Source organism: Mycobacterium sp., assembly GCF_049647605.1.
Taxonomy (GTDB): Bacteria; Actinomycetota; Actinomycetes; order Mycobacteriales; family Mycobacteriaceae; genus Mycobacterium.
Genome location: NZ_JBARXZ010000100.1, coordinates 1 through 43,681, shown reverse-complemented (window position 1 = coordinate 43,681; position 43,681 = coordinate 1). Strand labels below are relative to the sequence as shown.

Below are 43,681 nucleotides of genomic sequence, written 5' to 3'. Positions count from 1 at the left end.
GTGCGGCGGCGTGGGTCGCCGGCGGAGGGTCGGTGGTGATGGTGACGACGGTCTCGGGGGAGAGCTGGGCCGGCGGTGGCGGTGCCGCGCTGGGCGGCACGGTGGCCACGACGGTCCGAGGTGCGGTCGAGGTCGCGGGCGGGGTGTTCTCGGTCTGGGCCGTCGGCGTGGTGTCTTCGCTGCGCATCACCAGGACAATCGCCACCACGGCGGCCAGTAGGACGGCGACGGCCATGCCGGCGATCAGGCGCCACCGGGTGTCGGGCCGGTAGCCGTCGTCGTGGTCGTAACCGGCATCGTCGTGGTCGATTCCGGCATGACGCTCGGCGCGGTACTGGTCGGTGGTGCGGTAACCGCCGCTGCTGTAGAAGCCGGTGCCGTCGTGGTCATCGGGGGTGTGGTCCGCAGTGTTGATCCGACCGGTGGGAGCGTCGGGGTCATCGGCATAGCTGCTGCCGGCGCGGCTTCCCGCACCGCTCCAATACGGTTTGTTCATCGGAGCACCGCCCAGGGCTTCCTTTTCACTTGGATCACTCCTGCCACTTTCTTCACACGATCATATGGCCCTGACGTGCGGTGGAGGGGTAGCCGGCAAGGCGTGTCGGGGAGGCGTCACGGATCTCATCGGGGCAGTTCTGCGGTGGTACCGGCCGGCCTTCGCTACTCGCGAAACCCAGGGAGTGAACCCTGGGCGCCCGCGTCCATTAGCCTTCACACGTAATTGCTTCGAAGGGAAAGGGTTCAGCGTGGAGGTCAAGATCGGTGTCGCAGACAGTCCGCGCGAGCTTGCGTTCGTCAGCGCGGAGACACCTGATGCGCTGGAGAAGCAGGTGACCAGCGCGCTGAGTCAGGCGGATGGGGTACTTACCCTGCTCGACGAAAAGGGGCGCCGCTTCATCATTCAGGCGGCGAAGATCGCCTACATCGAACTCGGCCCGGCCGACAGCCGACGGGTCGGCTTCGGTATCGGCAGCGGCCCGGTGACGCCGCCCGTTACGACCGAGTAAGCGGAACGTGTGACAGACCGCCCCAGATGAATGCGACGGTGCCTTCGATGGCATCTTCCCGGGAAATGGGGCGGTCATTGTCCAGCCAGTAGCGTGCTGAATCGACACTGATGCTCACCAGCCCGACGGCGATCATCCGTGCTCGGTGGGGATCAAGACCGGAATCATGGCTGATGAGGTCGAACACCGCGTCGGTGCACGCCTCGGTGGCCACCTTCACCTGAGCCGAGACCTGCGGTTCGGAGACGTAGTCGTTTTCGAAGATCAGCCGGTAACCCTGGCCGTCATGCTCGATGAATTCGAAGAATGCCTGAACGGCGGCGCGGACCCGAAGCCGGTTGTCAGTGGTGGTGCGCAGGGCTTGCCGCACACTGGAGACCATATTGTCGACATGGCGCGCCAGCACCGCGAGATACAGCTCCAGCTTGCTCGCAAAGTGTTGGTACAGAACAGGTTTGCTCACTCCGGCGCGATCGGCGATCTCGTCCATGCCCGCTGCGTGATAGCCGCGTTCGACAAAAACCTCACTCGCGGCGCCGAGTAACTGTCCACGGCGTTCGTCGCGGGGGAGTCTGCTACCGCGCCGGTTCGTGCCCGTAGAGCCGCTTGCTGGTCGGTCTCCTGCGGCCGATTTGGCGCCCCGCCGTTGGGTGGTGTTGGCGAGATCGCTCATCAGTTCCTCTATCTGGTTACGGACCGGGCGGCAGCGGTTGTCCTGCACTTTCGAGTGCGCGAACTCTACGCATGCCCATCGGGACGACATTACTACCCGATCCTCGTGAACCGGCGAATCGACAGTCCGACGCCCCGATCCGGGCGTGCCGAGAACGCCCGGCTGCGCGGTTGTGCCATCCTGGGGCGGTGACCTTCGACCCAGGGCGTCGCGGGCCCGGTCCTGCGCCTGTGTTGCGTAGCGAGTGGCGAGAGCCGCTGCGCGCGCAACGCGACCCGCTGGCAGGAGATTCCGGACGGGTCCGGTCCAACCGCGACGAGCGCCAGCGTTGGCGCAAGCAGACTTGGCTCGGCAGGTTCATCTCCACTTACGGCTGGCGCGCCTACGCGTTGCCCATCTTGGTGGTGGTCACGGTGTTGGTGATCTACCAGACCATCACCGGGTCCACGATGGAAGCCCCCGCCGCCTCCGAAGAGCCGGTGCAGGGTCCGCCGACGATCGGGGTCGAGTCCACGGCGATCATCGGCGCGCCCCCGAAGGGATTGACCGAGTTCGACGCCAATCTGCCCACCGGAATCCTGCCTGCCGGCGGGCCGTTCACGGAGGCCGGCGCCAGAACGTGGCATGTGGTGCCCGGTACTGTGCCGCAGATCGGTCAGGGCACGGCCAAGGTCTTCACCTACACCGTCGAGGTCGAGGACGGTCTGGAGACCACGTCGTTCGGGGGTGACGACGGGTTCGCCGAGATGGTCAGCCAGACGCTGTCGAACCCCAAGAGCTGGGTGCACAATCCTCAGTTCGCCTTCGTCCGGGTCGACGACACTGCCGGCGCCGAACCGGACTTTCGCGTCTCGCTGACCTCACCGTTGACCATCCGCGAAGGGTGCGGTTACGAGATCCAGCTCGAAGCCTCGTGTTACAACCCGGCTTACAGCTCGGCGCCGGGCGCCGCGCCCGAGCCGCGGGTGTTCATCAACGAAGCGCGCTGGGTGCGGGGTGCGGTGCCGTTCCAGGGTGACGTCGGTTCCTACCGGCAATATGTGATCAACCACGAGGTCGGCCACGCCATCGGCTACCGGCAGCACGAGGCGTGCGCGGCCAACGGCGAGCTGGCGCCGATCATGATGCAGCAGACCTTCTCCACGGCGAACAACGACGCCGCGCTCTTCGACCCCGGCACGATCCCGGCCAACGGGCTGAGCTGCCGGTTCAACCCCTGGCCCTATCCGATCGCCTGAGGCGCGTTGGGGCACCGGCCGATCCAGTCGACGCAGGGCCGGGCTTCCGGGAAGGTGTGCGCGACGATTACCGTTGTTGATAGGACTCGGCGCTCGCGTGGAGCGCATCCCTAATGCAACCGAGGAGAAAACGGTGTCGTCGTTGCCGCCGCTGGTGGAGCCAGCAGCCGAACTGACGCGTGAAGAGGTTTCGCGCTACAGCCGGCATCTGATCATTCCGGACATGGGTGTCGATGGGCAGAAGCGGCTGAAGAACGCGCGAGTACTGGTCATCGGTGCCGGGGGTCTGGGCTCGCCGACGCTGCTGTATCTGGGCGCCGCCGGGGTCGGGACCATCGGAATCGTCGACTTCGATGTGGTCGACGAGTCCAACCTGCAACGACAGATCATCCACGGGCAATCGGACATCGGGCGCTCCAAGGCGGAGAGCGCGCGCGATTCGGTGCGTGAGATCAACCCCCTGGTCCAGGTGAACCTGCACGAGATACGTCTGGATTCCGACAATGCGGTCGAGCTTTTCGAGCAGTACGACCTGATTCTCGACGGGACAGACAACTTCGCCACCCGATACCTGGTCAACGACGCGGCAGTGCTGGCGGGCAAGCCCTACGTGTGGGGTTCGATCTACCGGTTCGAAGGCCAGGTGTCGGTGTTCTGGGAGGACGCCCCCGACGGCCTCGGACTCAACTACCGAGATCTCTATCCCGAGCCACCGCCACCGGGCATGGTGCCGTCGTGTGCTGAGGGAGGCGTGCTCGGCATCCTGTGTGCGTCGATCGCCTCGGTCATGGGCACCGAGGCCATCAAGCTGATCACCGGTATCGGTGACCCCCTGCTGGGCCGGTTGATGGTCTACGACGCGTTGGACATGACGTACCGCACCATCAAGATCCGCAAGGACCCCGCGACCTCGAAGATCACCGAGCTCATCGATTACGACGCGTTTTGTGGCGTCGTCTCCGACGAGGCGGTGGATGCGGCGGCAGGTTCGACGATCACCCCGCGTGAATTGCGTGACCTGCTGGACTCCGGCAAGAACGTGGCGCTGATCGACGTCCGGGAACCTGTCGAATGGGATATCAATCACATCACGGGTGCGGAGTTGGTGCCCAAGTCGACGATCGAAGCCGGTGATGGACTGGCAAAACTGCCGCATGACCGGATACCGGTGCTGTACTGCAAGACCGGAGTGCGTTCGGCGGAGGCGTTGGCGGTGGTGAAGAAGGCCGGATTTGCGGATGCGATGCACTTGCAGGGCGGAATCGTGGCGTGGGCCAACCAGATCGAACCGGACATGGTGACGTACTGACCTCGTCGGCCCCCGCGTAGGTGTGGCCTGCGTTGGTCGGCGGGGGCTGGGTGACGTACTGACCTCGTCGGTCCCCGCGTAGGTGTGGCCTGCGTTGGTCGGCGGGGGCTGGGTGATGTACTGACCTCGTCGGCCCCCGCGTAGGTGTGGCCTGCGTTGGTCGGCGGGGGCTGGGTGATGTACTGATCTCGTCGGTCCCCGCGCGACACAAATTGACGGATGCTGGTCAGCGCCACGGTTACCCGGGGTCGCGACGATAGGCTGAGGCCCATGACTGTCAATGCGCCGCCCGATCATGTGCTGGCGGCGTTCGGGCTCGGGGGAGCGCGACCTACCTCTCTTGGTTCGAGCTGGGAAGGTGGCTGGCGCTGCGGCGAAGTGGTGCTGTCCATGGTGGCTGATCACGCGCGGGCCGCATGGTCGGCCAAGATCCGGGAAACGTTGTTTGTCGACGGGGTTCGGTTGGCTCGGCCGGTCCGCTCCACCGATGGCCGGTACGTGGTCTCGGGCTGGCGTGGCGATACCTATGTCGCCGGAACTCCGGAGCCTCGCCACGACGAGGTGGTCTCGGCCGCGGTGCGACTGCATGAGGCGACTGCCAAGCTGGAACGCCCGCGGTTCTTGACGCAGCCGCCGGTGGCGCCGTGGGGCGACGTGGATGTGTTCATCGCAGCCGATCGGGCGGCGTGGGAGGAACGGCCACTGCACACGTTGCCTGCCGGAGCGCGGGTGTCGCCGGGATCCTCCGACGGTCAGCGTTCGGTGGATCTGATCAACCAACTTGCCACCCTGCGGAAGCCGACGAAGAGCCCAAACCAGTTGGTGCACGGCGACTTGTACGGAACCGTTCTGTTCGCCGGGACCGCGGCTCCGGGGATCACCGACATCACGCCCTACTGGCGCCCCACCTCGTGGGCGGCCGGGGTCGCCGTTGTCGACGCGTTGGCCTGGGGTGAGGCCGACGACGGTTTGATCGAGCGGTGGAGCGCGCTACCGGAGTGGCCCCAGATGTTGCTGCGTGCGTTGATGTTCCGACTGGCGGTGCATGCTCTGCATCCACGGTCGACGGCCGCGGCGTTCCCCGGTCTGGCGCGTACCGCGGCGCTGGTGCGGTTGACGCTCTAGAACCGATGCCTGACTTCGGCGAGCGGGACCTTACCGTCGGTGGCCAGCACGCCTTCGGCGCGCAGTAGCTCCAGTTGGCGGGTGCTAAGGTGCGCGGCGGGCCGGCCGGATGCGGTGATCACCCGGTGCCAGGGCAGGTCCGAGGAGTCGGTGCGCATGATCCAGCCCACGATACGCGGGCTGGAAAGATCTGCAGCCGTTGCGATGTCGCCATAGGTGGCCACTTTGCCCGACGGGATGGCCGCAACCAGCGCGCGTACTCGTTCCACCTGGTGGTCGGTGACGGGCGCCATGGTCAGGCCGCCAGTAGTTGACGGATCACGGCAGCGGTCTTGGCGGGTTCAGCTTGTGCGACCATGTGATTGCAGTCCACGTCGATGAGCTCGAAAGCCCCGCCGAGCCTTTCGTGTAGTCCGGTCAGCGCCGCATCGGTGACAAACGGCGGTGAGGTCCGGGTCGCCCGGAGCAGGACGGTGGGAGTTTGCTTGGCCGGCAGGCAGATCGGTCGGGTCAGCTCGCTCCAATAGGACATCATCGCGGGGATGTTGATTCGCCAACCGACTCGGCCGCTGTCGAGTTCGATCAGGTGCTCGTCGAGTTCGGCGTCGAGTTGGGTGTCGTCGACGTCATCCCACGATCCGAACCTCTTCTCGTCGCGGGCTTCGGCGCGATCGGGGTAGTCGGGGGATGCCAGCATCGAGTCGGCGATGTCGCGCATCCACTCGCCGTCCAATCCCACCGCCGGATCCAGGAGTACCAGGCCTTTCACCAATTCGGGGTGGGTGGCCGCCAGGTGCAGCGCGATCGCTCCGCCGAATGAGTGGCCCACCACCACAACGGGTTCTGCCACCAACTCGGCGAGTGCGCTGGTGTTGGCGTCGATGGTCCAGGGTGCTTGCCACGGCGAGCGACCGTGCCCCAGCAGATCTGGTGCGGCCATCGCGATATCGGGAAGGTGGTCAGCGGCCAGGTGTTCCCAGCGACGGCCGTGACCGGTCAATCCGTGGATGGCGAGCACCTGTGGGGGTGCGTCGGGACCGTATCGGTGGACGTGGAGTGGCTTGGGCACACCTTGATGGTGCCAGCACGGCGGATTTGTCGGACCGCCGTGGTGTCATTTCGGTCATGACCGCATCGACCTCGGCACCCAGCGTTGGCCGTCAGTGGACTGCGGCTGCGTCGGCCCTGTTCGACCCACAGGTTCACGGTGTGGTCCGGGTCCTCGGTGGCCCGGGCACGGGAAAGAGCGCTCTGCTGGTGGATATCGCGGCCGCCCGCATCGCAGCGGGGGCCCATACCGAATCCGTGCTGGTGCTCACCGGTTCCGGGCGTCCCGGGCTGCGGGTCCGCGGCGCGTTGACGTCGGCATTGCTGGCTGCCGGCGATCACGCCCCGCGGCAGGCTGTGGTGCGGCAACCGCTGGTCCGATCCCTGCATGCGTACGCGTTTGCGGTGCTGCGGTTGGCGGCCCAACGTGCCGGTGACCCGCCGCCGCGCCTGATCACCAGTGCCGAGCAGGACGGCATCATCAGGGAGCTGTTGGCCGGCGACATCGAGGATGGCGCCCGGACCTGGCCCACTGGCCTGCACGCGGCACTGGGCACCGCGGGATTCGCTACTGAGCTGCGTGATCTGCTGGCGCGCTGCGCCGAGCGGGGAATCGACCCGCAGCAGTTGCAGCGGCTGGGACGCGCGGCGCGGCGCCCGGAATGGACCGCGGCGGGCCGGTTCGCGCAGCAATACGAACAGGTGATGTTGCTGCGCTCGGCGGTAGGCATGGCCGCGCCGCAGGCCACGGTGCCCGCGCTGGGGGCGGCCGAGCTTGTCGGGGCGGCGTTGGAGGCCTTTGCCACCGACCCTGATCTGCTGGCTGCCGAACATGCCAGGATCGGCACGCTGCTCGTCGATGATGCCCAACATCTCGATCCACAGGCCGCCCGTCTGGTCCGTGCGCTTGCCGCGGGGGTGGACCTCGCGGTGCTCGCCGGTGACCCCAACCAGGCGGTCTTCGGCTTCCGGGGGGCCGACCCGGCCCTGCTGTTGTCGGGGGAATCGCCTGCGGTGGTGCTGGACACCAGCCATCGATGTGCGTCCGCGGTCGCGGCGGCGATCAACACCATGACGGCGGCCTTGCCCGGAGCGGCACCGGCTCGTGTCATCGCGGGCAGCGGTGATGCGCCGGGTTCGGTCACCGCCCGGCTTGCCGCTTCCGGGCATGCCGAGGCGGCGCTGATCGCGGACACGCTGCGCAGGGCCCACCTGATCGACGGTGTGCCCTGGTCGCAGATGGCGGTGATCGTGCGGTCGGTACCGCGGGTGGGTGGTCTGCCCCGGACGCTGATGGCCGCCGGCGTGCCGGTCGCCCCACCGGCCGCTCACGCACCGCTGCCCGACAACGCAGTGGTCCGGGCGCTGCTCACGGCCTTGGCTGCCGGTGTCGGTGAGCTCACCGGCGAGCGTGCCCTGCTGTTGTTGACCGGACCCATCGGTCGGGTCGACCCGGTGTCTCTGCGGCAGTTGCGGAGGTCGCTGCGCCGCCTCGATGCCCGGGCGGCAAGCGATTTCGGCGATCTGCTGGCGGCCGCTGTGAGCAACGGTATCCCCGCCGGTCTTGCCGCCGCGCAGGCCCGGCCGCTGCGCCGGGTCCGGGCGGTGCTCGAGGCGGTGACCAGCGGCCGCAGCCAAGACCCTCGATCGGTGTTGTGGGAGGCGTGGCACCGATCCGGTCTGCAACGGCGACTGGTTGCGCTCAGTGAGCGAAGCGGCCCCGGCGGGGTGCGCGCCACCCGCGATCTCGACATCGTGACGGAGTTGTTCGCCGTCGCAGAGTCCTACGTGGCACACACCGCCCGCGCTTCGGTGGCTGGTTTGGTCGACCATGTGGAAGCGCTGGCGCTGCCGGTGCGTGCGGTAGAGCCGGTCACGGCACCCGAGGCGGTGACGTTGCTGAGCCCGCATCAGGCCATCGGCGGCGAATGGGATGTTGTGGTCATCGCCGGTCTGCAAGAGGGTCTGTGGCCCAATACGATTCCCCGGGGTGGCATCCTCGGAACACAGCGGTTGCTCGACAGCCTCGACGGGATCGGCACCGACGCCTCGATGCGGGCACCGTTGGTCGCCGACGAACGGCGGCTGTTGGTCACCGCGATGGGTCGGGCTCGCCGGCGGCTGGTGGTGACCGCGGTCGAGGGCGACGGCAGCCAGACCGATGGTTTGGCGATCCCGTCGCCGTTCTTCTATGACATCGCCGCAGTCGCCACCGCTGAGCAGCGTGACGGTGACGATGTGCTGGCGCCGGTGCCTGTTGTCGCGCCTCCGGTGTTGTCGGCACCGGCGGTGATCGGCCGGCTACGTGCGGTGGTGTGCGCGCCGGCGGAAACGGTCGATCAGCAGACCCGGATCAGCGCGGCCGCGCAGTTGGCCCGTTTGGCGAAAGCCGGTGTGCCCGGTGCTGATCCTGCGGGCTGGTACGGCATGACAGCGGTGAGCACCGAGGAGCCGTTGTGGAGCGGTGCGGACCACACTGTCACTTTGTCTCCGTCGACGCTGCAGACATTGCAGGATTGTTCGCTGCGCTGGCTGCTCGAACGCCATGGTGGCGACGATCCGCGCGAGCTGCGTTCTACCGTGGGTTCATTGGTGCATGCGTTGGTCGCGCAGCCGGACCGTAGCGAATCGCAACTGACGGCCGATCTCGACGCCATCTGGCAGCAGTTGCCGTTCGAGGCCCAATGGTTCGCCCGCAATGAACTGAATCGGCATCGAGAGATGCTGAACGCGTTCGTCCAGTGGCAGCAGGACACCCGGCACGAGCTCACCGAAGTGGGTGTGGAAGTCGACATCGACGGTGAGCTGGTCGCCGCCGACGGTGACGGGCCGGGAGTGCGGGTACGGGGTCGTGTCGACCGACTCGAACGTGACGCCGAAGGGCGTCTGGTGGTCGTGGACCTCAAAACCGGCAAGACCCCTGTCAGCAAGGACGACGCGCAACGTCACGCCCAGTTGGCGCTGTATCAGCTCGCGATCGCCGAAGGGGTGTTGCCGGAGGGCACTGATCCCGGCGGCGCCCGGCTGGTGTATCTCGGCAAGATCGGCGCCGGCGGCGCCACCGAGCGCAGCCAGGATGCGATGACGGCGGACAACCGCGACCTGTGGCGCGCCCAGATCCGGCAGGCGGCGGCGGCCACGGCGGGTCCGCAGTACATTGCCCGTGTCAATGACGGATGCGCGCATTGTCCGATCCGCCCGTTCTGCCCTGCCCACAACGCTGGAAAAGAGTGTCGATGACCCCCGCGGCAGCGCCCGGTCCCCGGTTCAGCCCCGCCGAACTCGCTGCTGCCCTTGGTCTTCCGCAGCCCACCGACGAGCAGGCCGCGGTGATAGCGGCCCCGCTGGGGCCTGTGGTGGTGATCGCCGGTGCCGGTGCGGGCAAGACGGAGACCATGGCGGCCCGGGTGGTGTGGCTGGTGGCCAACGGCTTTGCCGATCCGGGGCAGGTGCTGGGGTTGACGTTCACCCGAAAAGCGGCCGGTCAGCTGTTGCGCCGGGTGCGGTCACGGTTGAGCCGGCTTGCGGGCACCGGGCTGGTTGCGTTCGACACCATGGAACCCGTCACCGTCAGCACCTACCACGCGTTCGCGGGGACGCTGCTACGTGAGCACGGACTGCTGCTCCCGGTGGAACCGGACAGCAAGCTGCTCTCGGAAACCGAATTGTGGCAGCTGGCCTACGACGTGGTGTGCGGTTACCCCGGCGAACTGGACACCACCAAGACACCGGCCGCGGTGACAGCCATGGTGTTGCGGCTGTCCGGTCAGCTCGCCGAGCATCTTGTCAGCACCGACCAGCTGCGTGATACCCATCTGGAGTTGGAACGGCTGGTACACGCGCTGCCCGCGGCGCCGTTCCAGCGGGACCGCGGGCCCAGCCAGTGGCTCCTGCGCATGCTGGCAGCCCAGACAGATCGCGCCGAACTGGTGCCACTCATCGAAGCACTTCATGACCGGTTACGTGCCGAAAAAGCCATGGACTTCGGGATGCAGATGTCGGCGGCGGCGCGGCTGGCATCGGAGTTCCCGCAAGTCGGAGCTCAACTGCGGCAACGGTTCCGGGTGGTACTGCTCGACGAGTATCAGGACACCGGTCACGCGCAGCGGGTTGCGTTGTCGGGTCTGTTCGGCGGTGGTGCCGACGACGGGCTGGCGTTGACGGCAGTCGGTGACCCCATCCAGTCGATCTACGGTTGGCGTGGCGCCTCGGCGACCAACCTGCCGCGCTTCACCACCGACTTCCCGCACGCGGACGGCACGCCGGCGCCGGCATTGGAACTGCGGACCAGCTGGCGTAACCCGCCGAGCACGCTGCGGGTGGCCAATGCCATCTCGGAGGAAGCGCGGCGCCGCTCGGTGGCGGTGCGTGAGCTGCGGGCTCGTCCCGGCGCGGCGGACGGTACCGTGCGGTGCGCGCTGTTTTCCGATGTGGAGACCGAACGTGATTGGGTGGCAGATCAATTGGCTGCCCGATACACAACGGCTGCTGCGGCCGGTACCGCCCCGCCCACCGCCGCGGTGCTGGTTCGGCGTAATGCCGACGCGGTGCCGATGGCCACCGCGTTGCGCGTCCGCGGTGTGCCGGTGGAAGTGGTGGGGCTCGCCGGTCTGCTGGCGATCGACGAGGTGGCCGATGTGGTCGCAATGCTGCGTTTGGTCGCCGATCCGACGGCCGGACCCGCGGCCATGCGGGTGCTGACCGGACCGCGCTGGCGTCTGGGGGGCCGCGATATCGCGGAGCTGTGGCGGCGGGCACGGCAGCTGGACCCGACACCGGCCGGCGGCGTCGACGGCGCTGAAGCGGTGGTCGCGCAGTCCGCGCCTGATGCCGACGCCCCCTGCCTGGCCGACGCCATCTGCGATCCGGGTGCTGCGGAGGCGTATTCGGCTGCCGGGTATCAGCGCATCTGTGCTCTCGGTGAGGAGTTGACGATGCTGCGCGCCCAGCTCGGTTATTCGGTGTCCGACCTGGTGGCCGAGATCCGCCGGGTCAGCTGTGTCGACATCGAAGCCCGGTCGCTGCCGGCCGGCGGGCAGGGCTGGTCAGGTGCTGAGCAGCTCGATGCGTTCGCCGATGTTGTCGACGCCTACGCCGCCCGTGGCGCCACCGGGTCCGGTAATGACATCGCGGGTCTGTTGGCCTACCTGGAGGCGGCGCAGGAGGTGGAGAACGGGCTGGCGCCGGCTGAGGTGTCGGTCTCGCCCGATCGGGTGCAGATCCTCACCGTGCATGCGGCCAAAGGGCTGGAATGGGAAGTGGTTGCGGTGCCGCACCTGGCCGGGCGGGTCTTCCCGTCCACGGCTGCGCGCAGCACCTGGCTTACCGATGCGGGTGAGCTGCCACCATTGTTGCGGGGGGACCGGGCCGGGCTCGGCGACCACGGGGTGCCGGTGCTCGACACCACCACCGTGACGAACCGAAAACAGCTGTCCGACACCGTGAACACGCATCGTGCTCAGCTGGATCAGCGGCGTATCGACGAGGAACGTCGGCTGCTTTATGTGGCAATCACCCGGGCCGAGGACACGTTGTTGCTGTCCGGGCATCACTGGGGCGCCACCGAGGGAAAACCGCGGGGGCCGTCGGATTTCCTCGTCGAGCTCAAGGACATCATCGACGGTGCTGCCGCCGAGGGGATTCCGTGTGGAGTGATCGAGCAGTGGGCGGCAGCGCCGGCTGAGGGGGAGCCGAACCCGTTGCGAGACCGGGTCGTCGAGGCTGTCTGGCCGGCCGACCCGGCGGCGTTGCAGCGCAGTGATGTCGAGCGCGGCGCCGCACTGGTGCAGGCGGCGCTGCTCGCCGAGCCGTCCGAGGTGGCCGGGTCGGATGACGCCTGGTCCGCCGATGTCGATGCGCTGCTGGCCGAACGTGACCGCACGCCCGAGCCGCCCAGCGACGTGCTTCCGGGTCAGTTGTCGGTCAGCAGTCTGGTGGAACTCGGGCGTGACCGTGGTGCCGCGATCCGCCGGCTGCATCGCCGGCTTCCGGTGCGGCCCGATCCGAACGCATTGCTGGGTACGGCTTTCCACGATTGGGTGCAGCGGTTCTACGGCGCGGAGCGGTTGTTCGACCTCGAGGATCTGCCCGGGGCCGTTGACGGCGAGCTGGCCGCGGCAGGGGCCGAGGAGTTGGAGGACCTGCAGGCGGCGTTCATGGCGTCGCCGTGGGCGGCGCGGACGCCGATCGACGTCGAGGTGCCTTTCGAGATGGAGATCGGCGGCCACGTGGTGCGGGGCCGGATCGATGCGGTGTTCGCTGATACCGATGGCGGTTTCACGGTGCTCGACTGGAAAACGGGTGCGCCACCGGCCGGTGAGGAGGGGCTACTGCAGGCCGCTGTTCAGCTCGGCGTGTACCGATTGGCGTGTGCGGCGTTGCAAGGCTGCCCGGAATCCTCGGTGCGGGCGGTGTTTCACTACGTGCGCAGCGGTCGCACCATCGCCCCGCAGGTCGTCCCGGGCCGCGATGAGCTGACGGCTCTGATCGCGGCACCGGCGGACGTCAGGAGTTCCGTCTGACTTTCAACGCCTCGGTGATCATCGGGATTTGCAGTGGCAGCCGGGCAATGGCCACCAGTCGCAGCGGCCATGGCTTGTGCCACCACAGCCGCACCATGTTCAGGTTGCCGGGGAACACACCGATGAACAGCACAACGGCCGCGAGTGCGCCCAACCGTCGCGTCGACGGTGCCACCAGCAGCGCCGCGGTGCCCAGTTCGGCGACCCCGGAGGCATAGGTGTAGAACCGGGGGCTACCGGGCAGCTCTACCGGGATGATCGAGTCGAACGATTTGGGGGCCACAAAATGCACGACGCCGACGCCGGCGAGCATCGCCGCCAAACGGTAGGCGCGGGTCTGGTTGGCTGTGCCGGTGGTGTTCACAGGCATGCTGTCCTCGGCTTCATGGTTACATGATGTCGTGCGACGGGACGACCCGATGAGGAAGCCGGAATTCGGTCCGGACTCTCCTCGTGGGACGCGGAGATAGACGTGCGGAGATAGACGTAGTGGCCAAGAACAGGTTGCGGCGCCGGCTCCGCCGTCTCGATGAGGCGTTGACCGCCAAGCCAGATGCGGCTCTGGTCGAGTACCTGCATATCCCGGAGAACTTTGTCAGCCCGGCCCGCAGGATCTTCATGCGAGTCCTGTACGCCTTGGGTGCGCTGTTTGCGGCGGTGCTCATCGTGTACCTCGACCGTGACGGCTACCGCGATATCGGCAGCGAGCCGGTGCCAGGCGGGCTGTCGTTCCTGGATTGTCTGTACTACGCGACGGTGTCGTTGTCGACGACCGGCTACGGCGACATCACCCCGGTCACCGAGACGGCTCGGCTGGTCAATGTCCTGGTGATCACGCCACTGCGCGTGGCCTTCCTGATCGTGCTCATCGGCACCACCGTCGAGACCCTCACCGCAGCCTCACGCCAAGCTCTCAAGATCCAGCGTTGGAGGAATTCCGTGCGTAATCACACCATCGTCATCGGCTACGGCACCAAGGGTAAAACCGCTGTGGCCGCGATGGTCGGCGACAATGTCAAACCCGGCGACATCGTCGTCGTCGACACCGATCAGGCTTCGCTCGATCGTGCCAGCCAGGCCGGTCTGGTGACCGTACGTGGTGACGCCAACCGCTCCGATGTGCTGCGGCTGGCGGGCGCCCAGCATGCCGCGGCGATCATCGTGGCCACCAACAGTGATCCCACCGCGGTTCTGGTGACCCTCACTGCGCGAGAACTAGCACCCAAAGCCAAGATCATCGCCTCGATCCGGGAGGCCGAGAATCAGCATCTGCTACGGCAATCCGGCGCGGACTCGGTGGTGGTGTCCTCGGAAACCGCGGGTCGACTGCTCGGCATCGCCACCACGACACCAAATGTGGTGGAGCTCATCGAGGATCTCCTGACCCCGGACGCCGGTTTTGCCATCGCCGAGCGGGAGGTCGAACCGAAGGAGGTCGGCGGTTCGCCTCGGCACCTCAAAGACATCGTGCTGGGTGTGGTGCGGGATGGACAGCTCAGGCAGGTCAGTGATCCCGAAGTGGATGCGGTGGAAGCCACTGATCGGCTGCTCTACGTGCGCAGCGCGGAGGAGGACCGTGGCTGATTTCCAACTGCGGAATGTCCCGCTGTTGTCGCGGGTCGGTGCGGACCGCTCCGATCAGCTGCGCACCGACGTCGATGCCGCGATCGCGGGCTGGGCGGATGCGGCGGTGTTGCGGGTCGACGGCCGTGGCCAGGTCCTGATCTCCGACGGGCACGTCGTCTTGAACACCTCCGAAGGGCTGGGTGACAGCCCACCGGCCGACGCAGTGTTCCTCGGTCGGGTCGACGGTGGCCGGCACGTGTGGGCGATCCGGGGTCCGTTGCCGGATCCGGAGGACGGCGCCGATGTACATGTCCTCGATTTACGCCGTGCTGGAACCGTTTTCGACGATGTGAGTGCGCAGCTGGTGTCCTCGGCTACGGCATTGCTGAACTGGCATGACAACTCGCGCTTCAGTGCGGTCGACGGTGCCCCGACGACACCCATCAAAGGTGGCTGGTCGCGGATCGACCCGGTGACCGGGCGCGAGGAGTTCCCGCGCATCGATCCGGCAGTGATCTGCCTGGTGCATGACGGCGCCGACCGGGTGGTCCTGGCGCGCCAGACAGTGTGGCCCGATCGGATGTTCTCGCTGTTGGCGGGATTCGTCGAAGCCGGGGAGTCGTTCGAGACGTGCGTGGCCCGGGAGATCGCCGAGGAGGTCGGGCTGACGGTGCGTGACGTCCGTTACCTCGGCAGCCAGCCGTGGCCGTTCCCGCGCTCGTTGATGGTCGGTTTCCACGCCGTCGCCGACCCGGACCAGGTGTTCGCGTTCAACGACGGCGAGATCGCCGAGGCCCACTGGTTCACCCGGGCCGAGGTACTGGCTGCCCTGGACATCGGCGACTGGAGTAGCGCCGCCGCGTCGGAATCGAAACTGCTTCTACCCGGCTCGATTTCGATAGCCAGGGAGATCATCGAGTCCTGGGCTCACGCCGAAGGCTAGGTGAGGGAGAGTTCGGCGAGCTTGGCTTCGACGTCCCGGATGCTCGGGTTTGTCATCGTCGAACCGTCGGCGAACTTGACGGTGGGCACGGTCTGGTTGCCGTTGTTGACCGATTGCACGAACTTCGCGGCCTCGGGTTCCATCTCGATGTCGACCTCGGTGTAGGCGATGCCTTTTGCTTTGAGCGCCACTTTGAGGCGCTTGCAGTATCCACACCAGGTCGTCGAGTACATGGTGAGTTCGCTAACCGTCATGGCTCCATCTTGCCGGATGGTCGGGAAAGCGGTGGCTGGGGCCGCTCGGCGCACGGTGTGTCGCAGGCCGCTGCGATGATGAACCCCATGCCGACCGACAACGTCCTGACCGCGGGTCTCGACGAGGAACAACGTGAGGCCGTTCTGGCCGGTCGCGGGCCGGTCTGTGTCCTGGCCGGCGCCGGCACCGGTAAGACCCGCACCATCACCCACCGCATCGCCCATCTGGTCGGTGCCGGTCATGTCGCGGCCAGCCAGGTGCTGGCGGTGACGTTCACGTCCCGGGCGGCGGGGGAGATGCGCAGCCGGTTGCGTGGTCTCGACGCCGAGGCACAGACCGACGCACGGGTCGGGGCGGTACAGGCGCTGACGTTTCACGCTGCGGCCCGCCGTCAGTTGGCCTACTTCTGGCCCCGGGTGGTCGGCTCCACCGGCTGGCAACTGCTCGACAGCAAGTTCTCCGTCGTCGCGCAGGCGGCTAATCGCGCCCGGGTACAGGCCAGCACCGACGACGTGCGGGATCTCGCCGGCGAGATCGAATGGGCCAAGGCGTCGCTGATCACCCCGGAGCAGTACGCGGTAGCTGTCGCTGAGCAGGGGCGTGACATTCCGATGGACGCCACCCGGATCGCCACGGTCTACGCCGGTTACGAGCAGCTGAAAGCCCGCGGCGATGTCGCCCTCTTGGATTTTGACGATTTGCTGCTGCACACCGCCGGGGCCATCGAGAACGACGCGGCGGTGGCCGCGGAGTTCCGGGACCGGTACCGCTGCTTTGTGGTGGATGAGTATCAGGACGTGACCCCGCTGCAGCAGCGGGTGCTGTCGGCCTGGCTCGGCGAGCGGGACGATCTGACAGTGGTCGGCGATGCCAATCAGACCATCTACTCGTTCACCGGTGCCTCGCCGCGGTATCTGTTGGATTTCTCCCGTCGTTTCCCCGATGCGACGGTGGTGCGTCTCGAGCGTGACTATCGGTCCACGCCGCAGGTGGTGGAGCTGGCCAACCGGGTCATCTCCGACGCCCGGGGCCGGGTGGCGGGCAGCAGGCTGCACCTGGTCGGTCAGCGTCCTCCTGGACCGCGACCGTTGTTGCGGGAGTATCCGGACGAGGTGGCGGAGGCGGCGGCGGTCGCGCGGGCGGTCAAGGGGCTCATCGAGTCGGGTACCGATGCTGCCGAGATCGCCGTGCTGTACCGGATCAACGCCCAGTCCGAGGCCTATGAGGAAGCGCTCACCGAGGCGGGGGTGGCGTTTCAGGTTCGGGGTGGGGAAGGCTTCTTCAGCCGTCAGGAGATCCGCCAGGCGCTGGTGGCATTGCAGCGTGCCGCGGAACGGGGCGCCGGGGACACCGACCTGCCGGAGTTGGTGCGTGGGCTGCTCGAGCCGCTGGGGCTCACCGCCGAGCCGCCGGCGGGTACTCGGGTCCGGGAACGATGGGATGCGCTGACGGCCCTGGCTGAACTGGTCGACGACGAGGTCGCTGTTCGCCCCGAGCTGGATCTGGCCGGGCTGGTTGCCGAGTTGCGGGTACGCGCCGACTCCAGGCACCCACCGGTGGTTCAGGGGGTGACGCTGGCGTCGCTGCATGCGGCCAAGGGCCTGGAGTGGGACGCGGTGTTCCTGGTCGGTGTGGCCGATGGCACGCTGCCGATTTCACATGCGCTGTCCCATGGCCCCGATAGCGAGGCCGTCGAAGAGGAACGCCGGCTGTTGTATGTCGGAATCACCCGGGCGCGCGTTCATCTGACCCTGAGCTGGGCATTGTCGAGAACTCCGGGCGGCAGGCAGAGCAGGCGTCCGTCGCGGTTCCTGGCCAGCATCACCCCGAAGCCGCCGCCGGACCGCTCGGGGGCGTCGCGGCGTCCGCGCGGCGCGCCGAAACGGTGCCGAGTGTGTAATGCGGAGCTGAGCTCGCCGGCCGCAATCATGCTGCGGCGCTGTGAAACCTGCGCCTCCGACATCGACGACAAACTGCTGGGCGAACTCAAGGACTGGCGGTCGCGGACGGCCAAGGACCTCAAGGTCCCCGCGTTTGTCGTCTTCAGCGACAACACGCTGATCGCGATCGCTGAGACGCTGCCCACCGATGAGGCCGGACTGGTGGCGATACCGGGTATCGGGGCGCGCAAGCTCGAACAGTTCGGGGCCGACCTCCTGGAGTTGGTGCGTGCCCGGGGCTGATCGGGTGTCGGGTTGGCGGAATCTTGTTTACGCAGGTCAGAAAATTGCTTGTGTATCAGCCTGCTGACCATCTAGCCTCGAACCCGAACGACCCACGGCCGTCGACTGACGCCGCCCGCGACACGAAGGAAGGAGAAGCCCCGATGAATGAATTTGTGACATTCGGTGTAGCCGGTTCGGCATATGCAGCTGGGGCTCTCGATGCTTCTGACGCGGTCAATCCCGGCATTGCCGGATTGACGGTGCGACGTATCGCCCCCGCGGCCCATGCCGCCTGGGCGGTCGAGGCCATTGCGCCGCAGCGCAAGCGCCGCACCGCCGTCGCGACTGACACGTCCGTGGATCGGGGTTTCATCTAGAAGCCCGACGCAGCGCCATTTGGCCACGGACCCGAAGTCACCCGGATCCGTGGCCACAAGTGTTTATCGGGACGACAAACCCGAACACCAGGTCCGGATCTCGAAGCCAAGAGACAAGCTACGAGACGAGGAAGCAGGTGAAGGACATGTCAGCCCTGACAGTCCCTGCGGTTGAAGACAAGCAGAATCTGCCGGTGCTGCCGTGCCATGGCGGCGAACCCGATCTGTGGTTCGCCGACACCCCCGTCGACCTGGAGCGTGCGAAGGTGCTGTGCGCGCAATGTCCGGTTCGGCGGCAGTGCCTGGCTGCGGCTCTCGAACGGGAGGAGCCGTGGGGGGTGTGGGGCGGCGAGATTTTCGAGCGCGGCTCGATCGTCGCCCGCAAGCGGCCACGGGGACGCCCCCGGAAAGATTCCGTTGCGGCCTGACCGAAATCGCGGCAGCTAAGCTGTCGCGGATTCCCCGCGAACGAAAGGCAAGGGTGTATGAGCGAGCAGGTCCGCTACGTGTTGGAGGAGTCGGAGATGCCGACTCACTGGTACAACATCGTCGCGGATTTGCCCGTGCCGCCGCCCCCACCGCTGCACCCGGGTACCCGCGAGCCGATCAATCCCGATGACCTGGCGGCACTGTTCCCGCCGGAGCTGATCGCCCAGGAGGTCAGCACCGAGCGTTACATCGAGATCCCGGAACCGGTTCGGCAGGTCTACCGGCAGTACCGGCCGTCTCCGCTGGTGCGGGCCCGCCAGTGGGAGCGGGTGCTGGGTACCTCGGCACGCATCTACTACAAGTACGAGGGGGTCTCGCCGGCCGGCTCGCACAAGACCAACACCTCGGTGCCCCAGGTGTATTACAACGCCCTGCACGGCACCACCCGGTTGACCACCGAGACCGGTGCCGGACAGTGGGGCACGGCGCTGGCGTACGCGTGTGCGCTGTTCGGGATGGAGTGCGAGGTATGGCAGGTCGGTGCGTCCTATGACGGTAAGCCGCAGCGGCGCACCCTGATCGAGGTGTTCGGCGGGAAGGTGCACCGCTCGCCGAGTCAGCTGACCGAGTTCGGCCGCACCCTGGCACAGGATCATCCGGGTTCGCTCGGCATCGCGATCACCGAAGCCGTCGAGATCGCCGCGCAGGACGACTCCACCAAATATGCGCTGGGGTCGGTGCTCAATCATGTGCTGCTACATCAGAGCATCATCGGTGAGGAAGCGCTCAAGCAGCTTGCGCTGGCAGGTGAAACCGGTGCCGATCTGGTGATCGGTTGTGCCGGTGGCGGTTCCAATCTGGCCGGGTTGACGTTCCCGTTCCTGCGCGAGAAGCTGGCCGGTGCGCAGGCGCCTCGGCTGCTCGCTGTCGAACCGACGTCGTGCCCGTCACTGACCCGCGGTGAGTTTCGCTATGACTTCGGTGATACCGGCGGCATGACCCCTCTGATGAAGATGTACACCCTGGGGCATGACTTCGTGCCGTCGCCCATCCATGCCGGTGGGTTGCGCTACCACGCGATGGCACCTTTGGTGTCTCATACGGTGGCGGAGGGGCTGCTCGAGGCTGTTGCCCTGCCGCAGAGCGAATGCTTCGATGTGGCATTGCAATTCGCTCGTTCCGAGGGCATCGTGCCGGCCCCGGAGTCGGCCCACGCGCTGGCCCAGGCGCGTCGTGAGGCGCTCGCCGGCGGAGATCAGGTGATCGTGGTGGGACTGTCCGGACATGGCCTGCTCGAGCTCGGCGCCTATGACGCCTACCTGGCCGGTGGGTTGTCCGACGATCCGCTCTCCGATGACGCGCTGGCCGCTGCTCTGGCCGGCGTGGTGGAGATCTAGTCCGGGTCGGCGAACCCGGGTACCAGTTTGTCGGCGATGCCGCGGACCGGGACGTGCGCGTCGAGCTGGCATGAGATCGCGACGATGGAGGCGATCACGCGCATCGGGATGATCAGCCGCGGTGGGATGTTCATCTGTCGTGCCGTCCTGATCTGCCCCGGCGCCCGTTCGAAGTCCACCGTGGCGAGCTTCTGCAGCCATTTGCGGTTGTAGTGGAACACCTCGACTTCGAGCGGCTGCACGTATTGCTTGAGCATGTCGTCGATCTCGCGGGGTTCGACGCGCTCACCCTTCTGGATGAACCCGATCTGTTCCATTGTCGGCAGCAGTTTGTCGTAGTTCTTGTCCACCGCATACCGCAGGATCCGCCCGAGCTCGACGGGCATGCCGCCGGGCAATGGCGCGACCGCCCCGAAGTCGATGACACCCATCTTGTCGCCCGGGAGCAGCATGAAGTTGCCCGGGTGGGCGTCGCCGTGCATCATCTCCAGCCGGCGCGGCGCATCGTCGGTCAGCTCGAACAGCCGATAGCCCATCAGGTCTCGTTGATCCTGAGTGCCGTGACGGATGATGTGGGCCAGCGAGACGCCTTCGATCCATTCCGCCACAACAACTTTCGGGGCGCTGGCGACGACCCGGGGGACCACGAAATGGGGGTGGCCCTCATAGGCGGCCGCAAACGCGCGTTGGTTGTCGGCTTCGAGCCGGTAGTCGAGTTCCATCTCGGTGCGCTCGATCAGCTCGTCGACCACGCCTTGGACGTCGGCGCCGGGGGAGAGCTGCTTGAAGATGCTCACCATGCGCTTCATCGTCTTGAGGTCAGCGCGCAGCGCTTCGTCGGCACCCGGGTACTGGATCTTGACGGCCACCTCTCGACCGTCGGACCAGATGCCCTTGTGCACCTGCCCGATGCTGGCCGAAGCGATGGGGATGTCGTCGAAGCTGGTGAACCGCTCGCGCCATTTGGTGCCGAGCTGCGAATCGAGGACCCGGTGGACCTTCGCAGCCGGTAGCGGCGGCGCGTCCTTCTGGAGTTTGGTCAGCGCTTCGCGATACGGCTCGCCGAACTGTTCGGGTACCGCGGCTTCCATCACCGACAGGGCCTGGCCGACCTTCATGGCTCCACCCTTGAGTTCGCCGAGAACGGTGAACAGCTGGTTGGCGGCTTTCTCCATCAGCTCGGCGTTGACCTCGTCCTTCGACTTTCCGGTCAACCGCTTCCCGACGCCGATCGCGGCCCGGCCGGCGAAGCCCATGGGCAACGTCGCCAGTTTCGCGTTGCGGGCTGCGCGTCCCCGTTTGATGTCTGCCACCAGTCCATCATCCATGACCGGGCGAATCCGGTGCGCCACGATCAGATAACCGTCGAGGTCAGCAACCACACAGCGGGTGCCGGGGCCAATGCCGGCTGGCGATCGTGCTGGTAGTGGAGTCGAATTCCAGGGTTGTCGACAGAGTGGCCGGTGCCCGCAACGCATTTTCGGGTCCACCGCGGACCGCCGCCAGTACCGTGTCGATCTGTCCCAACGCCAATGCGGCGGTCGCGAGCACCGTGGCCCTGGCGGCGGTGCCCACCGTGTCGCGTAGCTGGGCGGCCACCGCCGGCCAGGCGGCATCTCGGTCGCTGCGGTGCAGATCCGCGCAGCCCAGGCAGCTGGTGAGACCGGGCAGTACCAGCGGGCCCACCAGACCCCTGCCGTCACGCATCCGCACCTGCAGGTGGGGGATGCGGGCGTCGTGCAGATCACGCAGCAGTCGCGAGTCGATCACCAAGAAGTCGGTGAACACCACAAGATCGGTGTTGTCGGGATTGACCACCGCGTGTGGGTGGCTGCTGTGCTTGACCAACGTGCCCGAGCAGCGCATCGCGTCGGTGATCAGATCGGCCAGGGGACCTCGACCGTGGATCCGGATCGCCGGTGCCCGTCCCGGGCGGTGCGGCTGGTCGGGTCGGGCGACCCCGGCGCCGATCAGAGCAGTGACCAGGCCGTCGAATTCGGCGGTGTCGACCGCCTCGTCCGGGTTGCCACGGCGGGCGAGCTCGCGGACCAGATCCTCGTCAGCTGCGTTGGCTTGCATCATCCGCAGCACACCGGCCAGTGCGGTTGGACTCAGCCCACGGGGTGGCCGCACTGTCACCGCGCGCCGCGGATCCCATCCCACCTGGACGGTGCCGTCGGGCCGTAGCAGCACAGGCATCGCCGGGTCGAGGCTGTATCGGCGGGGCATGGCGCAGACTGTGACACGCCCCGGCAGGGTGGTGCTTTTACTTGTCCACAGGCGGGTCTTCGGGCTTGCCGTCCTTTTCGAATTCGGCGAGCGCCTGATCGATGTCGATGCCGCTGGTGTCGCCGCCGATCACCCGGTCGATGAAACCGGCCGGTTCGTCGAGGTCGTCGGCACCCGGCAGCAAGTCGGGGTGCTGCCACACCGCGTCACGCGCGTCGCTGCCTGCGGCTTCGGTCAGTCGCTCCCACAGCACCGCGGCCTCCCGCATCTTGCGGGGGCGCAGCTCCAACCCGACCAGGGTCGCGAAGGTCTGCTCGGCCGGTCCACCGGTGGCCCGGCGGCGCCGCAGAGTTTCCGACAGCGCGGACGCCCCCGGGATCCGATCTCCCAGCGCGGCGGTCACCACGGTCTGCACCCAGCCCTCGATCAGCGCGAGCAGGGTTTCCAGGCGTTGCAGTGCCGCGGTCTGTTGTTCGGTGGCCTTCGGTTCGAAGATGCCCTGGTTGAGCAGCTGTTCCATGGCAGCGGGATCGGCCATTGCCGCCGGGTTGAAGCCCTGCGCCATCTCCTCGATCCCGCTCATGTCGATCTCGATGCCCTTGGCGTAGGCCTCGACATTGCGCAGCAACTGGCTGGACAGCCACGGCACATGGCTGAAGAGTCGGTGATGGGCGGCTTCGCGGGCGGCCAGGAAGGTCAGGATCTCGGCGCGCGGCTGCTCCAGACCTGAGGAGAACTCCTCGACGGCTTCGGGCATCATCACCGCTACCCCTTTGGGGCCCAGCGGCAGACCGATATCGGTGGAGGTCAGCACCTCTTTGGACAGCTTCCCCAGCGCCTGTCCCAGCTGGGAACCGAACGCCATGCCACCCATCTGGGAGATCATCGACAGCAGCGGGCCGGCCATGCTCTTGGCTTCCTCGGGCAGCGCCGAGGCCCACATGGTGGAGATCTGCTCGGCCACCGGATCGCACAACCGCTTCCAGGTGTCGATGGTGTTGTCGATCCAGTCGGTGGGTGTCCAGGCAACCGCCTTGGTGGCGCCGGCCGGCAGTGCCGTCACTCCGTCGAGCCAGGTGTCGGCCAGATGCACCGCATCGGCGATCGCCTTGGTGGTGTTCTCCGGGATCGGGGCGACGAAGCCGACGGAGCTCGACGCCAGCTGACGCGCCAAGTCGTAGTTCACGGGTCCAGCGGAGCCGCCGCCCATGGCGGGGCCGCCGGCGGAGAACATCTGACCCAGACGGGTGAAGATCTGGCCCAGGTCATTCATGTCGAAGTTGCCGCCGCCGACACCGAGGCCGAACGGGTCCGACGGACTGCGGCCGGAGTCCCGGTTTTTGTTGTCGTCTTTGTCGCGATCGCTGTTGTCGCCGGACGAGAAACCGAAGGGCAGGTCAGACATGACTCCAACGGTACTCACCCTGGTGGGTGAGTGCGTGAACGCGGTCACGCTCTCAGTGAACCGTTGAGGCGCGTCCCCTTCCGGTACTTCCGTCAGGTGCCCAGCCACCAGGTGCCCAGCGTCGCCCTCGTCCCTCGGTGTTGGCGCCCGGCCCAGCGTCGCCCTCGTCCCTCGGGCTCCTCGACCGGGCGGGGCTCGACGACCGGGCGGGGCTCCTCGCCCGGCGCGTCTACTCTTGGCGGCGTGAACAGGCGGATCATGACGCTGTTGGTGGCTCTCGTGCCGATAGTCGCCTTCGGCGTACTTCTGGCCGTTGTGACGGTGCCCTACGTGTCGCTCGGCCCGGGGCCGACGTTCAACACGTTGGGGGAGTTCGACGGCAAGCCGGTGGTCGCCATCGAGGGCACCGAGACCAAACCGACCTCCGGGCACCTGAACATGACGACGGTGTCCCAACGTGACGGGTTGACGCTCGGACATGCGTTGAGCCTGTGGATGTCCGGGCGTGAGCAGCTGGTGCCTCGGGATCTGGTGTACCCGCCGGACAAGACACGCGAGCAGGTCCAGGAGTCGAATACCGCCGACTTCAAGACCTCGGAGGCCACTGCCGAGTACGCCGCACTGTCCTATCTGGACTACGCGCCGGCCTTGACGGTGGAAGAGGTCAATGACCCGGGTCCGGCGGTGGGCAAGTTGCAGGAAGGCGACGCCATCGATGCGGTCAACGGCCGGCCGATTGCGGGTGTCGGGGACTTCACGCGTTTGCTCGACCAGACCAAGGCCGGGGACCAGATCGTTGTCGACTACCGGCGCAAGAACGCTCCGGCCGGCACCACGACCATCACGCTCGGCGAACATCCCGACAAGGAATCCGGGCTCGTCGGCGTCATGGTGCGGGAGGCGCCGTGGGCGCCGTTCACCATCGACTTCAACCTCGCCAACATCGGGGGGCCGTCCGCAGGCCTGATGTTCAGCCTCGCTGTCGTTGACAAGCTCACTACCGGTGACCTCAACGGATCCAAGTTCGTGGCGGGTACCGGCAGCATCGCCACCGACGGCAAGGTGGGCCCCATCGGCGGGATCACCCACAAGATGCTGGCGGCCAGCGAGGCCGGCGCCACCGTCTTCCTGGTGCCGGCGGGCAACTGCGAGGAGGCCAAGTCAGAACCGCGGGACGGCCTGGAGTTGGTCAAGGTGGAAACCCTCGACGGCGCGGTGGAAGCACTGCAAACGCTGTCGGCCGGGGGCGAACCGCCTCGTTGCTGACTGCGGCCGGGCGTTTGCCGCGGGCGGCGGCAAGTACAGTTGGGTCCGTCACGGTACACCTGTCACCACAATCACCACCAGGGAGCTAACACGTGGGTATGCGGCCCGCCGCGCGGATGCCAAAGCTGAATCGGCGCAGCCGGATGATGATCACGATCGCTCTGGTGGCCGTTGTGCTGCTTTTGATCGGCCCCCGGCTGGTCGACACATACATCGACTGGTTGTGGTTCGGCGAACTCGGGTACCGGTCGGTGTTCACCACCGTGCTCGTCACCCGAGCCCTGGTCTTCCTGGTTGCCTCATTGCTGATGGGGCTGATCGTGTTCGCGGGCCTGATCTTGGCCTACCGAAGTCGGCCGGTGTTCGTGCCGGCCACCGGGCCCAACGATCCGGTTGCGCGATACCGGACGGTGGTGCTGTCGAAGCTGAAGCTCGTCTGCATCGGCATCCCGGTGGCGGTCGGCTTGTTGGCCGGCCTGGTGGCGCAGAGCTACTGGGTGCGTGTCCAGATGTTCCTCAACGGCGGCGAGTTCGGGGTCACCGACCCGCAGTTCGGCTTGGATCTCGGTTTCTACGCGTTTGATCTGCCGTTCTTCCGGTTGGTGCTCAACTACGTGATGATCGCGCTGTTCCTCGCGTTCATCGCCAACATGGTGGGGCACTACATTTTTGGCGGCATCCGGTTGACCGGTCGCGCTGGGGTGCTGAGCAAGCCCGCCCGCATCCAGCTGGTAGCGCTGCTCGGTGTGCTGGTGCTGCTCAAGGCGTTTGCCTACTGGCTGGATCGTTATGAGCTGCTCAGCAACACTCGCGGGGGCAAGCCGTTCACCGGCGCCGGCTACACCGACATCAACGCGGTGCTGCCCGCGAAGCTGATTTTGTTGGCCATCGCGCTGATCTGCGCCGCGGCCGTCTTCTCGGCGCTGGTGCTCAAAGACCTGCGGATCCCGGCGATCGGTCTGGTGTTGTTGTTGCTGAGCTCGGTGATCATCGGCGCGGGTTGGCCTCTGGTGGTCGAGCAGATCAGCGTCAAACCGAATGCGGCGCAGAAGGAAAGCGAATACATCTCGCGAAGTATCACGGCGACCCGTGATGCGTACGGCCTCACCGACCAGACCGTGACGTACCGCGACTACAGCGGTAATGAGAATGCGACGGCGCAGCAGGTTGCCGCGGACCGGGCCACCACGTCGAATATCCGGTTGCTCGACCCGACGATCGTCAGCCCCGCCTTCACTCAGTTCCAGCAGGGCAAGAACTTTTACGGTTTCCCGGAGCACCTGGCGATGGACCGCTATGTCGGTGAAGACGGTGAACTGCGTGACTATGTGGTCGCGGCACGCGAGCTGAACCCGGAGCGGTTGATCGACAACCAGCGTGACTGGATCAACCGGCACACCGTGTACACCCACGGCAACGGTTTCATCGCCTCACCGGCCAACACCGTGCGCGGGATCGCCAATGATCCCAATCAGAACGGCGGTTACCCCGAGTTCCTGGCCAGCGTGGTCGGCGGCAACGGTTCGGTCATCTCGCCGGGACCGGCTCCGCTGGATCAGCCGCGCATCTACTACGGCCCGGTGATTGCTTCGGCGCCTGCCGATTACGCCATTGTCGGCAGCGACGGCGGCGCGCCTCGTGAGTACGACTACGAGACCAACACCGATACCCGCAACTACACCTATCAAGGCAGTGGTGGTGTACCGATCGGCAACTACTTCACCCGGTCGTTGTTCGCGGCCAAGTTCGCCGAACGTAACTTCCTGTTCTCCAGCGTCATCAACGAGAACAGCAAAATCCTGTTCAACCGTGATCCCGCCGAGCGCGTGGAGGCGGTGGCTCCGTGGCTGACCACCGACACCAGCGTCTATCCGGCAATCGTCGACAAGCGGATGGTGTGGATCGTCGACGGCTACACGACGCTGGACAACTATCCGTACTCGGAGCTGACGTCCCTGTCGAGCGCCACCGCCGACTCCAACGAGGTAGCCGCCAACCGGCTGCTTCCGGATCGACAGGTGTCCTACATCCGTAACTCGGTCAAGGCCACCGTCGACGCTTACGACGGAACTGTGACGCTGTACGCCCAGGACGAGGCCGACCCGGTGCTGCAGGCGTGGATGAAGGTGTTTCCCGACACGGTGCAGCCCAGAAGCGACATGAGCGCGGATTTGGCCGACCACCTGCGCTATCCGGAGGATCTGTTCAAGGTCCAGCGGGCATTGTTGGCCAAGTACCACGTCGATGATCCGATCACGTTCTTCTCGACCTCTGACTTCTGGGATGTGCCGCTGGATCCGAATCCGACGGCCAGCAGCTTCCAGCCGCCGTACTACATCGTCGCCAAGGACATCGCCTCCGAGGATGACAGCGCGGCGTCGTTCCAGCTGACCAGTGCGATGAACCGGTTCCGCCGTGACTTCTTGGCGGCTTACATCAGTGCGTCCTCGGATCCGGCCACTTACGGTCAGCTGACGGTGCTGACCATTCCGGGTCAGGTCAACGGACCCAAGCTGGCGTTCAACGCAATCAGCACCGACACTGCGGTCAGCCAAGACCTCGGCGTCATCGGCCGCGACGGTCAGAACCGGATCCGCTGGGGCAACCTGCTGACACTGCCGGTCGGTCAGGGCGGTCTGCTCTACGTGGCGCCGATCTACGCCTCTCCGGGCAATACCGACGCGGCATCAACTTATCCTCGGTTGATCCGCGTGGCGATGATGTACAACGACAAGGTGGGTTACGGGCCGACGGTCCGTGACGCTCTGGACGAGATCTTCGGTGCAGGTGCCGGGGCGACGGCCACTGGGCCGGCTCCGACACCGGGTGCAGCGGTTCCGGCGAACGCGCCGGGCGATTCACCGCCGCCGAATGCCCGTCCGGGTACCGAAACCCCGGCAGCGCAGGGTGTTCCGGCGACGCCGGCGCCCGCTGCCGCGGTGCCCGCACCGGGTGGTGCGCCGGTCACGTTGTCACCGGCCAAAGCCGCCGCGCTGGCGGATGTGCAGGCGGCGCTCGACGGGATGCAAGAGTCGCAGACCAATGGCAACTTCGCCGAGTTCGGTGAGGCACTGCAGCGGCTCGACGACGCGATGAACAAGTACCGCCAGACCAACTAGGCCTCAACCTCAACCACCGCGAGCGCGCGTGTTTGTCCGGCGGCACGCCGTCGAATCTGTACAAACACGTGCGCTCGCGGTGTTGGTTGATCAACCTTCCCGGGCGGGCGAGGCGTCCCAAGTTCTCACCAAGTCAAATGCAAGTCCGGTCCTGAATGCTCATCGTGCTGAAACGGTGCGTGAGAAAGGACCTGCGATGAGCATCACTTCCGCTGATGAGTGTCTCGACGATTCGATGGTGGCGCTGCTACGAACCCGGATCGACGGCGCCGTCGTGCTGCCACCGGATGCGGACTATGCGCGCATCACTCCCTGGAATGTGGCGGTGCCGGTACAACCGGCCGCGGCGGTGTTCGTGGCGTCACCCCGAGATGTCGCAGAAACGGTGCAGTTTGCCGCCGCGCACAGGCTCACGGTCGCGGTCCAGGCCACCGGTCACGGTGCGCTCCCCGTGGGCCCGGATTCGCTGCTGGTACACACCGGCGACCTCAACGGCTGTCACGTCGACGCCCTGAATCGGACCGCCTATATCGGCGCCGGGGTGCGCTGGCAGCAGGTTCTGGATGCCGCCACTCCATACGGGCTGGCGCCGCCCTGTGGATCGGCCCCAGGTGTCGGGGTGGTGGGTTTCCTCACCGGCGCCGGGATCGGTCCGTTGGTGCGCAGCATCGGGTTGTCCTCGGATCATGTGCGCGGGTTCGAACTGGTGACTGGTGGCGGGGAAATCCTCTGGGTGACAGCAGATCAGCATGCTGACCTGTTCTGGGGTTTGCGGGGTGGGAAAGGGACTCTCGGCATTGTGACCGCGGTCGAGATCGAGTTGCTGCCGATTTCTGAATTCTACGGTGGTGCCTTGTATTTCGATGGTGACGATGCTTCGGCGTTGGTGCACGCCTGGTCTCGGTGGTGTGTGGACCTTCCCGAGAGTGTGTCGACCTCGGTTGCCTTGCAGCAGCTTCCGGAGTCACCCGATGTCCCGCCCCCATTGGCGGGTCGGTTCACGGTGGCGTTGCGCTATGTCGCCCTGGGGGATGAGGCGGACGCGCGACGGTTGCTGGCGCCGGTTCGGGCGGTTGCTACACCGGTGCTCGATGCGGTCTCGGTGTTGCCCTACGCGGCGATCGGCGCTGTGCACGCCGACCCGCCGAATCCGATGCCGATCCACGAGAATCACTCCCTGCTGCAAGCGCTGACGTGCGACGCCGTCGATGCGCTGTTGGGTGTGGCGGGCCCCAACGCCGGTTCGGTGCAGGCGATCGTCGAGCTACGCCAACTCGGTGGTGCCATGGCGCGGCCGGCGCGGCATGGCAGTGCGTTCTGTCACCGGGACGCCGCGTTTGCGTTGTCGACCATCGGTGTGCTCGCTCCGGAGATCGCGGCACTGGTGCCTGAGCACGCCTCTGCCGTAGTCGAGGCGGTTGCGCCATGGTCCAACGGTGGGGCCCTGCCGAACTTCGCGTCGGCGCCCGACAGCGCCCGATTGGCGCGCTGTTACGACGGGGACACACTGGACCGGCTGGCCTCCCTGGCCGAGCAGTACGACCCTCGCGGCGTGCTGCGCACCGGTCAGGTGGCTCGTCACCGGCAATAGTGGCTCTTTCTGGCCTGCCTCTGTCTCGGCGAAGAGGGTCTGAAGGGCCAAAAACCCTCGCTGACCATACGATTTGGAGCTTCACCCACGCATCGGTAATCTTGTGTTTACCCAACGCGGGGTGGAGCAGCTCGGTAGCTCGCTGGGCTCATAACCCAGAGGTCGCAGGTTCGAATCCTGTCCCCGCTACTAAAGTTCGAAAGTTCGGACTTGTGCCCTCATACCAGGGGCGCAAGTTCGAACTTTTCGATGTTTGGGGGTTTTTCAGCTATCGCTGGCTGCGACACGGTGATTGACGTGGCTTCGGCGTCAGGCTGTTGCTTCAGATCAGGTACTAACAGCCTCTCGAAGAGTTCTGTCAGTTCAACGTCGACGATCGCATCGTCGGCGACGTAGAGGCGTTTGAACAGCGCCTGGTTCATCAAGCGGCGTTCCCGGCGAGCGTGTCCCAACGACTTGCGTCAGGTACCTATCCTGCACCACCGGCAGCGGACTGCTGTGCTCGCACAGGACCCTGCACGTCTACCACTTACATTCCGTGACGCTCTGACCTGTTGCCATTGCTGCGTCACGGCGACGCCCCTCGGGTCATGACCATGGGCAGCGTCGCCGCACTGCCGGGCCGCATCATTTTCGATGATCTTCAGGCCGAGCGACAGTACGACGCGTTCAGTGTTTATGCGCAGTCCAAGCTGGCCCATCTGATGTTCGCGTTCGAGCTGCAGCGACGCAGCGATGTGGCCGGTTGGGGATTGAGATCCGTTGCCGCACATCCTGGCATCGCTCGCACCAATCTCATTCCGACGAGCATGGACGCCAACAGTGACGCGGTGCGGTCGTGGGCTACTGAGCCTGAACGCTTCCAACCGGCAGAACGCGGCGCCTTGCCGGCGCTGTATGCCGCGACCGCCGACACCACACCGGGCGGCTCCTGCGGGTCCGACGGACCGCAAGAGATGAGTGAATTCCCGGGCCCTGCAACGATTCCCGAGCAGGCGAAGGACACCGGCGTCGCTGCGAGGCTCTGGGATGAGTCGGTCAGGCTGAGCCGGTCGACCTTCGCTTGAACCCTGGTTGTGAGCCCGTGTCGAGAACCTTGGAGGTCAACTGCTTCCTGTTCCTGAGGCTGTGGTGGCGTCGGAACGTGCTTCGATGCGGTACACCGCCGCCGGCGGGAGATTGCGCATCGTGCGACCGACGAGCGTGGCCTGCAGGCGAAGCGCGTCGAGCACGCGTTTGGGCACCGGGCACTGCATCGCGTAGGTGAACTGGTAGAACGCCCCGCCCGGTCGGATCTGGACGAACGCGGAGGCGAACACCGCCATGACATCCTCAGCGGACATCGAGAGCAGCGGCAGTCCGCTGACGACGGCGCCGATCTGCGCGTTGTGCGGCCATGGGTCCCGCGCAGCGTCGGCGTGCACGACGGACGCACCGGGAAACCTGGCTCGCAGCAGGTTGACAAACTCTGGATTGCTTTCCAGCACCGTCAGGTGTTCGGCGGCCACACCGCGCTCCAGCAGCGCTCGGGTGAAGACGCCGGTACCAGGTCCCAGTTCGACCACGGCGCCGATCGACGCGTCGACGTGCCGGGTCATCAGATCGGCCAGTGATCGACTCGACGGAGCGACCGCCGCGGTGCGCAGCGGATTGTCCAGCCAGGAGCGGAGGAATCGCGCTGCGTCGCTGCACTTTTCTTGTCCTAGCGCGGTGTGCACGTGGTCCGCGCCTGACTCGTGTTCTGTGTGTTGACCATGGATCCATCACACCGCGGCGGTCCGGCCCCTGCCAGGACCGGTCTGTCCCTGGATTGCTGGTCCGACGAAGGCCGAGTGAACGGCCCGCTGGCACAGAGTGGGGGGTCTGGTGCGAAGTCACAACCGGGACGGTGATGGCCGGGTGTCTCTACGCTCAGCGGAGGTCTATCGTCCCTGGATGGCGGTGCGCGATGCGGTGACAATGACGGCATGAATCAATCCCATTTCGCGGCGTTTCTGCGGAGCCGACGACTGGCGCTGTGTCCCGAAGATGTCGGACTGCCCACCGGGCCGCGCCGGCGTACAAGCGGCCTGCGCCGTGAGGAAGTCGCGTCGCTGGCTTTGATCTCGACTGACTACTACTCCAGAATGCAACAGCAGCGCGGCGCGCAGCCGTCCCCCGAGGTGGTGACTTCACTGGCGAAGGCGCTACGCCTGTCGCTGGATGAACGAGATCATCTGTTCGGCTTGGCCGGACACAATGCGCCGGCCCGTACACCGGTCGGCGATCAGGTCGGTGTCGCGATGAATCGAATTCTCGATCGTCTTCAGGACACACCGGCGCAGGTGATGTCAGCGATCGGGGACACGTTGGTGCAGACCGCGCCGGCGCGAGCGCTTCTCGGCGACAAAACCAAGCACGAGGGCCGCTCGAGGAGTGTCCTGTACCGGTGGTTCACCGACGAGGACGCTCGTCGCGTGTACCCGGCCGAGGATCACGAGCGCATCGGGCGCACCTGGGTTGCCGGTGCTCGCCTGGCCTAAACCCGCGATGGGGCAACCTCGCGATCTGCTCAGGTGATCGACGCGCTGCTCGAGTGCAGTCCCGAATTTGCCGAGCAATGGGAGTTGCAGGTCGTGGCGCAGTCTCAGGAACTCACCAAACGCATCGCACATCCGCAGCTGGGTGTGCTTGAACTCCAATGCCAAGTTCTCCATGATGTGACTCATCAACACGCGCTGCTGGTCTTCACCGCCGAGATTGCACGCCGCATCGGCTGACCACCTGCTCGACGGGCGGCGCAGGCGTCCGCGCCGCTGTGCGTTGACCTCGACCGGTCATCCGTCGAATCGATGGTGACCGATGACGGCGAGCAGTTGCACGCTGGTGTCGTTGCCTGTGCCCGGCGCGCCGTAGTAGATGACCAGTCGTTGACAGCGATCGGTGACCGTCAGTACTTCGCGCTGCAACTCGATGACACCGACTACCGGGTGAACGATACGGCACGGCCGGATGACCGGGAGCATCGCGCGCCCCTGCTCGAGTTGCCAGAAGCTGCGGAACTCGCCACTGTGGCGCAAGAGGTGTTCGGTCAGATCCGCTGCGGCAGCGGTGCTCCGGCCGTTCAGCGGCCCTTGTCGCAAGTCCGCGACCATCTCGGCGCCTATCGTATGGTGCTCGTCGACGGGATAGCGCTCCCGTTCGCCGGGGCGGGTGAACCAACGGTAGTAGCCACTTCGCGCACGTCCCGTGTGAACGGTCAGATCGCCGAACAAGGCCATGGCGGCGGGCGTCTGAGCCAGCACCTCGCCAATCGGACCGACGACATGGGCCGGGGTATCGGCCAGTCTGCCAAGGATGAGCATCACGCCAGGATCCACGTGGTAGCAGACGTATTCGTCCACGCCGTACCCCGCCGCGGCGAACAACCGGTCTCGCTCCGATCGGGTGAAACGGAGTGCGCGAGCGATGCCGGCCAGCGTGGCTCGCGACGGACGCGGACCGAAGTCCCGAACTTCGCGGCGTCTTTCCAGACGGCTGTAGTACGCCGGCGAAATCGAACATAGCTCCGCCACCTCTTCACGGCGCAGCCCCGGTGTTCGCCGTCGACGGCCACGGGTGATGCCGACATCCTCCGGTTGCATCAAGCGCCGACGCGCCCGCAGCAGATCTGCCACGTAGCCGAGATTCGCCTCAGGAGAAGTCACATCTCGAGCATGGGCCCCTCCCGTGGACGGTGACAGGCCCTATCGGTCCACGGATCCACGGTCCTCGGACTCCCGCTGACGCTGTCGCGACCACCTGAGGAATCACGCTCGAATTCACATCTCGGGGGTTGTGTTGGTCGTGGTGAAGCCTGCGACGGCGCCGCCGTCGACGAGCAGATCGGTGCCGGCAATGAAACTGGCATCGGGGCCGAGTAGGAAGGCTGCGGCATTCGCGATGTCGGCCGACGTCCCGATTCGGCCGGTCGCCGATCGCTCGATGAGCTGCCGCATCAAATCCTCGGACGTTCCGGACAGCTCCTGGCGGCCCATCGGCGTGGCGATGACACCGGGGCTGATGCTGTTCACCCGGGCACCGCGTCTGCCCCAGGCTGTGCTCGCGGCCTGGACTCGTAACTGGTTGCCCCGTTTGGCGACGCCGTACGCCGCGCGAGGGTCAGTGACCGTACCGGGGGCCAGGAACGGTAAGTCGATCAGCAGGTCCGAGGCCGTGGTCGCCAGCGCATGTTCGACGTCTGCCGACAGATTCCTTGAGCCGAAGTGACCTGCCATGCTCGCGATGTACACGCCGGAACCCCCCGGTGCCACGACCTGTCCGAATTCGTCCAGCGAGTATGCGACTCCGGCGAGATCGACGCGCAAGATCGCCTCGGGCGAGGCCTGAACCGGCGAGAGCCCGGCAGTGTGGGCGACTGCCCGTACAGCTCCGAGTGCTGCGGCGCGTCTGGCCAGTGCTGCGACCGAGTCACGTGCGGACACGTCCACCTGCTCGGTCTCCACGAGGAAGCCGTCGGCGGTGAGCGCATCGCCGACGCGGGCGAGCAGCTCGACGTTGGAATCGGCGAGCAGTACCGTCCGGCCCGCGCCGACGCGGCGGCTGATGGCCTCGCCCATTCCGCCGACGCCAAGGACGACCAGTACGTCGTTCATGGAGAATTCACTTTCCATCAGTGCGCTCCTGTCTCATCTGCAAGGCTGAATGACGCTGCGGCGTAAGGGCATCAACGACCCGCGTTGTGCTAGAGATGTGAGCCGCCGGAAACCTCGATGCGTTGCCCGGTGACGAACGAATGGCCGTCGGACACCAGAGCGGTGACCACCGCCGCAATGTCATCGGGCTGGCCGATACGGCCGAATACACTTTCGGCCGCGAGCTGGGCGGACATCGCGGCGGTCACTGCGATGCCGTTTCTCCCCAGCTCGGTGCCGGCGGTGGGTCCCGGGGCGACGATGTTGACGGTGATTCCTCGAGGTCCGAGCTCGGCCGCAAGGTGGCGCGAAAGAACCTCCACGGCCCCTTTCATTGCGGCGTAGGCGGCGGTCGGAGGTCCGGTGAACCGGGTGAGGCCGCCGGTGATGTTGACGATTCTGCCGTTGTCCGCCAGCAGCGGAAGGAGCTGCTGGGTGAGGAAGAAGACGCCCTTGAAGTTGACGGCGAGCAGTTCATCGAATTCGGCTTCGGTGGTGTCGGCGAACGTGGCGGCGATGGCCACGCCGGCATTGTTGATCAGGTAGTCGAAGGTGTCGCGGTGCCACGTCTGTCGCAGCGCGGTACGCACCTCACCGACGAACGGCCCCAGCGCCGACATGTCCGCGGCATCGAGTTCGAGTGCGACGGCGGTTCCCCCGCGTTTCACGATGGCGTCCACCAATGATTCTGCCTCGGCACGACCGGAGCGGTAGGTGATGACCAAGCCGACACCCGAAGCCGCCAGGTGTTCGGCGATTGCCCGACCTATACCGCGGCTGGCGCCGGAGACGATGGCGATCTTCGAAGGATGCATAGTGCTCATTCCTTTTGCAGTTGATCAGTTGGTGTACATCGGGTTGGGTCCGCACAGCTGGAGCCCCTGGCGGCGCATGCAGCGCAATCCTTCAAGCGCGTCGCGGTGGAAATCTCAACCGCTGGAGTCCTTTTCCATGCGTTAGTCAGTGGGCGCGAAGGAGAAGACGATGGTGTGTCGGCTGGTGAGGAGATATCGCTCGCGGTCGCCGGCGGTTCGGGCGGACGATCGGGAGTTGCGCTGATCGTGGCGCCCGCCGCAGTGTAGGCGCTTCGCAGAATCCGAATCTGGCAGTAGACGATCACCATTGTCAATGGGGTGCCTGTGACAACCTTCATGATGCCCAGCGCGACGACGTTATCGGTGTAGTAGAACGGCAGTTTGGACACTGTGCGGAAGACCGCCGCCGCTGCCGACAAAGCGGTGGCCATGTCGTAGCCGCGAAGCAACGCTCGGGTGTTCCGCCAGGTCGTGCCAGAGACCAACGGGCCCAGTATCATCCCGAGTAGTGGCCGACGAATGACTATGGTGAACAACAACACTGCACTGATCACGCCCGTCTGGATCAGGTCGGGCAGAAACACATCGCCCCCGTCGCCGCCCATCAACGCGATGAGGCCGGACAACGCCACCAAGACCATCCCACCGATCGCCGGCCACACCATTTGCCTGGCGACTAACCGTTCCAACAAGAGGAGAACGGAGATGACCAGCGCCGATAGCGTCGACTGCACGAGGTTCTCGCCGATGAGATAGACCGTCAGGAACATCAGATTGGGTCCGACAGCGTCGAAGACACCACGCCACCCACCCACCAACTCGAGTATCGGAGTGGCGGGCGACGCAACCAACGCCGCCAACGTGTCACGGGTACTCCGCCTGTCCGGGCGTGAACGGGCCGCCATTGTCATGACCCGCGCTCTGCTGGGTTGTGGATGTGCTGGGGGACGTGGACCGCGTGCCACGACCGCGCGCCCTCGGCGTTGCGGGTGATGCGTCCGCCGCGCCCGCCGGGGAAGTGCGCCCCCACCCCGACGGCGTCGGTGCGTTCCATTTCCTCGGCGACTCGGGTGCGGGCGCGTGCGGCTTCGGTGGGGTCCTCGTCGAAGCGGTCGCGCCAGCCGTCCTGCACCAGCTGAACCGGGTGGTGGGCGGTGTCACCGAGTAGCAGCAACGGGCCGTCGCCCGTGTCGATGTCGACGATGCAGTTGCCCGGGGTATGGCCGGCGAAGAGTCGCAGCGAGACTGACTCCGCGATGTCGGTGCGATCGCCTTCTGCTAGGACCAGTAGGTCTGCAACGCTTCGAAGGGATTCGGCAACAACGGCATTGGCGGGATTTGAACCGCCGTGCTCGGCTAGCCAGGTGAGGTCGGCGCCGTGGCAGTGGTGGCGGGCGTCGGCGAAGATCGGGGTGCCCTGCGGAGCGATCCAACCGACGTGGTCCGGGTGCAGATGGGTGAGCACCACATCGGTCACCTCGTGTGGCTGCACATGCAATAGCTGCAGCGAGGTGATCAGCCGACCGGTGTGCACCACGTCAACCTGGTCGATGGCATCGGTGGGGAAGTGCGGTCCCAGACCAGCGTCGACCAATATCACGCGACCGTCGGTGCGCAGCAGATAACCGCCCATCGGCAGGACCCAGCCGGATTCGTCGAACCACGGTGGGCTGATGGCCCAACTGTCGGGCGTGCAGGCCGGTGCCTGCAACACGACGTTCGGCACGGTTCCGATCTGCGCGTCGTCGACATAGTCGATACGGCCGATGGCCATGAACATCCTCCTGCATCTGTTCCCCGGTACCAGCGCCGAGATTATGCGGGGCTAGTGCCCCGCATACGTGACATACTATACGGGGCACTAGCCCCGCTTGCTGATGTCGGAGAAGGCCACTTGAAGCGAACACAACGACCGTTGCGTGCCGACGCGGCGCGCAACCGTGCGCGAGTGCTGGAGGTCGCCTACGAGATGTTCGCCGCGCACGGGCTGGCCGTATCGCTGGACGATATTGCCCGTCGGGCCGGAGTCGGCCCAGGCACTTTGCACCGCAACTTTCCCGCGAAGGACGACTTGGTGCGCGCAGTCGTGCTGAATCGCGTGCAGCAGGTGGTCGACGAGGGAAGTGCCCTCCTCGAGGCCGGCGAGCCGTCCGAGGCGCTGTTCACGTTCATGCGTCAGTTCGTGCTGCACTGGAGCGCTACTGACCGGGGGCTGTCCGAGGCGCTGGAAGGGTCCGGGGCCAGCACACATAGCGTCATTCCAGAGGCCGTGCAGACCCTTCTCGGTTTGATCGGCCAACTGCTGCAGCTGGCTCAACAGGCCGGCGCCGTTCGCGATGACGTCAGCGCACGTGATGTCAAAACGCTACTGGCCGGCTGTTCCAGCATGTATGTCGCGCATCCAGAGGCGGGGCCACGTCTGCTGGAAATAGTGATCGACGGCCTACAGGCAGTTGGCGCAGAAGGGTGTGCCCGATCTGAAGCGCACTTATGAGGTTGTTCGACGGTGTCTCAGATGACACACCACAGCGGTAGCCCTCCGAACGCCGCTGCGGCCCGGTGCTGTGGCCGCCGGAGACGGCTTTGGGCACGCCTAGGAACTCAACGCACACACTCCCCGGTAACGACGTGCTGGTCAGCGCCCTGCGCGCCGGTGAGCTCCAAATCGGTTGTGGGTCAGCGGTATCACCGAGCACCGCACCTATGAAGGCAAAGTGTTCTGTGCGGTGGTGCTGGACACGTTCTCCAGGCGGGTGGTCGGCTGGTCGATCGATTCGAGTCAGACCGCAGCCTTGGTCACCAACGCGCTCAGCATGGCGATCAGCAACCGTGATCCGCGGGCCGGTGGGATCATTCATTCCGATCACGGCGTTCAAGGCGGATTCAATCGGTCGTCGCAACACCTTGACTGTGGAGGTGTTCAGTAGTGGCGACGAAGGATTGGGCTGCCAAGACCAGCGATGTGCCCGAGGGTGCGCGTCGGCAATGGCGCGCGGATCGGGCGTTGCGTCCGCCGGGGCGGTCGCCGGGGCGACCCGAGCCCTCGCGGGCGGTGCAGCGTCAGTTCTGGCGTCTGATCGCGACGGGCGTCACTTTGGCTGAGGCGGCGCTGAAGGTGGGCGTGTCGGTGCCGGTCGGAGCCCGTTGGTTTCGCCACGCTGGCGGCATGCCACCGATCTCACTTGCCGTGCCCACCGGGCGCTACCTGTCCTTTGAACCCAGGAAATTTCGATCGAGAAAGTTCGTGCATGCTCTGTTGCACAACGGGTTACAGGGTTCGATGGGTCGCGTCGGCGCCTGCGGAGACAACGCCGCCATGGAGTCGTTCTTCGCCCTTCTGCAACGCAACGTACTCGACCGGCGCCGCTGGTCCACCCGAGCCGAACTACGCCTGGCAATCGTGACCTGGATCGAGCGGACCTACCACCGACGCCGGCGCCAACGCGCCCTCGGCAGACTCACGCCGATAGAGTTCGAACTGCTCCACACACCAGTCGCAACTGCTGCCTGAAATTCACACCCCGCGAGTCAACTGAACGCGGGGCAGTCCCTTCCGCTGGCTGGAGGCGTTGCGTGCGAAAGCTATTGAGCGTCGCCGTAGATGCTGTTCAGCCAGATGTGGGTGAGGGTGTCGACGACGTCGTCGTGGGTGACGGCTCCGGGCTCGCCGGCGAGGGTGGCCATGATCATGCGCTCGTTCATGAGGTTCAGCGACGTCGCCAAGTCCTGGGCAGGCAGGGTCTCCGGGGCGGCACCACGTGCGCGTTCCGCGGTGATCAGGGCAGCGGTGAGGTTGATCCACTTGTGCATGAGGCCGGCCCAAACCTCGCGGAACTCGGGCACCGTTCTGACCGCTTCGACGCCGGCCCGGGCGGTCGCCGGGTGGGAGCCGAACGAGCTGAAGAAGATTTCGATGCCGTGGCGGATGGCCTGCTTGGGGTCAGCCGGCATGTCCTCGAGTGCGCCGTCGAAACCGGTGTCGGCCCGCTTGATCAGCGGATCGAGTAGCGACAGCAGCACCGCTTCCTTGGACGAGAAGTAGAAGTAGAACGTCGGCCGCGAGATGCCGGCGCCTTTGGCCAGGTCATCGACGGAAATCTCCGAGAAGGACCGCTGCTGCAGCAGCGTGGTCGCGGTGGCCAGGATCGCGGCTTCGCGGTCGTCGCCGGACGGTCGAGCCGCGCGTCTGCCCCGGGGTGCCCGGGTCTGTGCGGCGGTACTCACGCGGCTGAGCCTAACAGTTTGTCGAGTTATTCAACACCCGTTGACTGACTCAACACCGTGTTGATACCGTCGGTACCATGATCGAACACTTCGATGTTGTCATCGTCGGTGCCGGCATCTCCGGCATCAGCACCGCCTGGCACCTGCAGGACCGCTGCCCCACCAAGAGTTACGTGATCCTGGAACGCCGGGAGAACATCGGTGGCACCTGGGACCTGTTCAAGTACCCGGGCATCCGCTCGGACTCTGACATGTTCACCCTCGGCTTCCGGTTCAAGCCGTGGGAGTCGGCGAAGTCGATCGCCGATGGTCAGCACATCTGGGACTACATCAACGAGGCGGCCGACGAGAACGGCATCCGCCAGCACATCCGCACCGGCCAGCGCGTCACCTCTGTGGACTGGTCGGACGCCGACAACCGCTGGACCATCGACATCGAGATCGCCGGCGAAGCCAAGCAGATCACCGCGTCGTTCCTGTCGGTGTGCAGTGGCTACTACAACTACGACGAGGGCTACTCGCCCGAGTTCCCGGGTGCGGCCGACTTCAAGGGGCAGATCATCCACCCGCAGCACTGGCCCGAGGACCTGGATTACACCGGCAAGAACGTTGTCGTGATCGGTTCCGGCGCAACGGCCGTCACGCTGATCCCGTCGCTGGTGAACGGCGGCGTGGGCCACGTGACCATGCTGCAGCGCTCGCCCACCTACATCGGCGCGTTGCCGCTGGAAGACCCGGTGGCCAAGCAGGCCAACAAGTTCCTGCCGAAGCACTTGGCGCACTTCGTGAACCGCTGGAAGCAGATCGGCTACAGCACCGCGCAGTACCAGCTCGCCCGGAAGTTCCCGGCCGTGTTCAAGAAGGCGCTGCGCCAGATGGCGACCCGTCGCCTGCCCGAGGGCTTCGACTACGACAAGCACTTCAGCCCGCGCTACAACCCGTGGGACGAGCGAGTCTGCTTGGCGCCCAACGGAGATCTGTTCAAGGCCATCCGCTCGGGCAAGGCAGGCGTGGTCACCGACACCATCGAGACCTTCACCGAGGACGGCATCAAGCTTGCCTCCGGCGAGGTGCTGCAGGCCGACATCATCGTCACCGCAACGGGTTTGAACATGCAGCTGTTCGGTGGCGCGACCGCGCACCGCAACGGCGAGCCGATCGACCTGCCCTCGAGCATGACCTACAAGGGCCTCATGCTGTCGGGCGTGCCGAACATGGCGATCACCTTCGGGTACACCAACGCGTCCTGGACGCTCAAGGCCGACCTGGTGTCCGAGTTCATCTGCCGCGTGCTGAACTACATGGACGCCAACGGTTTTGGCCGTGTCGAGCCGCAGCACCCCGGTGGCAGCGTCGACGAACTGCCGTTCATGGACTTTACCCCCGGCTACTTCAAGCGCGCCATGGACAGCCTGCCCAAGTCGGGCTCTGAAGCGCCCTGGAAGCTGAAGCAGAACTACTTCTTCGACATGCGGACCATCCGGTACGGCAAGGTCGACGAGCAGGCCCTGCAGTTCACGAAACATCATGCTGCAGTGACCGTGTAGGTGGGACAAATCAATGGATTGTGAGGTTTTTATCGGAATCGGGTCCGCCGCGAGCTAGGCAAAGCGGCCAGGTCCGGTTGGCTTGATGGTGCCCACGGATCAAGAGACGTCCGCCACGACCTGCACTGGCAGAAGACGATTGGGCCGACGCTGCCATGATCCGTTCCTAGCATTTGCCATCGAATGAAAGTCGCTACACCGGCGATAGAACTCACGCACCGGACACCGGCTCACATCCAGCTGAGTCGCTGCGGCCGTAGGGTCCCAACCTTGCCCGAACGACGTTACAATCGCGGCGCGCTGCACCCCGGTCAACGAACAACGTGGATGCAAAAAAAGTACTCCCCAGAAGTTGGATTGAATTTCTCAGTCCAACTTCCGGGGGGTACCTCACTTGCGTGGGGGACTTTTGACGTTGTGCTGCTTAGCTTTCCAGAGACGCCGGCGGCAGGAAGCGGTCGCCGTACTTGGCGGCCAGTTCCTTGGCGCGGGCTACGAAGGCGTCCTTGCCGATGCCGAGCTCGCCCTGGTAGCCGACGATGTACTGCGCAACGCCGCCGGTCCATGCGGGGTAGCCGATACCCATGATCGAGCCGATATTCGCGTCAGCGGTCGTGGTGAGCACGCCCTCGTCGATGCACTTCTGGGTCTCGAGCGCCTCGGCGAAGAGCATGCGGTCAACCATGTCCTGCATGGGTATGGTTGCACTTCCAGAGTTGAACGCCTCGCGCAATCCGGGCCACAGCCCGACGCGCTTGCCCTCGACGTACTCATAGAATCCCGCACCCTTTAGCCGACTGGGGCGCCCGAGTCCGATCATCTGGTCGGTCAGGTCCTCGCCGGGGTGACGCACGTACACCTTGCCGATCTCTTCGGCCCCGGCTGTGTTCTCCTTCGAGACCTTCTGCAGCAATTCTAGGTTCAGTTCGTCGAGCAGCTGCAGCGGGGGTGCCGGGTACCCGGCCTGCCCGCCGGCCCGCTCGATGCTGGCCGGCTCGATTCCCTCGCCCAGCATCGCCATGGCTTCGTTGACGAAGGTGCCGATCACGCGCGAGGTGAAGAAGCCACGGCTGTCGTTGACGACGATCGGGATCTTCTTGATGGCGAGGGTGTAGTCGAACACCCGGGCCAGCGCCTCGTCAGAGGTCTTCTCGCCTTTGATGATCTCCACCAGCGGCATCTTGTCGACCGGCGAGAAGAAGTGGATACCGATGAAGTCCTCCTGGCGCTTCACGCCGGTCGCCAGACCGGTGATCGGCAGGGTGGAGGTGTTCGAGCCGAGGATGGCGTTGGGCTCGACGATGTCCTCGATCTCACCGAACACCTTGTGCTTGAGATCGGTGTTTTCGAAGACGGCTTCGATGACGAAGTCGACGCCGGCCAGATCGGCAGCATCGGCAGTTGGGGTGATCTTCGAAAGCAGCGCGGCTGAGCGCTCTTCGGTCGTTGCGCCCTGGCCGATCGCCTTGGCTTCGAGCTTGCGCGAGTAGTCCTTGCCGTTTTCGGCTGCCTCGATGGTGACGTCCTTGAGGACGACCTCGTAGCCGGCCTTGGCCGACACGTAGGCGATACCGGCGCCCATCATGCCCGCGCCCAGCACACCGATCTTCCTGATGTCCTGCTTGGCGATGCCCTCGGGGCGTGAGCCGCCGCCGTTGATGAACTGCATGTCGAAGAAGAAGGCCTGGATCATGTTCGTCGACGTCTGACCTGCGGCCAGCTGCGTCAGATACCGGCTTTCGATGCGCGACGCGGTGTCGAAGTCGACCTGCGCACCCTCGACGGCGGCATCGAGGATGGCGCGCGGCGCGGGCATCGGAGCACCCTTGAGCTGCTTGCGCAGCAGCGCCGGGAACGACGGCAGGATGCCGGCCAGGCCCGGGCTCGACGGGGTGCCGCCGGGCATCTTGTAGCCCTTGACGTCCCACGGCTGGGTGTGGTCCTCAGGGAAGGCCTTGATCCATGCCTTAGCGGCGGGAACCAAATCGTCAACCGCACTGACCAATTCGTCGACCAGGCCGATCGCCAGCGCCTTGGCCGGGGTGAACCGGGTGCCCTGGCTCAGGACCTCCATGAAGGCCTTCTGGATACCGAACATGCGCACGGTGCGGGCGACGCCGCCACCGCCGGGCAGCAGGCCCAGGGTGACCTCGGGCAGGCCGATCTGGCTGCCACGGACGTCCGCCGCGATGCGGTGGTGGCACGCGAGGGCGATCTCCAGGCCACCGCCGAGGGCTGCGCCGTTGATGGCCGCGACGACGGGCTTGCCCAGGGTCTCCAGGGCGCGCAGGTCGGCCTTGATCGACTCGGTGGTGGCGAAGAACTCATCGGCATCGGCGGCGGTGACCCGCGAGATCTTCTTCAGGTCACCACCGGCGAAGAAGGTCCTCTTCGCGCTGGTGATCACGACACCGGTGATCGAATCCCGTGCCGCGATAAGCCGTTCCACCGCGACATGCATGGACTTCTGGTAGTGCTCGTTCATCACGTTGGCCGACCCGGTGGGGTCGTCCATGGTCAGGGTGACGATGCCGTCGGCATCCTTGTCCCACTGAATTGTCGTCTCAGCCATGTTCTTTCAATCTCCCTAGACGCGCTCGATGATGGTGGCAACGCCCATGCCGCCGCCGATACACAGCGTGATCAGGGCACGCCGAGCGCCGCGACGCTCGAGCTCGTCGACCATGGTTCCGGTGATCATGGCGCCGGTGGCGCCCAACGGGTGGCCCATCGCGATGGCGCCGCCGTTGACGTTCAGCT

36 protein-coding genes, 1 tRNA gene and 5 pseudogenes are annotated in these 43,681 nt (G+C 65.9%); 23 read left to right on the top strand and 19 right to left on the bottom strand.

Features of this window, described 5'->3' with window-relative positions:
- A pseudogene (locus WBB07_RS13045) lies at nt 1-496 on the bottom strand (hypothetical protein); the annotation flags it as partial.
- A gap of 250 nt (nt 497-746) precedes the next feature.
- On the opposite strand from WBB07_RS13045, the gene WBB07_RS13040 reads away from it, so the two are divergent.
- Nucleotides 747-1,007: a DUF3107 family protein gene (locus tag WBB07_RS13040; protein WP_526308295.1), complete on the top strand. Its 261-nt coding sequence runs from the start codon at nt 747-749 to the stop codon at nt 1,005-1,007.
- On the opposite strand, the gene fasR is transcribed toward WBB07_RS13040, so the two are convergent.
- Nucleotides 994-1,680, bottom strand: coding sequence for an HTH-type transcriptional activator FasR (gene fasR, locus WBB07_RS13035; RefSeq protein ID WP_526308293.1), 687 nt, complete (start codon nt 1,678-1,680; stop codon nt 994-996). The two genes, WBB07_RS13040 and fasR, sit on opposite strands and share 14 nt — an antisense overlap.
- A 188-nt stretch (nt 1,681-1,868) precedes the next feature.
- On the opposite strand from fasR, the gene WBB07_RS13030 reads away from it, so the two are divergent.
- The 3 genes from WBB07_RS13030 (at nt 1,869) to WBB07_RS13020 (ending at nt 5,352) form a co-directional block, all read left to right on the top strand.
- A complete protein-coding gene (locus WBB07_RS13030; protein ID WP_526308291.1) occupies nt 1,869-2,918 on the top strand; it encodes a DUF3152 domain-containing protein in 1,050 nt (349 codons plus the stop codon).
- 133 nt (nt 2,919-3,051) lie between these two features.
- Nucleotides 3,052-4,227: an adenylyltransferase/sulfurtransferase MoeZ gene (moeZ, locus tag WBB07_RS13025; RefSeq protein WP_526308301.1), complete on the top strand. Its 1,176-nt coding sequence runs from the start codon at nt 3,052-3,054 to the stop codon at nt 4,225-4,227.
- A 270-nt stretch (nt 4,228-4,497) separates the two neighbouring features.
- A complete protein-coding gene (locus WBB07_RS13020) occupies nt 4,498-5,352 on the top strand; it encodes a TIGR02569 family protein (RefSeq protein WP_526308289.1) in 855 nt (284 codons plus the stop codon).
- Here WBB07_RS13020 and WBB07_RS13015 read toward each other — a convergent pair.
- Together WBB07_RS13015 and WBB07_RS13010 are read right to left on the bottom strand one after the other, a co-directional pair.
- Entirely contained in the window at nt 5,349-5,645 is a 297-nt protein-coding gene (locus WBB07_RS13015; protein ID WP_526308287.1) for an MGMT family protein, read from the bottom strand. The genes WBB07_RS13020 and WBB07_RS13015 overlap by 4 nt on opposite strands.
- Before the next feature lie 2 nt (nt 5,646-5,647).
- Nucleotides 5,648-6,421 (bottom strand): alpha/beta fold hydrolase, encoded by a 774-nt coding sequence (locus WBB07_RS13010; RefSeq protein WP_526308285.1) that lies wholly within the window; start codon nt 6,419-6,421, stop codon nt 5,648-5,650.
- A 56-nt stretch (nt 6,422-6,477) separates the two neighbouring features.
- Here WBB07_RS13010 and WBB07_RS13005 point away from each other — a divergent pair, with 56 nt between their 5' ends.
- Nucleotides 6,478-9,639, top strand: coding sequence for a PD-(D/E)XK nuclease family protein (locus WBB07_RS13005; RefSeq protein WP_526308283.1), 3,162 nt, complete (start codon nt 6,478-6,480; stop codon nt 9,637-9,639).
- Nucleotides 9,636-12,920, top strand: a complete 3,285-nt coding sequence (locus WBB07_RS13000; protein WP_526308281.1) for an ATP-dependent helicase — start codon at nt 9,636-9,638, stop codon at nt 12,918-12,920. The genes WBB07_RS13005 and WBB07_RS13000 overlap by 4 nt, the downstream gene beginning before the upstream one ends.
- Here WBB07_RS13000 and WBB07_RS12995 read toward each other — a convergent pair.
- Nucleotides 12,904-13,290, bottom strand: coding sequence for a DoxX-related protein (locus WBB07_RS12995; protein WP_526308279.1), 387 nt, complete (start codon nt 13,288-13,290; stop codon nt 12,904-12,906). The two genes, WBB07_RS13000 and WBB07_RS12995, sit on opposite strands and share 17 nt — an antisense overlap.
- Before the next feature lie 119 nt (nt 13,291-13,409).
- Here WBB07_RS12995 and WBB07_RS12990 point away from each other — a divergent pair, with 119 nt between their 5' ends.
- Nucleotides 13,410-14,504 (top strand): potassium channel family protein, encoded by a 1,095-nt coding sequence (locus WBB07_RS12990; protein WP_526308277.1) that lies wholly within the window; start codon nt 13,410-13,412, stop codon nt 14,502-14,504.
- Nucleotides 14,497-15,429, top strand: a complete 933-nt coding sequence (gene nudC / locus WBB07_RS12985; RefSeq protein WP_526308275.1) for an NAD(+) diphosphatase — start codon at nt 14,497-14,499, stop codon at nt 15,427-15,429. Before WBB07_RS12990 ends, nudC begins: the two co-directional genes overlap by 8 nt.
- On the opposite strand, the gene WBB07_RS12980 is transcribed toward nudC, so the two are convergent.
- Nucleotides 15,426-15,683 (bottom strand): mycoredoxin, encoded by a 258-nt coding sequence (locus WBB07_RS12980; RefSeq protein ID WP_526308273.1) that lies wholly within the window; start codon nt 15,681-15,683, stop codon nt 15,426-15,428. The genes nudC and WBB07_RS12980 overlap by 4 nt on opposite strands.
- An 87-nt stretch (nt 15,684-15,770) precedes the next feature.
- Here WBB07_RS12980 and WBB07_RS12975 point away from each other — a divergent pair, with 87 nt between their 5' ends.
- The 4 genes from WBB07_RS12975 to WBB07_RS12960 all read left to right on the top strand — a co-directional run bounded on the left by WBB07_RS12975 (nt 15,771) and on the right by WBB07_RS12960 (nt 20,052).
- The gene (locus WBB07_RS12975; protein ID WP_526308271.1) at nt 15,771-17,867 is read left to right on the top strand and encodes a UvrD-helicase domain-containing protein; all 2,097 of its coding nucleotides are present in this window, start codon (nt 15,771-15,773) and stop codon (nt 17,865-17,867) included.
- A 143-nt stretch (nt 17,868-18,010) separates the two neighbouring features.
- Entirely contained in the window at nt 18,011-18,226 is a 216-nt protein-coding gene (locus WBB07_RS12970) for a hypothetical protein (protein ID WP_526308269.1), read from the top strand.
- Between the two features lie 146 nt (nt 18,227-18,372).
- The gene (locus WBB07_RS12965) at nt 18,373-18,654 is read left to right on the top strand and encodes a WhiB family transcriptional regulator (RefSeq protein ID WP_526308267.1); all 282 of its coding nucleotides are present in this window, start codon (nt 18,373-18,375) and stop codon (nt 18,652-18,654) included.
- 57 nt (nt 18,655-18,711) lie between these two features.
- On the top strand, nt 18,712-20,052 hold the full coding sequence (locus WBB07_RS12960; RefSeq protein ID WP_526308265.1) for a TrpB-like pyridoxal phosphate-dependent enzyme: 1,341 nt from the start codon (nt 18,712-18,714) through the stop codon (nt 20,050-20,052).
- Here the strand turns inward: WBB07_RS12960 and WBB07_RS12955 are convergent.
- From WBB07_RS12955 to WBB07_RS12945, 3 genes are read right to left on the bottom strand one after another with little or no spacing between them, the layout of a single operon-like run.
- Nucleotides 20,049-21,380 (bottom strand): macrolide-binding ATPase MABP-1, encoded by a 1,332-nt coding sequence (locus WBB07_RS12955; protein WP_526308299.1) that lies wholly within the window; start codon nt 21,378-21,380, stop codon nt 20,049-20,051. The genes WBB07_RS12960 and WBB07_RS12955 overlap by 4 nt on opposite strands.
- Nucleotides 21,381-21,423: 43 nt before the next feature.
- The gene (locus WBB07_RS12950; protein WP_526308263.1) at nt 21,424-22,281 is read right to left on the bottom strand and encodes a cyclodehydratase; all 858 of its coding nucleotides are present in this window, start codon (nt 22,279-22,281) and stop codon (nt 21,424-21,426) included.
- Between the two features lie 37 nt (nt 22,282-22,318).
- Nucleotides 22,319-23,686, bottom strand: coding sequence for a zinc-dependent metalloprotease (locus tag WBB07_RS12945; protein WP_526308261.1), 1,368 nt, complete (start codon nt 23,684-23,686; stop codon nt 22,319-22,321).
- A gap of 243 nt (nt 23,687-23,929) precedes the next feature.
- Here WBB07_RS12945 and WBB07_RS12940 point away from each other — a divergent pair, with 243 nt between their 5' ends.
- The 4 genes from WBB07_RS12940 (at nt 23,930) to WBB07_RS12925 (ending at nt 29,851) form a co-directional block, all read left to right on the top strand.
- Entirely contained in the window at nt 23,930-24,952 is a 1,023-nt protein-coding gene (locus WBB07_RS12940; protein ID WP_526308259.1) for a YlbL family protein, read from the top strand.
- 92 nt (nt 24,953-25,044) lie between these two features.
- Entirely contained in the window at nt 25,045-28,071 is a 3,027-nt protein-coding gene (locus WBB07_RS12935; protein ID WP_526308257.1) for a UPF0182 family membrane protein, read from the top strand.
- Between the two features lie 196 nt (nt 28,072-28,267).
- The gene (locus tag WBB07_RS12930; RefSeq protein ID WP_526308255.1) at nt 28,268-29,662 is read left to right on the top strand and encodes an FAD-binding oxidoreductase; all 1,395 of its coding nucleotides are present in this window, start codon (nt 28,268-28,270) and stop codon (nt 29,660-29,662) included.
- A 115-nt stretch (nt 29,663-29,777) separates the two neighbouring features.
- A tRNA-Met gene (locus WBB07_RS12925) sits at nt 29,778-29,851 on the top strand.
- A gap of 29 nt (nt 29,852-29,880) precedes the next feature.
- Here the strand turns inward: WBB07_RS12925 and WBB07_RS12920 are convergent.
- Nucleotides 29,881-30,084 (bottom strand): hypothetical protein, encoded by a 204-nt coding sequence (locus WBB07_RS12920; protein ID WP_526308253.1) that lies wholly within the window; start codon nt 30,082-30,084, stop codon nt 29,881-29,883.
- A gap of 168 nt (nt 30,085-30,252) precedes the next feature.
- Between WBB07_RS12920 and WBB07_RS12915 the strand changes: the two genes are divergently transcribed.
- On the top strand, nt 30,253-30,729 hold the full coding sequence (locus WBB07_RS12915; RefSeq protein WP_526308251.1) for a Rossmann-fold NAD(P)-binding domain-containing protein: 477 nt from the start codon (nt 30,253-30,255) through the stop codon (nt 30,727-30,729).
- 36 nt (nt 30,730-30,765) lie between these two features.
- Here WBB07_RS12915 and WBB07_RS12910 read toward each other — a convergent pair whose 3' ends face one another.
- Nucleotides 30,766-31,380, bottom strand: coding sequence for a class I SAM-dependent methyltransferase (locus WBB07_RS12910; RefSeq protein ID WP_526308249.1), 615 nt, complete (start codon nt 31,378-31,380; stop codon nt 30,766-30,768).
- A 249-nt stretch (nt 31,381-31,629) separates the two neighbouring features.
- On the opposite strand from WBB07_RS12910, the pseudogene WBB07_RS12905 reads away from it, so the two are divergent.
- Nucleotides 31,630-32,421: pseudogene (locus WBB07_RS12905) on the top strand (helix-turn-helix domain-containing protein).
- Nucleotides 32,422-32,478: 57 nt separating this feature from the next.
- Here the strand turns inward: WBB07_RS12905 and WBB07_RS12900 are convergent.
- The 5 genes from WBB07_RS12900 to WBB07_RS12880 form a co-directional block, all read right to left on the bottom strand.
- Nucleotides 32,479-33,348: a helix-turn-helix domain-containing protein gene (locus WBB07_RS12900; RefSeq protein WP_526308247.1), complete on the bottom strand. Its 870-nt coding sequence runs from the start codon at nt 33,346-33,348 to the stop codon at nt 32,479-32,481.
- Between the two features lie 114 nt (nt 33,349-33,462).
- Nucleotides 33,463-34,314, bottom strand: a complete 852-nt coding sequence (locus tag WBB07_RS12895) for an SDR family NAD(P)-dependent oxidoreductase (RefSeq protein ID WP_526308245.1) — start codon at nt 34,312-34,314, stop codon at nt 33,463-33,465.
- 71 nt (nt 34,315-34,385) lie between these two features.
- Nucleotides 34,386-35,150 (bottom strand): SDR family NAD(P)-dependent oxidoreductase, encoded by a 765-nt coding sequence (locus WBB07_RS12890; RefSeq protein WP_526308243.1) that lies wholly within the window; start codon nt 35,148-35,150, stop codon nt 34,386-34,388.
- A gap of 5 nt (nt 35,151-35,155) precedes the next feature.
- Nucleotides 35,156-36,055, bottom strand: a complete 900-nt coding sequence (locus WBB07_RS12885) for a DUF3159 domain-containing protein (protein WP_526308297.1) — start codon at nt 36,053-36,055, stop codon at nt 35,156-35,158.
- 2 nt (nt 36,056-36,057) lie between these two features.
- Nucleotides 36,058-36,924 (bottom strand): MBL fold metallo-hydrolase, encoded by an 867-nt coding sequence (locus tag WBB07_RS12880; RefSeq protein ID WP_526308241.1) that lies wholly within the window; start codon nt 36,922-36,924, stop codon nt 36,058-36,060.
- Nucleotides 36,925-37,098: 174 nt separating this feature from the next.
- Between WBB07_RS12880 and WBB07_RS12875 the strand changes: the two genes are divergently transcribed.
- The 4 genes and pseudogenes from WBB07_RS12875 to WBB07_RS12860 form a co-directional block, all read left to right on the top strand.
- Nucleotides 37,099-37,644 carry a TetR/AcrR family transcriptional regulator gene (locus WBB07_RS12875; RefSeq protein ID WP_526308239.1) on the top strand — a complete coding sequence of 182 codons (546 nt, stop codon included), beginning with the start codon at nt 37,099-37,101 and terminating at the stop codon, nt 37,642-37,644.
- 175 nt (nt 37,645-37,819) lie between these two features.
- Nucleotides 37,820-38,077, top strand: a complete 258-nt coding sequence (locus WBB07_RS12870) for a DDE-type integrase/transposase/recombinase (RefSeq protein WP_526308237.1) — start codon at nt 37,820-37,822, stop codon at nt 38,075-38,077.
- Nucleotides 38,077-38,376 (top strand): annotated as a pseudogene (locus tag WBB07_RS12865) (IS30 family transposase); the annotation flags it as partial. The gene WBB07_RS12870 and the pseudogene WBB07_RS12865, both read left to right, overlap by 1 nt.
- Nucleotides 38,374-38,661 (top strand): annotated as a pseudogene (locus WBB07_RS12860) (integrase core domain-containing protein); the annotation flags it as partial. The pseudogenes WBB07_RS12865 and WBB07_RS12860, both read left to right, overlap by 3 nt.
- Nucleotides 38,662-38,732: 71 nt before the next feature.
- Here WBB07_RS12860 and WBB07_RS12855 read toward each other — a convergent pair.
- Nucleotides 38,733-39,374: a TetR/AcrR family transcriptional regulator gene (locus tag WBB07_RS12855; protein WP_526308235.1), complete on the bottom strand. Its 642-nt coding sequence runs from the start codon at nt 39,372-39,374 to the stop codon at nt 38,733-38,735.
- 77 nt (nt 39,375-39,451) lie between these two features.
- Here WBB07_RS12855 and WBB07_RS12850 point away from each other — a divergent pair, with 77 nt between their 5' ends.
- Nucleotides 39,452-40,921: a flavin-containing monooxygenase gene (locus WBB07_RS12850; protein ID WP_526308233.1), complete on the top strand. Its 1,470-nt coding sequence runs from the start codon at nt 39,452-39,454 to the stop codon at nt 40,919-40,921.
- 424 nt (nt 40,922-41,345) lie between these two features.
- Here WBB07_RS12850 and WBB07_RS12845 read toward each other — a convergent pair whose 3' ends face one another.
- Both WBB07_RS12845 and WBB07_RS12840 read right to left on the bottom strand, forming a co-directional pair.
- A complete protein-coding gene (locus tag WBB07_RS12845) occupies nt 41,346-43,493 on the bottom strand; it encodes a 3-hydroxyacyl-CoA dehydrogenase NAD-binding domain-containing protein (RefSeq protein WP_526308231.1) in 2,148 nt (715 codons plus the stop codon).
- A 15-nt stretch (nt 43,494-43,508) separates the two neighbouring features.
- Nucleotides 43,509-43,681: pseudogene (locus WBB07_RS12840) on the bottom strand (acetyl-CoA C-acyltransferase); the annotation flags it as partial.

Bases quoted from the DNA above. Each gene is read 5' to 3' on its own strand.
- fasR (WP_526308293.1), bottom strand. From the start codon at position 1,680: ATGAGCGATCTCGCCAACACCACCCAACGGCGGGGCGCCAAATCGGCC.
- WBB07_RS13020 (WP_526308289.1), top strand. From the start codon at position 4,498: ATGACTGTCAATGCGCCGCCCGATCATGTGCTGGCGGCGTTCGGGCTC.
- WBB07_RS13015 (WP_526308287.1), bottom strand. From the start codon at position 5,645: ATGGCGCCCGTCACCGACCACCAGGTGGAACGAGTACGCGCGCTGGTT.
- WBB07_RS13005 (WP_526308283.1), top strand. From the start codon at position 6,478: ATGACCGCATCGACCTCGGCACCCAGCGTTGGCCGTCAGTGGACTGCG.
- WBB07_RS13000 (WP_526308281.1), top strand. From the start codon at position 9,636: ATGACCCCCGCGGCAGCGCCCGGTCCCCGGTTCAGCCCCGCCGAACTC.
- WBB07_RS12995 (WP_526308279.1), bottom strand. From the start codon at position 13,290: ATGCCTGTGAACACCACCGGCACAGCCAACCAGACCCGCGCCTACCGT.
- WBB07_RS12980 (WP_526308273.1), bottom strand. From the start codon at position 15,683: ATGACGGTTAGCGAACTCACCATGTACTCGACGACCTGGTGTGGATAC.
- WBB07_RS12975 (WP_526308271.1), top strand. From the start codon at position 15,771: ATGCCGACCGACAACGTCCTGACCGCGGGTCTCGACGAGGAACAACGT.
- WBB07_RS12970 (WP_526308269.1), top strand. From the start codon at position 18,011: ATGAATGAATTTGTGACATTCGGTGTAGCCGGTTCGGCATATGCAGCT.
- WBB07_RS12965 (WP_526308267.1), top strand. From the start codon at position 18,373: ATGTCAGCCCTGACAGTCCCTGCGGTTGAAGACAAGCAGAATCTGCCG.
- WBB07_RS12960 (WP_526308265.1), top strand. From the start codon at position 18,712: ATGAGCGAGCAGGTCCGCTACGTGTTGGAGGAGTCGGAGATGCCGACT.
- WBB07_RS12955 (WP_526308299.1), bottom strand. From the start codon at position 21,380: ATGGATGATGGACTGGTGGCAGACATCAAACGGGGACGCGCAGCCCGC.
- WBB07_RS12950 (WP_526308263.1), bottom strand. From the start codon at position 22,281: ATGCCCCGCCGATACAGCCTCGACCCGGCGATGCCTGTGCTGCTACGG.
- WBB07_RS12945 (WP_526308261.1), bottom strand. From the start codon at position 23,686: ATGTCTGACCTGCCCTTCGGTTTCTCGTCCGGCGACAACAGCGATCGC.
- WBB07_RS12930 (WP_526308255.1), top strand. From the start codon at position 28,268: ATGAGCATCACTTCCGCTGATGAGTGTCTCGACGATTCGATGGTGGCG.
- WBB07_RS12920 (WP_526308253.1), bottom strand. From the start codon at position 30,084: ATGAACCAGGCGCTGTTCAAACGCCTCTACGTCGCCGACGATGCGATC.
- WBB07_RS12915 (WP_526308251.1), top strand. From the start codon at position 30,253: ATGACCATGGGCAGCGTCGCCGCACTGCCGGGCCGCATCATTTTCGAT.
- WBB07_RS12895 (WP_526308245.1), bottom strand. From the start codon at position 34,314: ATGGAAAGTGAATTCTCCATGAACGACGTACTGGTCGTCCTTGGCGTC.
- WBB07_RS12890 (WP_526308243.1), bottom strand. From the start codon at position 35,150: ATGCATCCTTCGAAGATCGCCATCGTCTCCGGCGCCAGCCGCGGTATA.
- WBB07_RS12885 (WP_526308297.1), bottom strand. From the start codon at position 36,055: ATGGCGGCCCGTTCACGCCCGGACAGGCGGAGTACCCGTGACACGTTG.
- WBB07_RS12880 (WP_526308241.1), bottom strand. From the start codon at position 36,924: ATGGCCATCGGCCGTATCGACTATGTCGACGACGCGCAGATCGGAACC.
- WBB07_RS12850 (WP_526308233.1), top strand. From the start codon at position 39,452: ATGATCGAACACTTCGATGTTGTCATCGTCGGTGCCGGCATCTCCGGC.
- WBB07_RS12845 (WP_526308231.1), bottom strand. From the start codon at position 43,493: ATGGCTGAGACGACAATTCAGTGGGACAAGGATGCCGACGGCATCGTC.